Annotated in this window: 48 protein-coding genes (2 of these 48 only partly in view); 10 read left to right on the top strand and 38 right to left on the bottom strand. The window is 71.2% G+C overall.

Features of this window, described 5'->3' with window-relative positions; genetic code table 11:
• Positions 1 to 690: the beginning of a bifunctional glycosyltransferase/CDP-glycerol:glycerophosphate glycerophosphotransferase gene (locus QUG93_RS07500; RefSeq protein ID WP_289473304.1), read on the bottom strand. Its footprint begins 2,034 nt before the window's first position; only the first 690 of its 2,724 coding nucleotides appear in the window; it begins with the start codon at positions 688 to 690; the stop codon falls past the left edge of the window.
• A gap of 192 nt (positions 691 to 882) precedes the next feature.
• Here QUG93_RS07500 and QUG93_RS07495 point away from each other — a divergent pair, with 192 nt between their 5' ends.
• On the top strand, positions 883 to 2,031 hold the full coding sequence (locus QUG93_RS07495; protein ID WP_289473303.1) for an acyltransferase family protein: 1,149 nt from the start codon (positions 883 to 885) through the stop codon (positions 2,029 to 2,031).
• Here QUG93_RS07495 and QUG93_RS07490 read toward each other — a convergent pair.
• The 3 genes from QUG93_RS07490 to QUG93_RS07480 form a co-directional block, all read right to left on the bottom strand.
• Positions 2,021 to 3,694, bottom strand: a complete 1,674-nt coding sequence (locus QUG93_RS07490) for a glycosyltransferase family 61 protein (RefSeq protein WP_289473302.1) — start codon at positions 3,692 to 3,694, stop codon at positions 2,021 to 2,023. The two genes, QUG93_RS07495 and QUG93_RS07490, sit on opposite strands and share 11 nt — an antisense overlap.
• 79 nt (positions 3,695 to 3,773) lie before the next feature.
• Positions 3,774 to 4,502: an ABC transporter ATP-binding protein gene (locus tag QUG93_RS07485; protein WP_289473301.1), complete on the bottom strand. Its 729-nt coding sequence runs from the start codon at positions 4,500 to 4,502 to the stop codon at positions 3,774 to 3,776.
• A complete protein-coding gene (locus tag QUG93_RS07480; RefSeq protein WP_289473300.1) occupies positions 4,499 to 5,320 on the bottom strand; it encodes an ABC transporter permease in 822 nt (273 codons plus the stop codon). Before QUG93_RS07480 ends, QUG93_RS07485 begins: the two co-directional genes overlap by 4 nt.
• A 177-nt stretch (positions 5,321 to 5,497) precedes the next feature.
• Between QUG93_RS07480 and QUG93_RS07475 the strand changes: the two genes are divergently transcribed.
• Genes QUG93_RS07475 through QUG93_RS07465 form a run of 3 tightly spaced genes read left to right on the top strand, consistent with a single transcriptional unit; the run spans position 5,498 to position 9,767 of the window.
• On the top strand, positions 5,498 to 6,868 hold the full coding sequence (locus QUG93_RS07475) for a glycosyltransferase (RefSeq protein WP_289473299.1): 1,371 nt from the start codon (positions 5,498 to 5,500) through the stop codon (positions 6,866 to 6,868).
• On the top strand, positions 6,865 to 8,322 hold the full coding sequence (locus QUG93_RS07470) for a glycosyltransferase family 2 protein (RefSeq protein WP_289473298.1): 1,458 nt from the start codon (positions 6,865 to 6,867) through the stop codon (positions 8,320 to 8,322). The genes QUG93_RS07475 and QUG93_RS07470 overlap by 4 nt, the downstream gene beginning before the upstream one ends.
• Positions 8,319 to 9,767 carry an ArnT family glycosyltransferase gene (locus QUG93_RS07465; RefSeq protein WP_289473297.1) on the top strand — a complete coding sequence of 483 codons (1,449 nt, stop codon included), beginning with the start codon at positions 8,319 to 8,321 and terminating at the stop codon, positions 9,765 to 9,767. Before QUG93_RS07470 ends, QUG93_RS07465 begins: the two co-directional genes overlap by 4 nt.
• Positions 9,768 to 9,827: 60 nt before the next feature.
• Here the strand turns inward: QUG93_RS07465 and QUG93_RS07460 are convergent, their stop codons facing one another.
• The 22 genes from QUG93_RS07460 to QUG93_RS07355 form a co-directional block, all read right to left on the bottom strand.
• Positions 9,828 to 10,619, bottom strand: coding sequence for a hypothetical protein (locus QUG93_RS07460; protein ID WP_289473296.1), 792 nt, complete (start codon positions 10,617 to 10,619; stop codon positions 9,828 to 9,830).
• A 4-nt stretch (positions 10,620 to 10,623) separates the two neighbouring features.
• Positions 10,624 to 14,106: a DNA polymerase III subunit alpha gene (gene dnaE, locus QUG93_RS07455; protein ID WP_434533093.1), complete on the bottom strand. Its 3,483-nt coding sequence runs from the start codon at positions 14,104 to 14,106 to the stop codon at positions 10,624 to 10,626.
• A 537-nt stretch (positions 14,107 to 14,643) separates the two neighbouring features.
• The gene (locus tag QUG93_RS07450) at positions 14,644 to 15,573 is read right to left on the bottom strand and encodes an RluA family pseudouridine synthase (protein WP_289473294.1); all 930 of its coding nucleotides are present in this window, start codon (positions 15,571 to 15,573) and stop codon (positions 14,644 to 14,646) included.
• Positions 15,570 to 16,262: a signal peptidase II gene (lspA, locus tag QUG93_RS07445; RefSeq protein WP_289473293.1), complete on the bottom strand. Its 693-nt coding sequence runs from the start codon at positions 16,260 to 16,262 to the stop codon at positions 15,570 to 15,572. Before lspA ends, QUG93_RS07450 begins: the two co-directional genes overlap by 4 nt.
• 2 nt (positions 16,263 to 16,264) lie before the next feature.
• On the bottom strand, positions 16,265 to 16,960 hold the full coding sequence (locus QUG93_RS07440) for a DivIVA domain-containing protein (protein ID WP_289473292.1): 696 nt from the start codon (positions 16,958 to 16,960) through the stop codon (positions 16,265 to 16,267).
• Between the two features lie 184 nt (positions 16,961 to 17,144).
• Entirely contained in the window at positions 17,145 to 17,441 is a 297-nt protein-coding gene (locus tag QUG93_RS07435; RefSeq protein ID WP_289473291.1) for a YggT family protein, read from the bottom strand.
• Positions 17,442 to 17,514: 73 nt separating this feature from the next.
• The gene (locus tag QUG93_RS07430; RefSeq protein ID WP_289473290.1) at positions 17,515 to 18,090 is read right to left on the bottom strand and encodes a cell division protein SepF; all 576 of its coding nucleotides are present in this window, start codon (positions 18,088 to 18,090) and stop codon (positions 17,515 to 17,517) included.
• A gap of 43 nt (positions 18,091 to 18,133) precedes the next feature.
• The gene (locus QUG93_RS07425) at positions 18,134 to 18,856 is read right to left on the bottom strand and encodes a YggS family pyridoxal phosphate-dependent enzyme (RefSeq protein ID WP_289473289.1); all 723 of its coding nucleotides are present in this window, start codon (positions 18,854 to 18,856) and stop codon (positions 18,134 to 18,136) included.
• 8 nt (positions 18,857 to 18,864) lie between these two features.
• Positions 18,865 to 20,028 carry a cell division protein FtsZ gene (gene ftsZ / locus QUG93_RS07420; RefSeq protein WP_289473288.1) on the bottom strand — a complete coding sequence of 388 codons (1,164 nt, stop codon included), beginning with the start codon at positions 20,026 to 20,028 and terminating at the stop codon, positions 18,865 to 18,867.
• Positions 20,029 to 20,174: 146 nt separating this feature from the next.
• A complete protein-coding gene (locus tag QUG93_RS07415; protein ID WP_289473287.1) occupies positions 20,175 to 21,527 on the bottom strand; it encodes a cell division protein FtsQ/DivIB in 1,353 nt (450 codons plus the stop codon).
• Positions 21,524 to 22,951 carry a UDP-N-acetylmuramate--L-alanine ligase gene (gene murC / locus QUG93_RS07410; protein WP_289473286.1) on the bottom strand — a complete coding sequence of 476 codons (1,428 nt, stop codon included), beginning with the start codon at positions 22,949 to 22,951 and terminating at the stop codon, positions 21,524 to 21,526. Before murC ends, QUG93_RS07415 begins: the two co-directional genes overlap by 4 nt.
• Positions 22,948 to 24,048: a UDP-N-acetylglucosamine--N-acetylmuramyl-(pentapeptide) pyrophosphoryl-undecaprenol N-acetylglucosamine transferase gene (locus tag QUG93_RS07405; RefSeq protein WP_289473285.1), complete on the bottom strand. Its 1,101-nt coding sequence runs from the start codon at positions 24,046 to 24,048 to the stop codon at positions 22,948 to 22,950. Before QUG93_RS07405 ends, murC begins: the two co-directional genes overlap by 4 nt.
• Positions 24,045 to 25,328, bottom strand: coding sequence for a putative lipid II flippase FtsW (gene ftsW / locus QUG93_RS07400; RefSeq protein ID WP_289473284.1), 1,284 nt, complete (start codon positions 25,326 to 25,328; stop codon positions 24,045 to 24,047). Before ftsW ends, QUG93_RS07405 begins: the two co-directional genes overlap by 4 nt.
• Positions 25,297 to 26,823, bottom strand: a complete 1,527-nt coding sequence (gene murD / locus QUG93_RS07395; RefSeq protein ID WP_289473283.1) for a UDP-N-acetylmuramoyl-L-alanine--D-glutamate ligase — start codon at positions 26,821 to 26,823, stop codon at positions 25,297 to 25,299. The genes ftsW and murD overlap by 32 nt, the downstream gene beginning before the upstream one ends.
• Positions 26,816 to 27,919, bottom strand: a complete 1,104-nt coding sequence (gene mraY, locus QUG93_RS07390) for a phospho-N-acetylmuramoyl-pentapeptide-transferase (RefSeq protein ID WP_289473282.1) — start codon at positions 27,917 to 27,919, stop codon at positions 26,816 to 26,818. Before mraY ends, murD begins: the two co-directional genes overlap by 8 nt.
• A complete protein-coding gene (locus QUG93_RS07385; RefSeq protein ID WP_289473281.1) occupies positions 27,916 to 29,487 on the bottom strand; it encodes a UDP-N-acetylmuramoyl-tripeptide--D-alanyl-D-alanine ligase in 1,572 nt (523 codons plus the stop codon). The genes mraY and QUG93_RS07385 overlap by 4 nt, the downstream gene beginning before the upstream one ends.
• Positions 29,484 to 31,109: a Mur ligase family protein gene (locus QUG93_RS07380; protein WP_289473280.1), complete on the bottom strand. Its 1,626-nt coding sequence runs from the start codon at positions 31,107 to 31,109 to the stop codon at positions 29,484 to 29,486. The genes QUG93_RS07385 and QUG93_RS07380 overlap by 4 nt, the downstream gene beginning before the upstream one ends.
• A 14-nt stretch (positions 31,110 to 31,123) precedes the next feature.
• On the bottom strand, positions 31,124 to 32,893 hold the full coding sequence (locus tag QUG93_RS07375; RefSeq protein WP_289473279.1) for a peptidoglycan D,D-transpeptidase FtsI family protein: 1,770 nt from the start codon (positions 32,891 to 32,893) through the stop codon (positions 31,124 to 31,126).
• A 49-nt stretch (positions 32,894 to 32,942) separates the two neighbouring features.
• Positions 32,943 to 33,638, bottom strand: a complete 696-nt coding sequence (ftsL, locus tag QUG93_RS07370; protein ID WP_289473278.1) for a cell division protein FtsL — start codon at positions 33,636 to 33,638, stop codon at positions 32,943 to 32,945.
• Position 33,639: 1 nt separating this feature from the next.
• On the bottom strand, positions 33,640 to 34,596 hold the full coding sequence (gene rsmH, locus QUG93_RS07365; protein WP_289473277.1) for a 16S rRNA (cytosine(1402)-N(4))-methyltransferase RsmH: 957 nt from the start codon (positions 34,594 to 34,596) through the stop codon (positions 33,640 to 33,642).
• A gap of 107 nt (positions 34,597 to 34,703) precedes the next feature.
• Positions 34,704 to 35,135, bottom strand: a complete 432-nt coding sequence (mraZ, locus tag QUG93_RS07360) for a division/cell wall cluster transcriptional repressor MraZ (protein ID WP_058729729.1) — start codon at positions 35,133 to 35,135, stop codon at positions 34,704 to 34,706.
• 704 nt (positions 35,136 to 35,839) lie between these two features.
• Positions 35,840 to 36,238 (bottom strand): SCO2097 family morphological protein, encoded by a 399-nt coding sequence (locus QUG93_RS07355; protein WP_289473276.1) that lies wholly within the window; start codon positions 36,236 to 36,238, stop codon positions 35,840 to 35,842.
• A gap of 147 nt (positions 36,239 to 36,385) precedes the next feature.
• On the opposite strand from QUG93_RS07355, the gene QUG93_RS07350 reads away from it, so the two are divergent.
• The gene (locus QUG93_RS07350) at positions 36,386 to 37,483 is read left to right on the top strand and encodes a polyprenyl synthetase family protein (protein WP_434533090.1); all 1,098 of its coding nucleotides are present in this window, start codon (positions 36,386 to 36,388) and stop codon (positions 37,481 to 37,483) included.
• 91 nt (positions 37,484 to 37,574) lie between these two features.
• On the opposite strand, the gene QUG93_RS07345 is transcribed toward QUG93_RS07350, so the two are convergent.
• Positions 37,575 to 37,940, bottom strand: coding sequence for an Rv2175c family DNA-binding protein (locus QUG93_RS07345; RefSeq protein ID WP_289473274.1), 366 nt, complete (start codon positions 37,938 to 37,940; stop codon positions 37,575 to 37,577).
• A 165-nt stretch (positions 37,941 to 38,105) separates the two neighbouring features.
• Here QUG93_RS07345 and QUG93_RS07340 point away from each other — a divergent pair, with 165 nt between their 5' ends.
• On the top strand, positions 38,106 to 39,374 hold the full coding sequence (locus QUG93_RS07340) for a LysM peptidoglycan-binding domain-containing protein (protein WP_289473273.1): 1,269 nt from the start codon (positions 38,106 to 38,108) through the stop codon (positions 39,372 to 39,374).
• A 139-nt stretch (positions 39,375 to 39,513) separates the two neighbouring features.
• Entirely contained in the window at positions 39,514 to 41,538 is a 2,025-nt protein-coding gene (pknB, locus tag QUG93_RS07335; protein WP_289473272.1) for a Stk1 family PASTA domain-containing Ser/Thr kinase, read from the top strand.
• A 146-nt stretch (positions 41,539 to 41,684) separates the two neighbouring features.
• On the opposite strand, the gene QUG93_RS07330 is transcribed toward pknB, so the two are convergent.
• The 3 genes from QUG93_RS07330 to QUG93_RS07320 all read right to left on the bottom strand — a co-directional run bounded on the left by QUG93_RS07330 (position 41,685) and on the right by QUG93_RS07320 (position 44,901).
• Positions 41,685 to 43,070: a class II 3-deoxy-7-phosphoheptulonate synthase gene (locus QUG93_RS07330; protein ID WP_289473271.1), complete on the bottom strand. Its 1,386-nt coding sequence runs from the start codon at positions 43,068 to 43,070 to the stop codon at positions 41,685 to 41,687.
• 104 nt (positions 43,071 to 43,174) lie between these two features.
• On the bottom strand, positions 43,175 to 43,906 hold the full coding sequence (locus QUG93_RS07325) for a lysophospholipid acyltransferase family protein (RefSeq protein WP_289473270.1): 732 nt from the start codon (positions 43,904 to 43,906) through the stop codon (positions 43,175 to 43,177).
• A 41-nt stretch (positions 43,907 to 43,947) separates the two neighbouring features.
• Positions 43,948 to 44,901: an ROK family protein gene (locus QUG93_RS07320; RefSeq protein ID WP_289473269.1), complete on the bottom strand. Its 954-nt coding sequence runs from the start codon at positions 44,899 to 44,901 to the stop codon at positions 43,948 to 43,950.
• Positions 44,902 to 45,075: 174 nt separating this feature from the next.
• Here QUG93_RS07320 and QUG93_RS07315 point away from each other — a divergent pair, with 174 nt between their 5' ends.
• Positions 45,076 to 46,923, top strand: a complete 1,848-nt coding sequence (locus tag QUG93_RS07315) for an AMP-dependent synthetase/ligase (RefSeq protein WP_289473268.1) — start codon at positions 45,076 to 45,078, stop codon at positions 46,921 to 46,923.
• A 100-nt stretch (positions 46,924 to 47,023) separates the two neighbouring features.
• Here the strand turns inward: QUG93_RS07315 and QUG93_RS07310 are convergent, their stop codons facing one another.
• From QUG93_RS07310 to QUG93_RS07300, 3 genes are all read right to left on the bottom strand, one after another.
• On the bottom strand, positions 47,024 to 47,155 hold the full coding sequence (locus QUG93_RS07310; RefSeq protein ID WP_289473267.1) for a hypothetical protein: 132 nt from the start codon (positions 47,153 to 47,155) through the stop codon (positions 47,024 to 47,026).
• A 126-nt stretch (positions 47,156 to 47,281) separates the two neighbouring features.
• On the bottom strand, positions 47,282 to 47,785 hold the full coding sequence (locus tag QUG93_RS07305) for a peptide deformylase (protein WP_289473266.1): 504 nt from the start codon (positions 47,783 to 47,785) through the stop codon (positions 47,282 to 47,284).
• Position 47,786: 1 nt separating this feature from the next.
• Positions 47,787 to 51,197: a pyruvate carboxylase gene (locus QUG93_RS07300; protein ID WP_289473265.1), complete on the bottom strand. Its 3,411-nt coding sequence runs from the start codon at positions 51,195 to 51,197 to the stop codon at positions 47,787 to 47,789.
• Positions 51,198 to 51,257: 60 nt separating this feature from the next.
• Between QUG93_RS07300 and QUG93_RS07295 the strand changes: the two genes are divergently transcribed.
• Complete coding sequence (locus QUG93_RS07295) at positions 51,258 to 52,070, top strand: ParA family protein (protein WP_058729211.1); 813 nt, start codon at positions 51,258 to 51,260, stop codon at positions 52,068 to 52,070.
• Between the two features lie 364 nt (positions 52,071 to 52,434).
• Here QUG93_RS07295 and QUG93_RS07290 read toward each other — a convergent pair whose 3' ends face one another.
• From QUG93_RS07290 to QUG93_RS07270, 5 genes are all read right to left on the bottom strand, one after another.
• Positions 52,435 to 52,995 carry a MerR family transcriptional regulator gene (locus QUG93_RS07290; RefSeq protein WP_289473264.1) on the bottom strand — a complete coding sequence of 187 codons (561 nt, stop codon included), beginning with the start codon at positions 52,993 to 52,995 and terminating at the stop codon, positions 52,435 to 52,437.
• 199 nt (positions 52,996 to 53,194) lie between these two features.
• The gene (ftsR, locus tag QUG93_RS07285) at positions 53,195 to 53,899 is read right to left on the bottom strand and encodes a transcriptional regulator FtsR (RefSeq protein ID WP_289473263.1); all 705 of its coding nucleotides are present in this window, start codon (positions 53,897 to 53,899) and stop codon (positions 53,195 to 53,197) included.
• Positions 53,899 to 54,378: an FHA domain-containing protein gene (locus QUG93_RS07280; protein ID WP_289473262.1), complete on the bottom strand. Its 480-nt coding sequence runs from the start codon at positions 54,376 to 54,378 to the stop codon at positions 53,899 to 53,901. The genes ftsR and QUG93_RS07280 overlap by 1 nt, the downstream gene beginning before the upstream one ends.
• Before the next feature lie 296 nt (positions 54,379 to 54,674).
• On the bottom strand, positions 54,675 to 55,655 hold the full coding sequence (locus tag QUG93_RS07275; protein ID WP_289473261.1) for a FecCD family ABC transporter permease: 981 nt from the start codon (positions 55,653 to 55,655) through the stop codon (positions 54,675 to 54,677).
• The gene (locus tag QUG93_RS07270) at positions 55,652 to 56,704 is read right to left on the bottom strand and encodes a FecCD family ABC transporter permease (RefSeq protein ID WP_289473260.1); all 1,053 of its coding nucleotides are present in this window, start codon (positions 56,702 to 56,704) and stop codon (positions 55,652 to 55,654) included. The genes QUG93_RS07275 and QUG93_RS07270 overlap by 4 nt, the downstream gene beginning before the upstream one ends.
• 190 nt (positions 56,705 to 56,894) lie before the next feature.
• On the opposite strand from QUG93_RS07270, the gene QUG93_RS07265 reads away from it, so the two are divergent.
• On the top strand, positions 56,895 to 57,671 hold the 5' portion of the coding sequence (locus tag QUG93_RS07265) for a S1C family serine protease (RefSeq protein ID WP_289473259.1). Its footprint extends 753 nt past the window's final position; only the first 777 of its 1,530 coding nucleotides appear in the window; it begins with the start codon at positions 56,895 to 56,897; the stop codon falls past the right edge of the window.

Genomic DNA, 57,671 nt, shown 5'->3' with positions numbered 1-57,671 from the left:
GCCGTCGCCACGCAGACGGTAGCGGTACTTCGCCGACGCCATGAGACCGATGTCGTGACTGCCGGTCTCGAGCAGGTAGCGGGCGGTCAGGTGCCCGTCCTCGAAGGTGGGACGGACCTGGTGGTCGAACGTGATCCCTGTGCTGCGGAGCAGATCGATGCGGATGAAGGACGAGTTCACCGAGAGCTGGATGATCGGCTCGACCGACATGTCGACGATTCGCGAACCCAGCCTGAACCGTGTCCGCTGCGGGTGGTTGTCGACGATCTCACCTGACGGCAGCAGCCGCAGCTGATGGGCCGCCGCCAGGTTGAGCGGGCGCGGGACGTCGGCGGCGCCGTGCAGTCGAAGGAACTTCTCGACCTCTTCGAAGTACCGCGGGTCGATCTCGTCGTCGGGGTCCGGGAAGGTCACCCACTCCCCGCGAGCCGCTGCGAGACCGGTGTTCCGCGCTCCCGACAGGCCCTGGTTCTCCTGTTCGATGACACGGACGTCCAAGGCGTTGCTCGCGGCCCAGTCCTTCACGATGCGGGCGCTGTCGTCCGGCGACCCGTCGATCACGACGATGAACTCGATCGCACTCAGGTCGGAGGTCTGCGCGTCGATGGACTGCAGGAACGCCGGGAGGTACTCCGCCACGTTGTAGGTCGGGACCACTGCGGAGACGAGCGGTCGAGGTGTTTCGTGCACGGGAGCGGTCCCCTATCAAAGATTGCTTTCGGGCGAACAAACTCTACCCAACGAGTGCGGTGCGATGAGGCCCGCTCACCGTGCCGTAGCATGCTGGCGTACCGCGGAGCTGTGGCTGTGCCACGTCATCGGAGCGCTGTACCGCCCCGCGCTGCGTTGATCTGCTCCTCCTCACACCGAAAGCGACGACGCATGGTCGAGACCTCACCGCCGCCGATCTCGACCCGTCGCAGCACGAAGACCGCTCGCGAACGGTTCGCTCTGCTCGACGGTCTGCGGCTCGCGGCGGCCCTCGCCGTCGTCGCGTTCCACTTCACGGCGCGGAAGACCGACGCATGGAGCACTCCGATCCAGACACAGGCGCCCGCCGTGTTCGACGTCACGAAGTACGGGCTCTTCGGAGTCGACCTCTTCTTCGTGATCAGCGGGTTCGTCATCCTCATGACTGCCTGGGATCGGTCCATCCGGGACTTCGTCTCATCACGCATCTCGCGTCTCTACCCGGCGTACTGGGTCTGCGTCCTGCTGACGGCAGCGGTGTTGCTGGTCGACGGAGCGCGGTGGTTCCGGGCGAGCGACGTCCTCATCAACCTGACCATGTTGCAGGAGTCCTTCGGGGTACAGCACATCGACGGCGTCTACTGGACGCTCTGGGTCGAGATGCGCTTCTACGCGCTCATCGGGATCTTCGTCCTGGTCGGCATGACGGAACGGCGCATCGTGGCCTTTGCCGTCGCGTGGCCGGTCGTCGCAGCGATCGCTCACAAGACACACCTGGACTTCCTTGCCTACGTCCTCGTGTGGCAGCACGCAGCGCTCTTCGCGGGTGGCATGCTCATCTACCTGATCAGCAAGAGGGGCAACTCGCTCCTGCGTTGGCTCGCGCTGGGCTTCGTCGCGCTCATGGCCTTCGCAACCTCCGTCCCCGAGGCAGCGGAGCGGATCCTCGGGACGACGGGAGCGGGTGTGCCGTCGGTCGCCGCGACGGCAGCCGTGGCCCTGAGCTTCCTCGCAGTCCTCTCGGTGACAGTCACGCCACTCCGTCGCATCCGGTGGAGGTGGTTGACGGTCGCAGGAGCACTGACCTACCCGCTCTACCTCGTCCACGAGCAGATCGGTTGGGTCGTGATCCGTCACTCGCAGGAGCTCGGCTGGATCCCTGCTGTGCTCATTGCCACCGGGGTCGCCGTCACGCTCGCCGCAGTCGTCCACTTCGGCTTCGAACGACGGACGTCGAGGGCACTGCGGTCAGCGCTCGCGCGAGACCTCTCCGAATGCACGGAGCGCGTGGCAACGCCCGGAACGGGCCACGCGGCGCCGGCACCCGTCGTCAACCAGTGACCTGATCGAGCGCTGCCCGGTTCGTCTCGAAGTCGAACTCCCACGACGAGTGGAACGCCTCGAGGTCGAACCCGCTCTTGCCCTGCTCTTGATCAGCCGGCGACCAGAAGTAGTGGAACTCGTCCGCCAGGAGTGACGCGTAGATGTGTTCGTTGCGGGCGGTGTAGGAATCGTGCGACAGCAGGATGACCTTCTCGAGGTGCTCGGCGAAGAGCATGTTGAACATGCCGGAACCCGCGAGGCCAGCGATCACTCGAGCGTTCCCGAACACGGTGGCCTGTCCCCTGGTCGAGAGCTCTTCCGGGTAGATCACCGCGAAGCCGCGATCCTCGAAGTACTGCTCGACCTCCGCGAGGTTCCGGACCGCGCGGTTCTCAGCGCCGCGCTGCCGTGACACGAAGATCTTGCGCGGACTGGTCTCGTCGTCCTCGACCAGGTTCTTGCGGAGTTCCTTCCACGTGTCCACGATGACCGGGTGGACGAAGTGCCAACCGCCGTTCTGCCATGCCTGGGACGCGCTGACGAAGCGGTCCACCGTCACGTCGCGGTGCTCCCAGTGGAGGTCGCGCTCGTCGATCCCGGCAGCCGTGAACAAGGCCTTCTCGAAGGTCGGCTCGTGATCGGCAGACGGCATGCGGTAGAAGGCCTTGAGGCCGGGGATCTGCCGCTTCGCCTCGCGCCAGCCCCAGAGCTTCGCAAGCGACTCCGTCATGACGTGGCCGAAGTGTCCGGGGACCGCGCAGGTGAGGTCGTAGTACTCGCCCGCCAGGTAATCCGCGCGGTGGTCGTCAGTGGTCAGCGTCGCGACACGGTCGTTGTAGTTGACGAGGTTGTCGTTCCAAGCGCGCCACGGGTGCTTGAACGACGACGGCAACACGGTCGACCCGTTCACCGCCAGCATCGCGTCGCGCAGCTGCGTCGGTCCGTGGAAGTCCTTCAACGTCAGTTCCGGGTACTTCATCTGAGGCGCAGGGAGACGCATACGCCGACGCGCTCCATGGCTCTCGAAGTGCAGTGACTTCGGCCCCTTACCCGACCCGCGCGACCCCATGAGCCGGACGTTGTTCGCGCCGAGACGTCCGGGGAGGACCGTCATCGCGTCCTCGTCCTTGACCTTCGCCAGGTGATCGCGGTTCTTGACGGTGACGCTGTACCCGTCGTCATCGAGCGTCAGCCCGGCGGAGCGGTCGAGCTCGGCCACCTCGTCGTCGGAGAGCTTCTTGGCACTCAGCGCCTGCCGTCCAGCGTCCCAGGCGCTCGAGATGGTCGTGATCGGGGTGATGTAGAACCCCCCTGACGACACGTGCCAGAAGAATCGCTGGAACCGCTCGAGACGGATCGGCAGGTCTTCGGCTTCCTCGTCGATGACCGCCGCGACGGGGCCGATGGAGGCGATGTACTCCTCCATCGCTTCCGTCGACGTCGCAGCGAACGAGGCGATCCCGTCGATGACCGGGATGACGTCGTGCGGCGTGATGACGTGGAGTCGGAACTGGAAGGCGTTCCGCCAGGTCGCGAGCGTCTCCCTGGTCCGGTAGCCGGCGATCAGGACGACGGGGCGCTGCAGCTCCTGTAGCGGCTGTGCATGCTCCGAGATGAAGCGGTCGAGCGAGGGAGTCCGGCGCAGCCAGCTCCGAGTCTTCGTCTTCTGGGCTGTGGCCATGCACAGCACAGTACCGGACCCGCATGTTCACTCAGGAAGCTGCGCGCGACGGAAGGGAGCTCCCCGCTCCGGTGGCGGATCAGACGGTCGCGTTGTACGCCTTCACGACCTCGTCCGTCTTGCCGATCATCTTGAGCTCTCCCTGGTTCAGCCAGGCCACCTCGTCGCACATGTCCTTGACGGTGCTCATCGAGTGGGAGACGAGGATGACCGTCCGGCCCTCCTGCTTCATCTCCTTGAACTTCGTGCGGCAGCGCTTCTGGAACGTGGCGTCGCCCACGGCCAGGACCTCGTCGACGACGAGGATGTCCGGCGTGACCGCGACGGCGACCGAGAACCCGAGCCGCACGTACATGCCCGACGAGTAGTTCTTCACGGGCTGGTCGATGAAGTGGCCGACACCGGAGAACGACACGATGTCGTCGAACTTCCGTGCGACCTCCTTCCGGCTCATCCCGAGGATCGACCCGTTCAGGAACACGTTCTCCCGCCCGGACAGCTCCGGGTGGAACCCCGACCCGACCTCGAGCAGCGACGCCTGCTTGCCGCGCGCGGTGATCGAGCCCTCCTCGGGCCACAGGATCTTCGCCAGGCACTTCAGCAGCGTCGACTTCCCGGACCCGTTCTTCCCGATGAGCCCGAAGGTGGTGCCCTGCGGCACCTCGAACGACACGTCCTTGAGCGCCCAGAAGTCCTCGTGCACGGACTTCTTGCCGCGCATCACCATGCTCTTCAGCGAGTCGTTCCGCTCGTGGTACATGCGGAACCGCTTGGAGACGTGTTCGACGGAGACGGCGGCATCGGTCACAGCAGTTCGGCCAGCTTCTTCTCGTTGCGGGAGAACACGAGGTAGCCGAGTGCGAGCGAGACGCAGCCTGCGAGGGCGCACGCGACCAGGTCGGTCCATTCGGGGAGACGGTTGTCGTACATGAGGTTGCGGAAGACCTCGGAGAACCGCTCGATGGGGTTGAGCTTGTAGACGGTCACGATCCACGGGTGACCGGCCTTGTTCGCCGCGTCCTCGACCAGCGACAGCGGGTAGATGATCGGCGAGAGGTACATCCACATCTGCAGGCCGATGCCCACGAGGTGCTGCATGTCGCGGAAGTGCACGTTGACGATCGACAGGATCAGCCCGACACCGGCGGCGAACATCGCGAGGAAGACCATGGTCAGGGCGATGAGCGGCAGGAACAGCCAGAACTTCGAGCCGGCGAGGGCGAGGGCGATGAGCAGCACACCCATCTCGACGAGCCAGGTGAACCCGAAGGACCCGACGGCCGCGAGCGGCAGCGTCATGCGGGGGAAGTAGACCTTCTTGATGAGCGACCCGTTGGCCACGATCGAGGTCATCCCGGAGTTGATGACGTTGCGCGTGAAGATCCACGGCAGCAGTCCGCACATCAGCCAGAGGGGGTAGATGTTCAGCCCACTGGGGTCACCGACCTCGAGTCTCGCCCGGAAGATGAACGAGTAGACGATCGTGTAGATCAGCATCGTCGCGAGCGGGTTGATCAGCGACCACAGCTGTCCGAAGACGGTCCGGCGGTACTTGCCCTTCACCTCACGCGCTGTGAGGTTCGCCAGCAACTCGCGCGAAGAGACGAGCTCGTTCAGGTACGACATGCTTCGAGTGCTGGCTCCTCCGGGGCGCACGGGAGCGCTCCTGATCGGATTCGGGACGGTCCATCCTCGCACATGCCCACGGACACGGCGGTCGGCGGGGCGCACGACGAGCGTGAACGCGGTCGGAACCGGATGGCCATTTCACGAACACTTGTCATTCCTGAGTAGGCTTGCACGGTGCTCGTCAGCTTCGCCAACCACTCGACGGCGCCGGTGAACCTCGGTGGGGCCGAGCGCTCGCTCCTCCGTCTCGTGGAGGACTGGCAGGCCAGCGACCCGACCTTCACCCCGTCCTTCGTCACCAAGGCACCTCGGGGCAAGTTCATCGAGGCCCTCGAGCAGCGCGGTTGGCAGTACGACGCACTCCGCTTCCGCGGGTGGGCCTTGCCGAGCCCGCAGCCCGCGCCGGCCGCCGAGCGCGCCGCCTTCGCCACCGTCGACTACGCGGCCGTGAACGCGATCATCCGGCTCTACGAGCGCCAGCGCCCGGACCTCGTCGTGACGAACACGCTGGTGGCGCCGTGGGCGTCGTTCGCAGCGGCGGTGCTGGGCATCCCCCAGGCGTGGTTCGTCCGCGAGTACGGCGACCTCGACCACGGCCTGCAGTTCCAGACCGGCCGCGCCGGGGTCCTCGGCGACATCGGGCTGATGTCCGGCGCGGTGATCACCAACTCCGAGGCGATGCGCGACCACCTCGCACAGTACGTCCCCGCCGAGAAGCTCTCCGTCGTCTACCCGACCGTGGACGTCGACCGGCTGCTCGCCACCCGCCACGAGGCACCCGCGATCACGCCCTTCCCGCAACCGGACCCCGGCCTGCGGATCACCGTGGTCGGTCGCGTCGAGGAGTCGAAGGGCCAGCACCGGGTCGTCGATGCGCTCGGCGAGCTGCGCCGCCGCGGCACCACGGCGAGCGTCTGCTTCGTCGGCAGCTGGAAGCACCCGGGCGAGGACGTCCGCCTGCTCGACCGCGCCCGCGCGCTGGGCGTCGCCGACCACGTCGTGTTCGCCGGCGAGCAGCACACCCCGGCTCCGTTCGTCGAGGCCGCCGACGTCTGCGTCACGCCCTCCACGATCGAGGCGTTCGGCCGCACCACGGCCGAGTACATGGCGCTCGGCCGCGCCGTCGTCGCCACCCGCGAGGGCGGCAGCGCCGAACTGGTCGCGCCGGGCGAGACCGGCACGCTGGTCGACGCCGACGACGCCGCAGGGCTGGCGGACGCGCTGGCCGCGTACGCCGCGGACCCCGACTCGGCCAGGAGGCACGGGGCAGCCGCTCCGGACCGCCTCGCCACCGTCACGGGGTCGGGTCACGACAACGCAGCCGCCATCGCACGGCTGGTCGCCCTGGTCGGCACCGAGGGCTACCGGCTCCCCCAGGTCGCGCGCTACTGGTTCGAGCTGCCCGGCGCCTACGCGTCCCTCGGCGCGACGAGCGCACGCGCCGCCGTCGGCCTCCTGGCGAACCGTGTCCGCAGCCGGAGCGGTCTCGTCGGCCGCGTGCTCGCCCGGCCGGCGGTCGTGGTCCGGAAGCTGGTGCGCCGGTGAGCCGGGATCGTCGACCGGTCACCGTCGTCGTCCCGATCTACGACGACCTGCCGGGCCTGGAGCGCTGCATCGAGGCGCTGCTCGAGACGATCGACTTCGACGTCGACCGGGTGCTCCTCGCGAACGACGTCGGGCCGAACGTCGACCGGATCGAGCAGCGGGTGCTCGAGCTCGTCGGTGACCACCCGGGCTTCGAGTACACGCGGAACCCCGCCAACCTGGGCTTCGTCGGCAACTGCAACCGCGCGGTGCTCGACCTCGACACCACGGGCAACGACGTGCTGCTCCTCAACAGCGACACGATCCCGATGCCGGGCTTCCTCGACGAGATGACCGCGGTGCTCGCGTCCGACGACACGATCGGCGTCGTCTGCGCCCGGAGTGACAACGCCACCATCGCCTCGTTCCCGTACGCCCGCCGCAACCCCCGCGCGACGCTCGCACCCCGGCGGACCCGCGAGCTGCACGGCCGCACGAAGTACCTGCTCCCCCGCTCCACGGTCTCCCCCGTCGCGATGGGCTTCTGCTTCCTCATCCGTCGCGAGATGGTGGACCGCTTCGGGCTGTTCGACCCGGTGTTCTCGCCGGGCTACGGCGAGGAGAACGACTTCTGCCTCCGGATCAACGAGGCGGGCTTCACCTCGGTGCTGGCCAACCGCGCCCTCGTCCTGCACGCGGGCTCCACGAGCTTCAGCGGCGACCGCGGTCCGTCGTTGCGCCTCGAGCACGAGCGCATCCTGCTCGAGCGCTACCCCTTCTACGCCGGCGCCGTCGCGTTGTTCCTGGCCCGGTACCGTGACGCGGTCGACGTCTTCGCCGACACCTTCCTGCCCGACGACGACGTCGTCCGCGTCGCCGTGCACCTGCCGGCGGAGCTGACCGACGACGTCATCGCGCGGGTGCGCGACCTGCTCGCGGCGGCACCCGACGACGTCGTGGTCACGGTGGTCGTCGCCCGGTCGCAGCTCCGCACCGCACGACACGGGCTCCCCGGTGCCACCATCGCCGTCGGCGGTCGTCCGCGCCAGGTCTTCGACGTCGCCGTCGCCCTCGGCGCGCTGACGACGTTCCCCCAGCTGTCCGCCCTCAACGCGAACGCGCCGCGGTGGGTCCTGGTCGACCCGGTCGCGCACGACGCCCGCTGGTCCCACGCGGTGTCCAACCACCGTGCCTCCGCCATCGACCGCATCCTCCGCCGCTTCGAGAACCGCAGCACCACGTGGAAGGGCGGCGCGCACCTCGTCCGGATCATCCGTGAGACCGCACGCAACGACATCGACCCGAGCGCCCTCCGCGCTCGCTGGCTCTCGGTCTCCGACATCGCCGAGGCCACCGGACTGCTCGTCCACCGTGCCACCGTCTCGATCCGACGGCTGACCGCGCTGACCTTCGGCGCTCGCAACCCGCGCATCGTGGCTCGCATCCGCGCCATCACGGGTCGCGGGGGCGCGTGACACCGGGTCCGCAGCTGCTCCGGCACCGTCTCGACACGCGGGCCACCCGGCTCGCCGCACTCGTCCTGGTCGCCGTCTGGGCGCTCTACCAGTGCACCTGGAACCTGCTCGGCCACAACGTCCACGGTGACGAGTCGATCTACGTCCGCGCGGGCTGGTCCTACGTGCACGGGGACTTCGCCGCGAACCGTGAGCACCCGCCGACCGGCAAGTACCTGTTCGGCGCCGCGCAGCTCCTCCTCGGTCAGGGCGTCCTCGGTCCGCGGATCGCGGTCGCGGTGCTCGTGCTCGTCGTCGGCGCGACCCTCTACTGGTGGCTCCGGAACGAGTGCGGCCACTGGACGGGTCTCCTGGCGGCCGGTGCGTGGCTGCTGACACCGCGCGACTTCCTCGGCAGTCGCGTGGACCGGTACGCCCTGCTCGACCCCGTCATGATCTGCCTCGCCGTCCTCGCACTGGCGACGGCGTGGGCCTGGATCCGCACCGGCAGGGGGTGGCTCGCACCCCTCTCCGGCGTGCTCTTCGCGATGTCCGTCACGACGAAGGTGTCGACCGTCGTCCTGCTGCCCGCCTTCGTGCTGCTGCCCCTGCTCTTCCGGCAGCCCCGTCGCCTCCTGACCGGTGGCGTCGCCTGGCTCGTCGCGTTCGTCCTCGTCACGGTCGCCCTCTACGCACCGATGGGCATGCGCTCCGCGATCGCGTACATGGTGCGGTTCCAGGACGGGCAGAACGAGCACGGCCACCCGCTGAGCATCGCCGGTACCGTCCACACCTTCGCACCGTGGTGGGCGAACGCCTGGTTCCTCTGGAACGGGGTCGGTGCCGCCACGACCGTCACGCTGCTGGTCGGGCTCGTCGCCGCCGTGGTCCTGCGCCCCGGACGTCTCGTCGCGTACCTCGGGACCGCCCTCGGCTGCCTGGTCGTCTTCTACACGGTCGTGGCCCACATCGCGCTCGCCAACTACTACGCCGCCTGGATGCCGCTCCTCGTCGCCGTCGCGGCGATCGGTCTCGGTCGGCTGGTGACGGCCCTGCCCCGTCCGACCGGCGTCGTCGTGGCCGGGGCGGTCGTCGTCGCACTCGCGGTGCCGTCGGCGGTGCAGAGCGTCACGATCGCGGAGACCCGTCCGACCGGCATCGCCGTCGTCGACACGTGGCTGCGGGATCACGGTCGCGCGCGCGGGGGCGTGCTGTTCGCCGCCGCGACCCCGACACTGACCGAGCCCTACTTCGCCGGTCGTGGCTCGATGGAGCCGGACGACGGTCCGTTCGTCGCACTCGTGGTCGGCGACGACCGCCGCTTCCCACCGAGCGACGAGGTCGAGCGCTTCCTCGACGACCGCGGTGCCGACCTGTCCCGGCACGAGGTCGACGGCTTCACCGTCTGGACCCCGCGCTCGGGCACGATCGTGCAGCGGGACGGCGTCCTGACCGTCGCGCGCTGACCGACGCTCCCACCGGCGGACGGGAGGCACGTGGCGGCGCACCCACGCGCCTCCCGTCCGTCAGTCGGTGCCGTCCTCCGTGACGGCGCGCACCAGCGGAGCGTGCCGCGCCGCCTGCGCCGCGTCCCACCCGCCGAGCAGGACCGCGGTGGCGATCCGGAACACCAGCGCACGCACGAGCAGCTGCCGCCACGCGACGTCGCCGGTGTCGAGGGCCAGCGCCTCCGCCACCGGCAGGTCGTGCCAACAGACCGCGTCGGCGACCGCGATCGCCGCTCCGACACCGGCAGGACGCCAGTAGGGCGGCCAGTCGATCACGGCGGGGGCCGCACCGTCGGCGAACAGCACGTTGCCGAGCAGGTCCCCGTGCACCAGTCGCGACGGTGCGTCCACCGGGCGGAACGCCGCCACCAGGCGGTCCAGTGCCGGCTCGGTCGGCGCGGCCCGCTCGCCCCACGCGATGCGGTCGGCCACGCTCCACGGGTCGTCGAGCACGTCGAGGAACGCCGGTCTCGGGACGTGCCGGACCGCGTCCTGGAACGCACGGCCCGCAGCGAGCACCTCGCCGACGCGGCGCTCGTCGACCCGTCCCGCGACCGCCTCCCAGGCCTCCCACGGGCCCGCACGCCATCCGCCGTCCAGCGTCGCCACCGGACGGGGCACCCGGTACGCGGGCGACCCCGTCAGGTCAGCGAGCACCCCCGACCGCCAGTCGGTGACCACGCCGTCGTGCGGCCGGAGGACGACGGGCCCTGCCCGCCAGGTCAGCCCACGACCCCCGGCCAGGCGCTCCGGCCGGTGCGCACCGACCCCGAACGCGCGCAGGACCGCGGCGTCGGGGCGGGTGCGCACCACGTCAGACCAGGCAGCGCGGGCCGAGCAGGCTCTTCAGCTCGCCGAACAGGTCGGGCGTCAGGTTCACCGGGAACGGCAGCTCGAACGTCCGCGCGACGTCGTCCTTCAGCAGCTTGAGGCGCACCTCGGTCTCGCCCTGGTGTCGCCCGAGCACCGCCGCCAGCTCCGTGACCGTCGAGGTCGTCGCCTGCCGCTCCGGCAGGGACAGCGTGAGCGGCCCGGACCCCATCGCGTCGCCGACGTTGGGCTGGAACATGCTCACCGCGTGCAGCGCCTTGCCGTCGTCACGGACGTTGACGCGGCCGCGGAGCACCACGATCGAGTCCGCGACGAGCGACGGCCCGAACTCCTGGTAGGTCTTGCCGAGGAACATCACGCCGATCTCGCCGCCGAAGTCCTCGATCTGCACGATGCCGTACGGGTTGCCGCTCGACTTCGCCACACGGTGCTGCACGCTCGTCAGGAGTCCGGCGACCGTGACAGTCTCGCCCTCGATGCCGTCGTCGGCGGCGATCAGGTCGGCGATGGTGATCGACTGGTGCTTCGCGAGCTCGATCTCGAGTCCGGCCAGGGGGTGGTCGGACACGTACAGCCCGAGCATGTCCCGCTCGAACGCGAGCTTGTCGCGCTTGGACCACTCCGGACGATCCGGCACCTGCGAGACCTGCGCCGCCGCGGGCGTCTCCTCGGCGACCTCGGCGAACAGCGAGTCGAAGTCGAACCCGACGTTGCCGTTCGCCTCGTCGCGCTTGACCTTGACCGCGCCCTCGACCGCGCCCTCGTGGATCTCGACGAGCGCCCGTCGGGTGTCGCCGAACTCGTCGAAGGCACCCGCCTTGATGAGCGACTCGACGGTCCGCTTGTTCGCCGACGAGATCGGGATCTTCCGCAGGAAGTCGTGGAACGACTCGAACGCGCCCTTCTCGGTCCGGGCCTTCACGATGTCGTCGACGACGTTGAAGCCGACGTTGCGGATCGCGCCCATGCCGAAGCGGATGTCGTCGCCGACGGCCGCGAAGAAGCCGATGGACTCGTTGACGTCCGGCGGCATCACCCGGATGCCCATGCGGCGGCACTCGTTGAGGTAGAGCGCGAGCTTGTCACGGGCGTCGCCGACACTGGTCAGCAGCGCCGCCATGTACTCGGCCGGGTAGTGCGCCTTGAGGTAGGCGGTCCAGAACGACACCACGCCGTAGGCAGCCGAGTGCGCCTTGTTGAAGGCGTAGTCGGAGAACGGCAGCAGGATGTCCCAGAGGGTCTTGATCGCAGCGGCCGAGTAGCCGTTGTCCTGCATGCCCTTCTCGAAGCCGGCGTACTGCTTGTCGAGCTCGGACTTCTTCTTCTTGCCCATCGCGCGGCGGAGGATGTCCGCCTGACCGAGCGAGAACCCGGCGACCTTCTGCGCGATGGCCATGACCTGCTCCTGGTAGATGATCAGGCCGTAGGTCGTGCCGATGATGTCCTGCAGGGGCTCCTCGAGCTCCGGGTGGATCGGCGTGATCGGCTGCTCGCCGTTCTTGCGGAGCGCGTAGTTCGTGTGCGAGTTCGCACCCATCGGCCCCGGTCGGTACAGGGCGATGAGCGCGGAGATGTCCTCGAAGTTGTCCGGCTTCATGAGCCGGAGCAGGCCGCGCATCGGGCCGCCGTCGAGCTGGAACACGCCGAGGGTGTCACCGCGCTGCAGCAGCTGGTACGCCGCTTCGTCCTCGAGGCCCATGGTCTCGAGGTCGAGCTCGATCCCGCGGTTCGTCTTGATGTTGTCGAGGGCGTCACTGATGATCGTCAGGTTCCGGAGGCCCAGGAAGTCCATCTTGATCAGGCCGAGCGACTCCGCTGCCGGGTAGTCGAACTGCGTGACGATCTGGCCGTCCTGCTCGCGCTTCATCACCGGGATGATGTCGATGAGCGGCTCGCTCGACATGATCACGCCGGCGGCGTGCACGCCCCACTGGCGCTTCAGGCCCTCGAGCCCGAGCGCGGTGTCGAAGACGGTCTTCGCCTCGGGGTCGGTCTCGACGACCGTGCGGACGTCGACCGCCTCCTTGTACCGGGGGTGGTCCTTGTCGAAGATCCCGGTGAGCGGGATGTCCTTGCCCATCACGGGCGGCGGCATCGCCTTCGTGAGCTTCTCGCCCATGCCGAACGGGAAGCCGAGCACACGCGAGGAGTCCTTCAGCGCCTGCTTCGCCTTGATCGTGCCGTAGGTGACGATCTGCGCGACGCGCTCCGACCCGTACTTCTCGGTGACGTACTTGATCGCCTCGCCGCGGCGCCGGTCGTCGAAGTCGACGTCGAAGTCGGGCATCGAGACGCGGTCCGGGTTGAGGAAGCGCTCGAAGATCAGGCCGTGCCGGATCGGGTCGAGGTCGGTGATGCGCATCGCGTACGCCACCATCGAGCCGGCACCGGAACCACGGCCCGGGCCGACACGGATGCCGTTGTTCTTCGACCAGTTGATGAAGTCGGCGACCACCAGGAAGTACCCCGGGAAGCCCATCTGGTTGATGATCCCGACCTCGTAGTCGGCGCGGTCCTGGACCTCCTTCGAGATGCCGTCCGGGTACCGGTACCGCAGGCCCTTCGCGACCTCCTTCTCGAACCACGAGTGCTCGGTCTCGCCCTCGGGCACGGGGAACTTCGGCATGTAGTTCGCGGCGGTGTCGAACTCGACGTTGCACCGCTCCGCGATCAGGAGCGTGTTGTCGCAGGCCTCGGGGTGGTCGCGGAAGACGTGGCGCATCTGCTGCGGGGTCTTCAGGTAGAACTCGTCGGCGTCGAACTTGAAGCGGTTCGGGTCGTTCAGCGTCGAGCCGGACTGCACGCAGAGGAGCGCCGCGTGCGACTTCGCGTCGTGCGAGTGCGTGTAGTGCAGGTCGTTGGTGCCGACCAACGGGATGCCGAGGTCCTTCGAGATGCGGACGACGTCCTCGATGACCCGGCGCTCGATCTCGAGCCCGTGGTCCATGATCTCGGCGAAGTAGTTGTCCTTGCCGAAGATGTCGCGGTAGTCCGCCGCTGCCTTGAGCGCCTCGTCGTACTGGCCGAGGCGCAGGCGCGTCTGGATCTCGCCGGAGGGGCAGCCCGTCGTCGCGATGATCCCCTCGTGGTACTGCTCGAGGAGCTCGATGTCCATGCGGGGCTTGAAGTAGTAGCCCTCGATCGACGCCCGGCTCGACAGCCGGAACAGGTTGTGCATGCCGGTCGTGTTCTCGGCGAACATCGTCATGTGCGTGTACGCACCCGAACCGGACACGTCGTCGCCGCCACCGTCGCCCCAGCGGACGCGGGTCTTGTCCGAGCGGTGGGTGCGGGGCGTGATGTACGCCTCGGTCCCGATGATGGGCTTCACGCCGCCGGCCTTGGCGGCCTTCCAGAACTCGAACGCGCCGAACATGTTGCCGTGGTCCGTGACCGCGACGGCCGGCATGCCCTGCGCGGCGGTCTCGGCGACCAGGTCGTTCAACCTGGCCGCGCCGTCGAGCATCGAGTACTCGCTGTGCACGTGCAGGTGGACGAAGGAGTCGGAATCCGACACGGGACCTCCGGTTTCGACGGGGACAGCTGCGGGGCGGGACAAGCCTAACCGCCGACACCGACGTCCTCCGCGTGTCCGGGAGGTCTCCGGTGCGGGCGCGCAGGACACGCCGTGGGCGTTCCGCGCGGCGGGCGGGGCGCGGCGGCGCAGACCGCCGCGCGTGACGGAGACGACTCGCTCGATGACCCCGGCGACGCCGTCCTTGACGGAGCTGAACCGCTCGGCGACCCCCGCCGCCAGGCCTGCCACCCGGCCGACGGGAGGCGCGATGCGGTGCCGCCACGCGCCTCCCGTCCGCCACCGCTCCCGGGACCACAGGCTGCGAGCGGGTCGGGAAGGGCACCGTCGCCCTCCAGGTTCCACGACTCGCCGCAAAGGCCTTGCCGGGGTTCCACGCGACGGCCCCGAGAGCGCCGAGAGATGACAGTTTCGGAACCTCAGCGGCGCCGCCGCGCCGCGCCCGCCCCGCGCCGGCGCCGCCCCGCGCTACGCGGACGCGGCGCGGATGCGGTCGAGCGCCAGCTGCAGGTCGTCGGGGTAGGACGCCTCGAACGTGACCCACTCCCCCGTGCGCGGGTGCTCGAACGCCAACCGGACCGCGTCGAGCCACTGCCGCGTCAGCCCGAGCTCGTTCGCGAGCACCGGGTCGGCGCCGTACATCGTGTCGCCGACGAGCGGGTGCTTGGTCGCCGCCATGTGCACGCGGATCTGGTGGGTGCGCCCGGTCTCCAGGTGCACCTCGAGCAGGGTCGCCGACCGGAAGGCCTCGAGCGTCTCGTAGTGCGTCACGCTCGGCTTGCCGTCCGCCGTGACCGCGAACTTCCAGTCACTCGACGGGTGCCGCCCGATGGGGGCGTCGATCGTCCCGGCCGTCGGGTCCGGGTGGCCCTGCGCGAGCGCGTGGTAGACCTTCTCGACCGTGCGGTCCTTGAAGGCGCGCTTGAGCTGCGTGTACGCGAGCTCGGTCTTGGCGACGACCATGAGCCCGGACGTGCCGACGTCCAGCCGGTGCACGATGCCCGCGCGCTCGGCGGCTCCGGACGTGGCGATGGTGAAGCCCGCGGCCGCGAGTCCACCGGGCACCGTCGGACCGTCCCACCCGGGAGACGGGTGCGCTGCGACACCGATCGGCTTGTCCACGACGACGATGTCCTCGTCGTCGTGCACGATGCGCATCCCGGGCACCTCGACCGGCACGATGCGCGGTGGCTCCTTCGGCGACCACTCGACCTCGAGCCACGCATCGGCGTGCAGGCGGTCGGACTTGCCGACCTCGACGCCGTCGACCCGGACGCCGCCCGCGGCGACGACCTCGGCCGCGAACGACCGCGAGAACCCCAGGAGCTTCGCGATGGCGGCGTCGACACGCTCGCCGGCGAGCCCGTCGGGGACCGGGAGGGACCGCTGCTCGCTCACGTCGCGTCGTGTCCGAGGACGTCGCGGCCGTCGCGCGGCGCACGCGGGTCGGGCTGCGCGGTGGCCGGACGGGAGGCACGACCCACGTCGTCAGCGTCGGCCTGCTCGAAGCCGGTGGTCGCTCCCCCGTCGCTGCGTGCCGCAGCGTCGGCAGCGCGCTGCTGCTTCGCCGAGAGGGCACGTGAGCCGTCGAGGTTCACCCCGATGATCACGAGCAGGACGAAGACGACCATGCTGACGCAGATGAACGCGTCCGCGATGTTGTAGATCGCCGGCATCATCCACGGCGTCGAGATGAAGTCCACCACGTGACCGCGGCCGAACCCCGGCTCACGGAACAGCCGGTCGAGCAGGTTGCCGAGCGCGCCGCCCAGCAGCATGCCGAGCACGATCGCCCACCACATCGAGCGGATGCGCCGGGCGAAGACGACGATGCCGACGACCACGGCCGTCGAGACGATCGAGAACACCCACGTCATGTTCACCGCGAACGAGAACGCTGCCCCGGGGTTCCGGACGTACAGCAGCTGCAGCGCGTCACCGAGGACCGGGACGACCTGGCCGTACGGCAGCTGGGCGACGACGAGCGCCTTGACGCCCTGGTCGAGCGCCACCACGACGACAGCGGCGAAGGCCAGTGCCGCGATCGCGCGGACACTGACCTTCGCCGGTGTTGCTGGTCGAGCCAACGTCAGTTGCCGAAGCCCTGCGCCGATGCCGGCGCCGGGGTGAGACCGGACTGCTCGGAGCCCGATCCGTCGAGCTCCGCGAGCTGACCCTGGATGTAGCTCTTGAGCTGCGCACGGTAGTCACGCTCGAAGGTGCGGAGCTCGTCGATCTTGCCCTCGAGCTGGCGCTGCTCCTGCTCGAGCACCGCGACGCGCTGGCGGTTGGTGTTCTCGGTGTCGGCGATGATCTGGCGCTGCTTCGCCTCGGCCTCGTTGACCAGGCGTGCGGCCTGCGCGGTGCCCTCGGCGATGAGTGCGTCGCGCTTCTCGATGCCCTCGCGGACGTGCTCCTCGTGCAGGCGACGGGCCAGCGTGAGGAGGTTGGTCGTGCCCTCGGTGTCCTCGTCGGCCGGCACGGTCGACGGTGCCGGAGCGGCGGCGGCGACCGGCGCGGGCTCCGGAGCGGCGGCGACGGGGGCCGGCTCGGGCTCGGGGGTCGGCGCGGGCTGCTGCTCGGCAGCCGGCTCGGCCGCGGCCGGCTTCGGCGCCGACTCGGCAGCCTGCAGGCGCTGGCGGAGCTCGTCGTTCTCGGCCGTCAGGCGGCGGAGCTCGACGACGACCTCGTCCAGGAAGTCGTCGACCTCGTCCTGGTCGTAGCCTTCGCGGAACTTCGTCGGCTGGAACCGCTTGTTGACTACGTCTTCCGGCGTCAAAGCCATTGCCGTCACCTCAATAGAACTGCTGAACGTGTGGAACCACTTGCGTCGCGACCGAATCTACCAGGCGCGTCGAGCGGTGCGGACGTCCGCCGGAGCGGACATCGATCCCGACCACCGTACACCGGGGTCGGATCGGAACCGTGACGTTGGCCGCGGCGCGGCGCGTGTCGCGGTCGGGCGGAACTCAGAACCCGCGTGCGAGACCGCCGACGATGACCCGGAGGATGATCACCACGAGCATGACGATCGTCCAGCCGAAGTCGAGGGCGACCGGGCCGAGCCGGAGTGGCGGGAGCAGCCGACGGACGAACCGGATCGGCGGGTCGGTCAGGGTGTAGACCACGTCGGCGACGACCAGCAGCGCGCCGCGGGGACGCCAACCACGGCTGTACGCCTGCACGATGTCGAACGCGAACCGGCCCCACATCACGAAGAAGTAGAGCAGGAGGGCGAAGGAGAGGATCCCGAAGACCAGTGACACGATGGGGCTCGCTCGGCTCGGGTGCGACCGCCGTCATGGCGACCGCACGGGGCGGGGTGAACCGGGGTGCGGCTCAGGACTGGGCGAAGAAGGACGCCTCGATGTCGGACTCTACCTCAGCCGGCTCACCGCTCACCGCGACGTGGGCGGGCGAGAGCAGGAAGACCTTGTTCGTGACCCGCTCGATCTTGCCGTACAGGCCGAGCGACAGGCCCGACGCGAAGTCGATCATGCGACGGGCGTCGGACTCGGTCATCTGCGAGAGGTTGATGATGACGGGGATGCCGTCGCGGAAGCTCTCGGCGATGGACTGGGCGTCCTTGTACTCGCGCGGGTGGACGGTGAGGATCTCGTTCATTTCCTGGACCGGGGTCGCCTTCTGTGCGGTCGTGTTCGAGCGGCGGAGCGGGGTGACCTGGGCGCCGCGCTGGTGGGTGTGCGTCTTCGGCTCGGCGGCTGCAGCGGCCGGGGTCGCGGCCGGCTGCGCTGCTGCGGTCGGCGCCTCGGCCGCGGGGGCGGCAGCTGGCGCGGCGGCAGCCGGAGCGGCGGCCTGGCGCGTGGGCGCAGCGGCCTGCTGCTGCTCGTCCTCGTACAGTTCCTCGTCGGCGAGGCCGAGGTAGACCATCGTCTTCTTGAGCGGGTTGGCCATGGTTCCTCCGGAGGTCGGTGCTCGTGGGTGCCCTGCAACGAGGCTAGGGCGCGTCCGGCCGGTTTCCCGTGATTGCGGTGCCGATCCGCAGGTGTGTCGCGCCCTCGGCGATGGCCTCGGCGTGGTCGCCGCTCATGCCCGCCGAGATGTCCGTGGCCCCCGGCGCGATCGACGTCACCCGCGACGAGACCGCACGGAGCCGGGCGAACGCCCGACGCGGTTCCTCGTCGAGCGGCGCGACCGCCATCACGCCACGGAGCCGGATGGTCCCGGTGCGCAGGACCCGCTCGACCATGGCCTCGACGTCGTCCGGCTGCACGCCCCCGCGACCGGGGTCGTCGGTCAGGTTCACCTGCACGAAGCCGTCGACCACGCGCGGGTCCGGCTCGGACTCCGTCGGGGCGAACGCGTCGACGACCGAGTCGCGGTCGAGCGACTGCACCACGTCGGCGTACCGGCGCACCTGCCGCGCCTTCTTCGACTGCAACTGACCGACGAAGTGCCAGGTCAGGCCGAGGTCCGCGAGTTCCGCGGCCTTGGCCTGCGCCTCCTGGTGCCGGTTCTCCCCCACGTCGGTGACGCCGAGTGCGGCCAGCTGCCGGACGAGCGACGCCGGGTGGTACTTCGTCACGACGACGAGCGTCAGCTCGTCCGCCGATCGGCCCGCTGCGCGCGCCGCGTCCGAGATGGACCCGCGGACGGACGCGAGACGCGCCTCCAGTCCGTCGCTCTGGTCGACGGACGGGAGGCGCGGATCACCTGCCACGGGGTTGGTTACTTCAGGAAGTCGGGGACGTCGAGCTCGTCGTCGTCGTCGAACGCCGGGTCGGCGGCACGACGGACGGGGGCTTCGTGCTCCTGCGACGCCCAGGACGGCGCGCTCGTCGCCGTGTCCTCGATCGCGCCGGTGCCGGCCGCGGCGGACGACGACGCGGCGCCGTTCTCCGGGTCGACCCAGCTCGAGCGGTGCTGCTTCTGCTGCGAGCTCGGCTCACCGCCGTCGAACCCGGCGGCGATGACCGTGACCCGGACCTCGTCGCCGAGGGTGTCGTCGATCACGGCACCGAAGATGATGTTCGCCTCGGGGTGGACGGCCTCCTGCACCAGGCGGGCGGCGTCGTTGATCTCGAAGATGCCGAGGTTCGACCCGCCCTGGATCGAGAGCAGCACGCCGTGCGCACCGTCGATCGAGGCCTCGAGCAGCGGCGACGCCACGGCGAGCTCGGCCGCCTTGATCGCCCGGTCCGCTCCGCGGGACGAGCCGATGCCCATGAGCGCGGACCCGGCACCCTGCATGACCGACTTGACGTCGGCGAAGTCGAGGTTGATCAGGCCGGGGGTGGTGATGAGGTCGGTGATGCCCTGGACACCGGCGAGCAGGACCTGGTCGGCGGTCGCGAAGGCCTCGACCATCGAGATACCGCGGTCGCTGATCTCGAGCAGACGGTCGTTCGGCACGACGATGAGCGTGTCGACCTCGTCCTTGAGCGACGCGACGCCGTTCTCGGCCTGCGACTGCCGACGCTTGCCCTCGAAGCTGAACGGCTTCGTGACGACACCGATGGTCAGCGCGCCGATCGACTTCGCGATGCGGGCGACCACGGGCGCACCACCCGTACCGGTGCCACCGCCCTCACCGGCGGTGACGAAGACCATGTCGGCACCCGCGAGGGCCTCCTCGATCTCCTCGGCGTGGTCCTCGGCGGCGCGACGGCCGACCTCGGGGTCCGCGCCGGCGCCGAGGCCGCGCGTGATCTCGCGGCCCACGTCGAGCTTGACGTCGGCGTCGCTGAGCAGCAGTGCCTGCGCGTCGGTGTTGATCGCGATGAACTCGACGCCGCGGAGGCCGAGTTCGATCATGCGGTTCACGGCGTTCACGCCGCCGCCGCCGACACCGACGACCTTGATGACGGCGAGGTAGTTGTGGTTCGTGGTCACGTCAGTCGGGCCTCCGGTCGAACCCTCAACCTCTACTTGAAGTTCAGGGGCAATGCTGGTAGATGTGGTGCTCCCCCGACGCTACGGGTGCGTTCCTCGGGCTGTCGCCCCGCCACGCCGCGTGTCGTCGATCGGGTGCGCGAGAATCACTGCTTCGCGCGGACGATGCCGTTGTCCGGTGCGGACACGTCGAACTCGACCTTCCGGTCGGGGTCCCGCGACGCGTGGTCCTTCACGAGCGCCGCGAGGAGTGCTGCCTTGGCCGCCGACGCGTCCGGGCTCCCCCACACCACGTTCGACCCGTCGTCCAGGGTGAGCGTGACGTCGTCCGCGGTGCTGGCCCGGACGTCGGTGACCTGCTCCCGGACCGTCGAGGGCAGCGAGAGCACGACCTCGGTCATGGTCCGGAACACCGGCGAGCCGAGCTTGGCACGGCTGACGTCGGCCACCGGCACCCCGTCCGGGCGCTTCGGCGACGACTGCACGACGATGCCCGCGGGGTCGACCAGGTCGAAGGACGAGCCCGACTGCACCGCGACGACCGGCGTCCGCTCGGTGACGGTGACGACGAGGGTGTGCGGCGGGACCTCCTCGGTGACGTAGCTCTCGATGAGCGGGAAGCCGGCGATGTCCCGCTTCACCTCGTCGAAGTCGAGCCGTGCGAGCGGGGTGCCGACCTGGTCGGAGAGGGCCTGGCGGAGTGCGGTCTCGTCGACACGGTCCGCGCCGCGGACCTCGATGGTGCGCAGGGCCATGAGCGGCGAGTACACGGCGACCAGGATCGAGGCGCCGAACACCACCACGACGGCTCCCGCGGTGATCCACGCGGCACGGCGGTGCCGGGACCGGCGGGTGAAGCGTCGGACCTCGGCGCGCTCGAGCAGCCGACGGCGGCGTCTGGCCACCCGGGCCTCGCGTGCGGTCTCGGCGGCGCGGACGCCGGCTCCGAGCGGGGTCGTGTGCTCGCCGTCGCCTCCCGGACGGGAGGCCCGGTGCGCGTCGATCACGTCCGTCACGGTCGCGCCGCCCTCGGTCGCACCCCCGTCCGGACGTGGCACCCCGTCACCCCGGGGCGTCGTGTCCGCCGTGGGGTGCGAGGCCGGGCCACCGACGCGGTCGGCACCCGCGTGGTCCTCGTCCGGGGTGTACTCGCGCAGGCGCTCGGCCACGGAGGACCAGCCGGCGCCGAGCCGCCGCCCCGCGGCGCCGGCGAGGGCGCTCGCGCGCTCGCGCTGGCTCGCCGACGGGGTCGCACCCTGCGACGGACGTCGCGCCCCGTCCCCGCGGGGTGCGCCGACCGTGCCGGGGTGTGGGGCGGCGGTGGGGGTGACCGTGTCGTCGTCGGGGGCCGACGTGTCGGGGGTGGGTCGGGCCTCCCGACCGTCCGTCGACGTGCGCCGCGGGAGCCGGGGGGCACGGCGCTGCCGGGGCGCCGGGGCGTCCTCGGAGGAGGTGTCCGGCTGTGCCGGACCCTCGTCGAACCCCTCGGGCCGCTTCACTGCGCGTGCACCTCGTCACCGTCGCGCTTCAGGGCGTCGAGGACCTGCGGGATGATCCGGTAGACGTCGCCGCAGCTGAGCGTCATGACGATGTCGCCCTCGCGCGCGACCGCCGCTGCACGTGCCGCGGCGTCGTCCCAGTCGGGCAGGAACTCGACGCGCGACTGGTCGCGGAAGCGCTCCTGCACGAGGGCGCCGGTCACGCCGGGTTCCGGGTCCTCGCGGGCGCCGTAGACGTCGAGCACGACCGTGTGGTCGGCCAGTTCCTCGTAGACCGCCGCGAAGTCGCCCGCCATCAGCCGGGTCCGCGAGTACAGGTGGGGCTGGTGGATGGCGATGATCCGGCCGTCGCCGACGACGTTGCGGGCCGCCCGGAGGGCCGCCGCGACCTCGGTCGGGTGGTGTGCGTAGTCGTCGTACACCGCGACGCCCCGCTCCACACCGTGCAGCTCGAACCGGCGCTCGGTCCCGCCGAACGCCTCGATGCCACGGATCGCGTCGGCCGGGGACACACCGAGACCGGTGAGCACCGCGAAGGCGCCGACGGCGTTGACGGCGTTGTGCCGACCGGGCACGCGCAGGGTGAGGTGGTGCGTCTCCCCGTCGGCGCGGAGGTCCACCTCGACGCTCGCCGCCTCGACGATGCGCTCGATGCGGACGTCGGCGTCCGACGCCTCGCCGAACGTGACGATCTCCGGTGCGTCCGGTCGCGTGCGGACGCCCTCGGTGACGCGCTTCGCGCCCGCGTCGTCGCTCGACACGACGATCCGCTCGCCGGCCTTGCCGGCGAACTCGACGAAGGCGTCGATGAAGGCCTGCTCGCTGCCGTAGTGGTCGAGGTGGTCGGCGTCGACGTTCGTGATGAGCGCGACGGCGACGTCGTAGAGCAGGAACGAGCCGTCGGACTCGTCGGCCTCGACCACGAACAGGTCGCTCCCACCGGGGGCCGAGCTCGTGCCGAGGGACTGGATGACCCCACCGTTGACGAAGCTCGGGTCGAGGCCGAGCTCGACCAGGGCGGTGACGATCATGCCCGTCGACGTGGTCTTGCCGTGTGCGCCGGCGACGGCGACCAGGCGGTGGTCGGCGATGAGCGCGGCGAGGGCCTGCGACCGGTGCAGGACCGGGAGACCGCGGCGCTGTGCCTCGAGGAGCTCGGGGTTGTCCGGCCAGAGCGCGCTCGTCACGACGACGGTGTCGGCGTCCGCGAGGTTCGCGGCGTCGTGCCCGATGTGCACCTCGGCGCCGAGGCCGCGCATCGTGCCCGTGGTCGCGGTCTCGCGGGAGTCGCTGCCGGTGACGCGGTGGCCGGCGGCCAGGAACATCCTGGCGATGCCGCTCATGCCGGAACCGCCGATGCCGACGAAGTGCACCGTGCCGAGGTCGTCGGGGATCGGCTGGGTCAGGTCCGGCTTGATGGTCATCGTTCCTCCGTGGTGCTGCTGCTCGTGCGCTTCGACGCCTCGCGGACGAGAGCCGTCATGCGGTCCGCTCCGTCGCGGTGCCCGACGCTCCCCGCCCGGACCGCCATGTCGGCGATCCGTGCCCGGTCACGCAGGATCCCGAGCAGCTGGAACGTCACCCAGTCCTCACGGAATTCCGCGTCGTCGACGAGCACCGCTCCCCCGGCGCCAACGACGTCCGCAGCGTTGATCCGCTGCTCGCCGTTGCCGACCGGGTACGGCACGAGCACGCTCGGCAACCCGACGGCCGTGAGCTCGCAGACCATGCCGGCCCCGGAGCGCGAGACCACGAAGTCCGACGCCGCGTACGCCAGGTCCATGCGGTCGCAGTACGGCAGCACGTGGTAGCCGTCGAGGTCGCTCGGGCCGATGTCGGACGCGCCACCGACGACGTGCAAGACCTGCCACCCGGCGTCGACGATCGCCGTCGCCGACCGGTTCACGGTCGTGTTGATGCTGCGGGCTCCTGACGAGCCCCCGGTGACGAGCAGGACCGGGCGTGCCGGGTCGAGACCGAACTCGGCGAGCCCCTCGGTGCGGGCGGCTCGGCGGTCGAGCGTCTCGATCTCCCTGCGGAGCGGCATGCCGACCACGCGACCGTGCCGGAGCTTCGTGTTCGAGAACGTGACCCCGACGTGCCGGGTGAGGAACGCGGCGAGGCGGTTCGCCAGACCGGGCTTGGCGTTCTGCTCGTGCACGACGATCGGGGTGCCGGTGCGCTTCGCGGCGATGTACGCCGGGGCTGCCGCGTAGCCGCCGACCCCGAGGACCACCTCGACGTCGTGCTCACGGATGTACTGCTCGGTCCGACGGACGGCGCGGAGGAACCCGCCGGGGAACCGGAGCGCCCGGGCGTCGAGCCGCCGCGGGAACGGCAGGCGCGGGATGGTCAGCAGCTCGTAGCCGCGCATCGGCACGAGGCGCGACTCGAGGCCCTCGGCCGTGCCGAGCACGAGCACGCGGGCGTCGGGGTCGCGCTCGGTCAGCCGGTCGGCGACCGCGAGCAGTGGGTTGACGTGGCCGGCGGTCCCGCCGCCGGCGAAGAGGTAGGTGCTCACCGGAGCACTCCGTTCTGTGGTGCGAGGTCGTCGCGCGGGCCCCGCCGCGGCAGGTCGCGGTCCTTGCCCGGCAGGTCACGGGCGAACGAGAGCACGACGCCGATCGCCACGAGGGTCATGATGAGCGCCGAGCCGCCGGCGGAGATCAGCGGCAACGGGACGCCGAGGACCGGCAGCAGCCCGAGGACGACCGCGATGTTGACGAGCGCCTGCCCGATGATCCACATCAGGATCCCACCGGTGACGGTCCGGACGAAGGGGTCGTTCGACTGCCGGATGACCTTGATCATGCTGATGGCCAGCACGACGAAGAGCGCCAGGACGACGACCGCACCGATCAGGCCGAGCTCCTCGCCGATGATCGCGAAGATGTAGTCGTTGTCCGCCTCGGGCAGCCACGACCACTTCGCCTTGGAGTTGCCGAGCCCGACGCCGAAGACCCCGCCGGACGCCAGTGCCCACATGCCGTGCACGGGCTGCCAGCAGAGGTCCTGGAACTGGTTCGAGTCCGTGCAGCCGGAGAGCCAGGCGTTGATGCGGTACGACCGCGACGCCGAGGTCATCGTGACGAACGGCAGCACGACCGCGACCACCCCGAGGATGACGAGCAGGTGCTTCGCCCGCGCGCCGCCGATGTACAGGGCGCCGAGCAGCAGGATGAGCATGATCATCGCGGTGCCCTGGTCGCCGCCGAGGAGCACCATGCCGAGCGGCAGCACCGTCGCGATGCCGACCGGCACGAACAGTTCCTTCCACTCGCGCAGTCGGTCGCGCTTGACGTAGATGATCGCGCCGATCGCCAGGACGATCCCGAGCTTCACCGCCTCGGACGGCTGCGCGGTGAACGACCCGAGCCGGATCCAGTTGCGGTTGCCCTGCACCTCGACGCCGAGCGGCGTGTACACGAGCAGCTGCAGGACGAGGGCGGCGCCGAGGATGCGCATCGCCCACTTCCGCCAGAGGCGCGCGGGGACGCGGCTGGCGACCAGCATGAGCGGCACGCCGAGCACCGCGTAGAGCCCCTGTCGTGACGCGGCGCCGAAGAAGTCGTGGGTCTTCGCGTACTGCTCGACGCTCGACGACGACAGCACCATCACGACGCCGAACACGACCAGGAAGAGCGTCACGCCGAGGATCGTGTAGAACGTGCTCGACTCCGCGACGAAGACGTTCTTGACCGCCACGACGGCCCCGTGCGTCCGACGGTTGCCGTCCGCGCGCGGAGCGCCGCCGGTCGTGCGACTCCCGCTACGCCCGTTCGGCAGGTCCGTCGTCGCCATCGGCTGTGCCTCCCAGGTGCTCGTGGACCGCCGCCGCGAATCGACGCCCCCGGTCCGCGTAGGAACCGAACTGGTCGAACGACGCAGCAGCCGGGGCGAGGAGGACCGTGTCGCCGGGTCGCGCGACCGAGGCGGCATGCCGGACCGCCTCGGGCATGACCTGATCAGTGTCCGTCGCCTCGACCTGCAGGACCGGGACCGCGGGCGCGTGTCGCGCGAATGCCTCGAGCACCGGGGTCCGGTCCGTGCCGATGACGACGACGGCGCGGGCGTCGGGGCCGAACCGCTCGACGAGTCCGTCGATGTCGACGCCCTTGAACTGCCCGCCGACGATCCAGACGACCGTGTCGAACGACGCCAGCGAGGCCGTGGCCGCGTGCGGGTTGGTGGCCTTCGAGTCGTCGACCCAGGCGATGCCGTCCGCCGTGGCGACGTGCTCGGTGCGGTGGTGGTCGGCGCGGAAGCCCTGCACGGCGGTGCGGATGTGCGCCGGCTCGACGGCCGCTGCCCGGGCGAGCGCGGCGGCCGCGAGGACGTTCATCGTCATGTGCGGGCTCGCGAGCCCGGCCTGCTCCAGGTCGGCGACCGTCGCGAGCTCGAGGGCGCTGTTGCGACGGTCCTCGGTGAAGGCGCGGTCGCAGAGCACGTCGTCGACGATCCCGACGTCGCCGGGCGCCGGGACCCCGGGGGTGAAGCCGACGGCGCGGCAGCCCTCGACCACGTCGGCCTCCTCGACCATGCGGCGGGTCGCGTCGTCGGCGGTGTTGTACACGCACGCCATCACGGAGCGCTCGTAGACCTTGGCCTTCGCGGCGCGGTACGCCTCGGCGGACCCGTGCCACTCGAGGTGGTCGTCGGCGATGTTCAGGCACGCGCTCGCGAGCGGCACGACGGCGCCGTCACCCGTGGTCGGCATGTAGTGGAGCTGGTGGCTGGACAGCTCGACGACGAGGACGTCGAAGCCCTCCGGGTCGCGCACGACGTCGAGCACCGGCACGCCGATGTTCCCGCACGCCACCGCACGGAGCCCGGCCGCCGTGAACATCGCGGTGGTCAGCTGCGTGGTGGTGGTCTTGCCGTTCGTCCCGGTGATGGTCACCCACGGAGCGGCGATCGGCCCGCGCACGACCTTGTCGCGCACACGCCACGCCAGCTCGACGTCGCCCCACACCGTGCTGTGCTCGGTCGCCCACCGCACGGAGGCGTTGTGCGGCGGGAGCCCCGGCGACACGACCACGAGGTCCGGCGTCCGGGCCTCGAGCGCCGCGGGCACGGTGTCGAGCGGGGTCCGCTCGAACCGGGCGCCGATGACGTCGAGGAGCTCCACCGTGTCCTCGGCGCCGTCGGGCGCGTAGACCGTGACGTCGCTGCCGAGCTCGACCAGCGTGTCCGCGACCGAGAACCCGGTCGCCCCGAGGCCGAGCACGGCGACCCGGAGCCCCTTCCAGCCCTCGGCGTACCAGCTGTCGAGACCTTCGAGGCGAGCGTCAACCAACTCGGGCGATCCATTCCAGGTAGAAGAGTCCGACACCGGCCGCGACGCAGAGCCCCGCGATGATCCAGAACCGGACGACGACGGTCACCTCGGCCCACCCCTTCAGCTCGAAGTGGTGGTGCAGCGGACTCATCCGGAAGATGCGCTTGCCGTGGGTGATCTTGAAGTAGGCCCGCTGCAGGATGACCGAGCCGGTGACGATGAAGAACAGGCCGCCGATCAGGATCAGCAGGAGCTCGGTGCGGCTGAGGATCGCCAGACCGGCCAGGGCGCCACCGAGCCCGAGCGACCCGGTGTCGCCGAGGAAGATCTGCGCCGGCGAGGTGTTGTACCAGAGGAAGCCGATCAGGCCACCGCACACCGCGGCCGCGACGACCGCGAGGTCGAGGGGGTCGGACGTGCTGTAGCAGGCGTGGGCCGTGCTCTCGTCGAGCCGGGCACCGCCGCAGATCTGGTTCGACTGCCAGAAGCCGATGATGACGTACGAGCCGATGGCCAGGATGCTCGAGCCGGTCGCGAGCCCGTCGAGGCCGTCCGCGACGTTGACGCCGTTCGACGTCGACACCGTCAGCAGGACGATCCACGCCAGGTACAGGACGGTCCCGATCACGGTGCCGAGCACCATGAAGTCGAGCCACGGCACGTCGCGGATCGCGGAGATCATGGTGGACGCCGGCGGCTTGCCGTTGCCCGTCGGGACGACGAGGGCGATCGTCGCGAAGACCACACCGACGATGACCTGACCGAGGACCTTCGCCCAACCGCCGAGCCCGAGGCTCCGCTGGCGCCGGACCTTGAGGAAGTCGTCGATGAAGCCGACGAACCCGAGCCCGACCATGAGGAAGAGCACGAGCAGACCGGACAGCGTCACCGAGTCACGGCCGACCAGGTGCCCGACGAAGTAGCCGAGCACCGCGCCGAGGATCAGGACGATGCCGCCCATGGTCGCGGTGCCGCGCTTGGTGTGGTGCGACTGCGGGCCGTCGTCACGGATGAACTGACCCCAGCCGAGCCGGTGGAACAGCTTGATGAACAACGGGGTGAGCAGCAGTGTGAACACCAGCGCCACGGCGCCGGCGACGAGGAGCGCGATCATTCGGTGACACCTCCGAGGCGGTCGCCGAGGAATCGCAGTTCGGCGGACTTCGAGGACTTGACGAGGACGACGTCGCCGGGGCGGACCATCTCCTGCAGGGCACGGACGGCGTCGTCGACGTCCTCGATGTACACGGACTCGCCGTCCCACGACCCCTCGAGGGTGGCGGCCTGGTGGATGGGCGCGGCGCCGCGGCCGACGACCACGAGCTGCCCGATGTTCAGACGGACGACGAGCCGACCGATGGTGTCGTGCTCCTCGGTCGAGAACTCGCCGAGCTCTGCCATCTCACCGAGCACGGCGACGGAGCGCTCCCCCGGGCGCACGATCTGCGCCAGGGTCCGGAGCGCGGCCGCCATCGAGTCCGGGGAGGCGTTGTAGGCGTCGTTGATGACGGTCACGCCCTCCGGGCCGCCCTGGAGGAGCTCCATGCGCCAGCGCTCGGCTCGCGTCATCGACGCGAGCGCCTCGGCGCCGGCGGCGAGCGGGACACCCCACAGGTGCGCCACGGTGAGCGCGGCGGACGCGTTCATCGCGTGGTGCTCGCCCAGGATGGCGAGACGGACGTCGACGGTCTCGGGGAGGCGGGGCGTGCCTCCCGGCTGGTCCGTCGCGTCGTCGAGACCGTCACCACCGGGACGGACGGGGTCCACGCCGCCGGTTCCGGACTGACGCGCCAACGGCAGGCCGGCCGTGCCGGAGGGGAGAGGAGCGGTGAGCGTGAAGCGGGTGCCGCTGCGGTCCGTCTCGATGCCGGAGATGCGGTAGTCCGCCCCGGCGGACGTGCCGAAGCCGACGACCGTCGCGTCGGTGATCGCGCGCATGGACGCCACGCGGTCGTCGTCCACGTTGAGCAGGGCCGTCGCGGTGGCGGGCAGGTCGGTGACCATCTCGGACTTCGCGCGCTGTGTCGCCTCGATCCCGCCGAACTCGCCGGCGTGCGCCAGTCCGACCTTGAGGACGACGCCGACGTCGGGCTCGGCGATCGAGACGAGCTTCGCGATGTGGCCGATGCCGCTCGCGCCCATCTCGACCACGAGGAACCGCGTGTCGTGGGTGATGCGGAGCATCGACACGGGCGCGCCGACGTGGTTGTTGAACGACCCCTGCGGTGCGACGGTGGCGCCGTGCTGCTCGAGGATCGTGCGGAGCATGTTCTTGGTGCTCGTCTTGCCGTTCGAGCCGGTGATGCCGACCACGCGCAGCGGTGCCGGGCGCCCCTGCTCGTCGACGCGGTCGGCGCTCGACGCGCGGACGCGGGCGACGACCTCGTGCGCGAGTGCCGCGAGGGCTGCGTACCCGTCGGCCACGACGACCTGTGCGGTCCCGGTGCCCTCGGGCAGCTCGACGGCCCGCTCGGTGACGACGAGGGCCGCTCCGGCCTGCGCGGCGGCGGGCACGAAGCGGTGTCCGTCGGTCTCCTCGCCGAGGAGCGCGAAGAAGACGCTGCCCGCGCCGACGAGGCGCGAGTCCGTCTCGACGCTGCCGTCGACGATCCGCTCGGGGGCACCGCTGACGAGCTCGCCGCCGATCGCGGCGGCGATCTCGGCGAGGGTCAGGGCGATCATCGGATCTCCTCCGCCGGACCGGAGTTCGGCTCCCAGCCGGCCTCGCGGAGGGCCTTGCGGGCCTCGTCGCGGGCCGAGTACGGCGTGCGGACGCCAGCGATGTCGCGGTAGTCCTGGTGTCCGGGACCGGCCCAGAGGATCGAGTCCCCCTCGCCGACCAGGCTGACCGCCTTGCGGATGGCGGCCTCGGGCGGGCTGACCTCGTAGGTCTCGTGGTCCGGGTAGGCCTCGCGTGCGGCGTCGACCAGGGTCTTCCGGATCGAGGCGGCGTCCTCGAAGCGCGGGTGGTGGTCGGTGATGACGAGGACGTCGCTCCCCGCCGCTGCCACACGGGCCATGTCGCCGCGCTTGGTCGTGTCGCGGTCGCCGTCGGCGCCGAACAGCATGAGGACCCGGCCCGGCGTGAACTGACGCACGGCGGCGAGGGTGTTCTCGAACGCGTCGGCGCTGTGGCCGAAGTCGACGTAGACGCTCGGGCCGCGGTCGCCGGAGACGCGCTCGGTGCGACCGGGCAGGTAGCACTCGACGGCGCTGACCGGGTGCTCGTCGGTCTCGTCGGCGTAGCGGCGGTGGTTCGACCCGAGCGCGTGGGCGATCGCCCCGAGCTCGAAGCCGCCCTCGACCAGCATGACGATCGCGAGCGCGGCGTTGGCCGCCATGTGCCAACCGATCAGGGGCACGCGCGTGGTGAGCTCGCGGCCCTCGGGACCGGTCAGCCGGAACTCGGTGTAGGCGGCCTCCGCAGCGACGATGTCGACGTGCCACTCGGCCTCGACCTCGGGGTGCACCGTGATGGTGGTGACCGGGATGCGGGAGTCCTGCACCACACGGTGGCCCCAGTCGGTGTCCAGCGAGACGACGCCGCGGCGGGCGTGCTCGGGCTGGAACAGCGGGAGCTTCGCCTGGTAGTACTCCTCCATGTCGGCGTAGTCGTCGAGGTGGTCGTGCGACAGGTTCGTGAAGCCGGCGACGTCGAAGACGATGCCGTCGACGCGGTGGCGGCTCAGTGCCTGCGCGCTGACCTCGACGGCGACCGCGCGGACCTCGGACTCGCGCATGCGTGCCAACAGGGCGTGCATCTCGCTCGCCTCGGGCGTGGTGAGGCGGCTCGTCACGCTGAGCGTGCCGATGTGGCGCTCCGCGGTCGAGCTGAGGCCGGTGACCAGGCCGAGCTGCTTGAGGATGCCCTCGAGGATGTAGGACGTGCTCGTCTTGCCGTTCGTGCCGGTCGTGGCGAAGAGCTGCGGCAGGTCCGTGGCCTCGTCCGGGTGGGTGCGGTAGACCCACGCGGACACGTCGCCGAGCGCAGCACGGGGGTCCTCGACCACGAGCACCGGCAGGCCGGCCGGCTCGGCGAGGGCGACGCCGTCCGCGTCGGTCAGCACCGCGACGGCGCCGCGCTCGGCGGCTTCGGTGGCGAACTGCGCGCCGTGCCGGTTCGCGCCGTGCACGCCGACGAACAGGTCACCCGGCTGCACCTCGGCGGCGCTCAGCGTGACACCCGTGGTCTCGACGGCGTCGACCGTGCCGACGACGCGCATGCCGAACGCGTTCGCGAGTTCGGCCACGCTCCTCGGGGTCGGGTGTTCGGGTCGGAGGACCGGGGGGATCCGTGCGGACAAGTGCTCCTTCTTCCTCACCACGTGGACGGGTACAGCTGCGCCTCGGCCGTGGAGGGGGCTACTCGGTACTTCTCGAGCACCTGGGACATGAGAGTGCGGAACGCCGGAGCCGCTCCGCTGGACCACTTGTTGGTCTGCGGCTTCGTGAACGTCACCGTGACAACATACTGGGGGTCCTCGGCGGGTGCCATTCCGGCCACCGACGTGATGCGCTGTCCGCCGTAGCCCTTCGAGCCCTCGGCGACCTCGGCGGTACCGGTCTTCGCGGCGATGTTGTAGCCGGAGATCGGCTTCATGCCCACCAGCGTGCCGCCCGTCACGACGCTCTGCAGCATCTTGACGGTCTGGTCGGCGGCAGCGGCCGAGACGACGCGGGAGCCCTGCACGTCGGGCGCGTCGATGGTCCTGCCGTCGGCGGTCTCGCAGCCCTTCACCATGTGCAGGGGGATGCGGACGCCCTCGTTCGCGAGGGTCTGGAACACGCTCGCGACCTGGATCGCCGTCGTCGAGATGCCCTGGCCGAACATCGAGTTGATGTTGGTCTGCTGGTCCCAGTCGGGGCTCGGGCCGTACTCCATGCCCGGCTGGCCCGGGTACTCGATCGCCGACTCCGGCTCGAAGAGCCCGAACTTCTTCATGTAGTCGTAGCGCTGCTGCTCCGTGAGCCGCTCACCGAGTTCGGTGATGCCCACGTTCGACGAGTTCTGCAGGATGCCCGTGAGCGTCAGGTTCTCGGTCTGGTGGAACTCGGAGTCCTGGATCTTGCCGCCCCAGGGGAACGACCGCGAGTACGGCACGACGGCGCGGTCGGTGGGGCTCGACTTGCCCTGGTCGATGAGCGCCGCGGCGATGGCGGCCTTGATCGTCGAACCGGGCTCGTACGTCGACGTCAGTGCGCGGGAGCCGAAGGCGCCCTTGTCCTTCGTCGCGTCGACGTCGTTCGGGTCCACGGTCGGGGTGTCGGCGACGGCGAGGAGCTCCCCCGTCTTCACGTCCACGACGGTCGCGGTGGCGGACTCGGCCTGCAGGGTCTTCGCCGCGGACGTGATGGTCTGCTGCGCCATGTACTGCAGGTCGCTGTCGATCGTGGTCTGCAGCGTCCCGCCGTCCTTGGCCTGCTCGGTCGTCCGGGTGCTGCCGGGCAGCTGCACGCCGTCCTCACCGCGCTCGTACGTCTCGGAGCCGTTCTTGCCCGCGAGGCACTGGTTGTAGGAGTACTCGAGTCCGGCCTGGGCGCCGTCGGTCCCCATGAAGCCGGTCAGGGCACCGCCGGTCGCGCCCATCGGGTAGACCCGGGCGGTCTGCTGGTCCTTGTAGACCCAGGGGATGCCGAGCGCCGCGACGGCCTCGTAGTGCTTCACGTCGAGGCCCTTGACCAGGTACGCGAACTGCGACGTCGGATCGGCCGCGATCGCCTTCTGCATCGCGGCGACGTCGCCACCGGACGCCTTCGCGAGGGCCCGGAGCGCGTCGTCGACCGACACCTTCTTCAGCCGGTCGCCGCCGAGCTTGCCGGTGAAGCCCTTCACGAGCCGTGGCGCCGTCGTGATGTTGTAGCGGTTGACGCTGTCGGCGAGCTCCACGCCGTTGCGGTCGACGATCGCTCCGCGTGCGCCGTAGATGGTGACCGGGATGCTCCGCTTCGCCTTCGACGCGTCGTTGAGGTCCGCCGCCTGCACGACCTGGATGTCGACCAGGCGGATCACGAAGACCGCCACCAGGGCGATCACGGCGATGATCACCACGCTGTAGCGCAGTCGAGGGCTGCGGATCGTCTTCGTCACGCGGTGCGGTCCTTCCCGGGTGGTGCAGCAGGGTGTCCCGGCGCGCAGGTCACCGGGTGGTGGGTGCCTGGAGCGGGTTCGCGTCGGACTCTACGTCCGGCGTCGAGGATGCCCCGGTCGACGCGCTGGCACCTGCGCTGTTCCCAGCGGCGCCACCGGCCTCGGTCGTCGCGGCACCGCGCTCGGTGGCGGGCGCCGACTGCTCGGTGTCCTTCGTGCTCGGGGTCGCCGGGGCTGCGGCAGCGCCCTCCGGCTGCTGGTCGGCGAGCGGCACCGGGTCGAGCAGTGCGTTCGGGACCTGGTTGTCGGTGCTCGCGGTCGCCTCGTCCGGCGCGGCCGGGGTCGGGGTGCCGTAGACACGACCGGTCTGCGGGTCGAGGTACACCGGCGTCGAGTTGGCGATCATGCCGAGCGACTGCGCGTTGCGGGCCAGGTTCTGCGGGGAGTCGAGCACCCGGAGCTCCTCGGACAGCGACTGCTGCGTGCGCGAGAGCTTCGTCTGCTCGGCGCCCAGCGAGTCGAGCGTGTACGCCCCCTGGCTGAGCACCATGCTGATGCCGAGCTGCGCGAGCAGCAGGACGCCGAGCGCGACGACGGCCACGATCGCGTAGGCGATCTTCGGCCGGGCTCGGCGCTGCGCCTTCGACGGCGTGACCTCGACGAGCTCGGGGCGGTCCCGGCGGGGCGGCTGCGGGGCACGCGACGGGACGACGACGGGGTCGACGAGTGCGAGGTTCGTGCTCATGTCACTTCCGGATCCGCTCGGCCGCGCGCAGGCGCACGGGGATGGCTCGGGGGTTGGCGGCGCGTTCGGCCTCGTCGGCCAGTTCCGCGCCCTTGACGACCAGGGAGTAGGTGGGGGCGTGCTCCGGCAGCTCGACCGGCAGTCCGGCCGGTGCGCTCGACGTCGTCCGTTCGACCAGCGCCCGCTTGACCAGGCGGTCCTCGAGGGACTGGTAGGACTCGACCACGATGCGACCGCCGACGCCGATGGTGTCGAGCGCGGCCGGGATCGCCCGTTCGAGCACCGCCAGCTCGGCGTTCACCTCGATGCGGAGCGCCTGGAAGACGCGCTTCGCCGGGTGCCCCTGGCGCTGGATCGCCACCGGGGTCGCGTCGTGCAGCACCTGCACGAGGTCACCGGACATCGTGAACGGTCGCTCTGCGCGGCGCTCGACGATCGCACGGGCGTAGCGGCCGGCGAGCTTCTCCTCGCCGTAGCGCTGGAAGATGCGCCGGAGCTCGCCCTCGTCGTAGGTGGCGAGGACGTCGGCCGCGGTCTGCCCCTCGGTCCGGTCCATCCGCATGTCCAGCGGGGCGTCCTGGCTGTAGGCGAAGCCGCGTTCGGCACGGTCGAGCTGCAGCGAGCTCACGCCGAGGTCGAACAGCACGCCGTCGACCTGGTGGAACCCCTCGCCCTCCACCGCCTCGACGATGCCGTCGTACACGGTGTGCACGAGCCGCACGCGGTCGCCGAAGCGCGCGAGTCGCTCCTCCGCGATGCCGAGCGCGTCGGTGTCGCGGTCGAGCCCGATGAGCGTGAGGTCCGGGAACCGCTCGAGCAACCCCTCGGAGTGGCCGCCCATGCCGAGGGTGGCGTCGACGACGACCTTGCCCGCGCCGTCGAGGGCGGGTTCGAACAGGTCGACGATGCGCTGGAGCATCACCGGCGTGTGCGGGAACTTCGGCTGGTCTTCGGCCATGTGCAGCCCCTCGGTCCTCTGGGCCACGCACCCGGATCCCCATCCATGCGACCTGACACCGGGGAAGGTGTGTCAGGGCACCACGGCTGGGAGTCCCGATCCGCGGATCAGAAGATCCCCGGGATCACCTCCTCGTCGTTGTCGGCGAAGCCCTCTTCGACCTCGGCGTAGTAGGCCTCCCACGCGGGGGTCGACCAGATCTCGGCACGGTCACCGCTGCCGATGACCGTGAGGTCCCGCTCGAGCCCCGCGTACTCACGGAGGTTCTGCGGGATCGTCACGCGGTTCTGCTTGTCCGGGGTCTCCGCGCTCGCTCCGGAGAGGAACAGGCGCATGTAGTCCCGGGTGCGCTTCGACGTCATCGGGGCCGTCCGGATGCGCTCGTGCAGTTGCTCGAACGTGTCCGCGCTGAACACCACGACGCAGCGCTCCTGCCCACGGGTCATCACGAGCCCCCCGGACAGTTCGTCCCGGAACTTGGCGGGGAGGATCACGCGACCCTTCTCGTCGAGTTTCGGGGCATGGGTACCGAGCAGCACGTCGGGACCTCCCCTCCGCTCCACCGGACCGTCGCGTCCCCCACTTTACTCCACTTCGCTCCCCACGGAACGGTCCGAACTCCCCGAACTGCCCGGATCCCCCGGACTGGGGCGGTCGCCAGGCACGGTCACGAGCGCGATCTCCCGTCCGATCCGCGGAACGGCGGGCCCGTGGAGCGGAGTGGGGCGCGTGGAGGGAAGTGGAGGACTTTCGCAGTCTCGGGACCACCGAGGGGCGCGCCGGACGGGAGGCACGGCGCCGGCCGGACGGGAGGCACGGCGCCCGCCCGCCCCGCGCCTCCCGTCCGTCAGCGGTCGCCCTGCTGCCGCCAGCGCCCGTTCCTTCCCATGACGCGCTTGATGGAAAGTGGAACCGGGCGTACCCGGTGGTCCCGTCCGACCAGGTACGCCCGGTCCGACCAGGTACGCCCGGTCCGACCAGGTACGCCCGAACCGACCAAGTACGCCCGAGCCGACCAGGGAAGCCCGATCGCACCAGGTACGCCCGAGCCGACCACGGAGGCCCGAACCGACCAGGGACGCCCGATCGCACCAGGGAGGCCCGAGCCGACCACGGAGGCCCGAACCGACCACGGACACCCGATCCCCGTCAGGGATGCCCGCTGCGCTGCGGAGACCCCGAACACGACAGCGGGGCCGGTCCCGATGGACCGGCCCCGCTGTGGAGGTGTGTGGAGGACCCGCTACTGGTTGCCCGGGTCGTTGCGCTTGTCCCAGCGCTCGTTCATGCGGTCCATGAACGATCCGCCGGACGACGGCCGCGCGGGACGTCCGGGCTTCGGGACACCGGACCGCGGCGTCGTCGCCCCGGCCTTCGGCATCCGCATGCCCGGGCGCAGCGCGTAGAGCACGCCGGCGAGCATGACGACGAACCCGGGCAGACCGAGCCACGGCTGCTTGAGGGCGAGTGCGAGGACCACGATCCCGATGCCCACGAGGGCGCCGAGCACGCCGATGGTGATCGAGGTGTAGCTCGCTCGGCCCTGACGACGCGTGACACGCGCCACGAAGTCGGAGTCGTTCTGGTAGAGGCTCCGCTCCATCTCTTCGAGGAGTCGCTGCTCTTGCTCCGAGAGTGGCATCTTGTTTCCCTCTTGTTCCTGGGGATGCTGTCTGGGTGACCGCTGGTGTGCCGCGCCGCCGCCGGGTAGCGGCACCGCTGAAGTGGACCGATTCTATGTCTCGACCGCTCCACTAGGGTAGGGACCGTGGCTGAGAGTACGCGATTAGTGGACCTCGTATCGGCGCGGGTCGAACGGGCCCTCGACGAGCAACGTGAACGGCTCCTCGCCATCAGCCCCGACCTCGAGCCGTTCGACCGCTACGCCCGTGACCTGCTGTCCGGCGGCAAGCGCTTCCGCGCCCTGTTCTGCTACTGGGGCTGGCAGTCCGTGGCCGGTCGGTCCGGGTCGTTCGACCCCCTCGCCGAGGGCTCCCGTCAGACCACGGCCGAGGCGGTCGTGACCGTCGCGGCAGCGCTCGAGGTCTTCCACGCCGCGGCGCTCGTGCACGACGACATCATGGACCGGTCGGACACCCGCCGTGGTCGTCCGGCGGCCCACCGCCGCTTCGAGTCCCTGCACGAGGAGTCCGGCTGGGTGGGCGACCGCGCGCTGTACGGCACGAACTCGGCGCTGCTGCTCGGCGACGTGCTGCTCTCGCTGAGCGACTCGGTCTTCGACGAGGGCCTCGCCCTGCTCGACCCCGCGCGGGCGCGGATCGTCCGCCAGGAGTTCCACACCATGCGGCTCGACGTGACGGCGGGGCAGTACCTCGACGTGCACGAGGAGACCGCCTGGCCGACGATCGACGAGTCCGAGCACCTGGTCCGGGCGCAGCGCGTCATCGTCTTCAAGTCCGCCAAGTACTCGATCGAGGCGCCCCTCGTGATCGGCGCCCTGGTCGCCGGCGCGTCCGAGGCCCAGCTCGAGGGGCTCCGCTCCTTCGGTCTGCCGCTCGGCGTCGCCTACCAGCTGCGCGACGACCTGCTCGGCGTGTTCGGCGACCCCGGGGTCACCGGCAAGCCCGCCGGCGACGACCTCCGTGAGGGCAAGCGCACCGTCCTCATCGCCTCGGCCCGCAAGGCACTGCCGTCGGGCCCCCGCCAGCTCCTCGACGAGCTGCTCGGCGACCCCGAGCTCGACGAGGACCAGGTGCAGATGCTCCGTGCCACGCTCACCGAGTCGGGTGCGGTCGCGGCGGTCGAGCGGTCGATCGACCGGCACGTGCAGCGCGCCAAGGCCGCGCTCGCGGCCGCTCCGCTGACGCCGTCGGCGCGCGAGCAGCTCGTGTCGCTGGCCGACACGGTGAGCCGCCGGGTCGCGTAGCCGACCGACCACCTGACGGACGGGAGGCCCGTGGCGACGTCGCCACGGGCCTCCCGTCCGTCAGTGGGAGCGGTCGGTCCGGACGGGCCGACTACAGGAGGGACTGCGCGATGCGGCGCACCTCGGCCTTGCGGCCGGCGCGCAGCGCCGCGATGGGCGAGGTGCCGAGGGCCGGCTCGTCGGAGAGCATCCACCGCACGGCCTCGTCGTCGGAGAACCCGTTGTCGCCGAGCACGACGAGGGTGCCCCGGAGCTCCGGCAGCGGCTCGTCGCCGTCCAGGAACTCACTCGGCACCCGCAGGATGCCGTCGACGCGGGCGGGCAGCAGCGTCTTCTGCTCGAACAGGCGGTGGATCCGGCCGGGGGTCACCCCGAGCAGGTCCACCAGGTCCGGCACCGTCAGCCAGCGCTCGGAGAGGGTCGTGTCGTCGGTGGGTGCAGCGCTCACGGATCCCATGTTGCCAGAGCGGTCGAGCGGTCGTGGTCCCCCCGACTGGTCACACGAGTCACACGCGCAACATCGTGCTCTCTGGTTGACTTGGGAATCACGCCATGTCAGCGTGGAGCCACCTGTGAGTGCTCGCACCCGCGCACGGCTCACCCAGGACAGGAGACACCCCCCGTGGACAACGCTGCAGACGACGTCGCCCGACGCGCTCGATCCGCCCGGTTCGCCACCATGCCGATCGTCCTCGCCGGCACGATCGCGGTCACCGCGGGCCTGACCGGCCCCATCGCGCACGCCGAGCCGCGGCACGACGACGACGCTGCGAAGAAGCGGCACGTCGACGAGGACCGCAACGTCGGCGACCGTCCGGTGTTCGGCACGGCCGTGGCCCGGCCGGCGACGACGACCGTCACCACCGTCGCGGCCGTCTCCAAGGCCCCGACCACCTACACGGTCCGTCAGGGCGACACGGTCTCCGGCATCGCCGCGCGGTTCGGGCTCTCCGCGCAGGAGGTGCTCGTCCGGAACGGCCTCGGGTGGAACACGATCATCCACCCCGGTCAGACGCTGCACCTGTCGTCGAAGCCGGCCGCGACCGCGGCGGCGCCCGCGAAGTCGACCGCGACGGGGAGCGGCAGCTACCACGTGAAGTCCGGTGACACGGTCTCCGGCATCGCAGCCCGCGTCGGCGTGTCGACCTCGTCGATCCTCGCGGCGAACGGCCTCACGCAGCGCTCGGTCATCTACCCCGGGCAGACCCTGACGATCCCCCGCGCCGGCAGCGCCGTGACGCCGGCGCCGGTCGCGAGCACCGCTCCCGCGGCACCGTCGCGCGCCACGAGCGTGAAGATCGTCGCCGGCGACACCATCGGCGGCATCGCGGCGAAGCACGGCGTGTCCGTCAAGGCGCTCCTGGCGGCGAACGGCCTGAGCTACACGAGCACGATCTACGCGGGGAAGACCCTGGTCCTCCCGACCGCGACCACGAAGCCGACGACCACGCCCACGGGCGGCGCCGTCACGACCACGGTCGGCAGCGTCAACGGCGTCGAGCTGACCGGTGAGCAGCGCCGGAACGCCGCGACGATCGTCGCCGTCGGTCGCACCCTCGGCGTGCCGGACCGGGGCATCGTGATCGCCCTGGCCGCCGCACTGCAGGAGTCGAGCCTCCGCAACCTGTCGCACGGCGACCGCGACTCCGTCGGCCTCTTCCAGCAGCGTCCGAGCCAGGGCTGGGGCACGGCCGCCGCGCTCCAGGACCCGGCGACCGCGGCCGAGCTGTTCTACTCGGGCAACCCGGGCAAGACCCGCGGTCTGCTCGGCGTCCGGGGTTGGTCCTCGATGAGCCTGACCGCTGCGGCGCAGGCCGTGCAGGTGTCGGCGTACCCGAACGAGTACGCCAAGTGGGAGCAGACCGCGCGCGCCCTGCTGGCCTCGCTCTGATCCTGTCGCCCTCGGGGCGTCCCGGCGCGGCACCGCGCCCTGGCCGTGCGACGGAGCGAGTCATCCTCGAGATCGAGATTGGATCACGACCGGTGCGTCAGGTCGGGCGCGGCCAGGACGCCTTCGTAGAATGCCGCCGATGACCACGAACGCCGCCACGGACCCGATGATCGGTCGGATGATCGACCAGCGGTACCGCGTGCGCTCGCGCATCGCCCGCGGCGGCATGGCGACCGTGTACCTCGCCACCGACGTCCGGCTCGAGCGTCGCGTCGCGATCAAGATCATGCACGGGCACCTGGCCGACGACCAGGCGTTCCGCGACCGCTTCATCCAGGAGGCCCGGTCCGCCGCCCGCCTGTCGCACCCGAACCTGGTCGGCGTGTACGACCAGGGCGCCGAGGACGACACCGCCTACATCGTGATGGAGTACATCCCGGGCATCACCCTGCGCGACCTGCTGCAGGAGCACCGGGCCCTGACCCCGGAGCAGGCAACCGACATCCTGCGTGCCGTGCTCGCCGGGTTGGCATCCGCGCACCGCGCCGGCATCGTGCACCGCGACCTCAAGCCCGAGAACGTCCTGCTCGCCGACGACGGCCGCATCAAGCTCGGCGACTTCGGCCTGGCGCGGGCGACGACGGCGAACACCGCCACCGGGGCCGCCCTGCTCGGCACCATCGCGTACCTCTCCCCGGAACTCGTCACCCGTGGCGCCGCCGACTCGCGCAGCGACATCTACGCGCTCGGCATCATGCTCTACGAGATGCTCACGGGTGAGCAGCCCTACAAGGGCGACCAGCCGATGCAGATCGCGTACCAGCACGCGAACGACACGGTCCCGGTGCCGAGCGCCGCCGAGCCCGGGGTGCCGCCGGAGCTCGACGACCTGGTCGCCTGGGCGACGGCCCGCGACCCCGACGACCGACCGCGGGACGCGCGCGACATGCTCGACCACATGTCCGGCGACCTGCAGCGCGCGACCGGCCAGTACCGCACCGCGGTGCTGCGTCCCGAGAACGCCACCGCGATCCTGCCGGCCGGCGGTTCCTCGCCGGCGTCCGCGGACAGCGGCGACGCCACGGACGCGACGCGCGTGATCGCCGGGTCCACCGGTGGGACGCCGGCTGCCCCCGCGCGGCGCGGTGCGCCCGGTCCCCGTCGCACGGGAGCGCCGGCCGGCGCCCTCTCGCCCGCAGGACAACGGCTCGCGGACAAGTCCGCCAAGCGTCGCCGACGCGGCTGGATCGTGCTGGCGGTGGTCGTGGTGCTCGCGATCATCGCCGGCGTGGTCGGCTGGGCACTCGGGCCGGGGCCGCTCGGCAACGTCCGGATCCCCGAGGTCACGGGCAAGTCCGTCGCCCAGGCGCGGCAGCTCCTGCAGGCACAGGGACTCCAGCCCGCGGCCCGGACCGGCACCCGGTACGACGCGGTCGTCGCGAAGGGCCAGGTGTCGACCACCAAGCCCGCTGCCGAGCGTGAGGTCCGCAAGGGCACCGCCGTGCAGATCGTCGTCTCCGGCGGCCCGCGCCTGATCACCCTGCCGGCCATCGTCGGTCAGCCGCTCTCCAAGGTGACCGCCGCGCTCGACGACGACTTCCAGCTGCAGGACGACCAGTACGAGTTCTCCGCCGACGCCCCGAAGGACACCGTCATCGCGGCGAAGGGCCTCGGGACGGACGGGCAGACCGTCGACCTGTCGTCGGTCGAGACCTACGGGGAACGCGGTCCCGTGACCCTGACGGTGTCGCTCGGGCCGGTGCCCGACGTCACGGGCAAGACGGTGGACGAGGCGACGTCGACCCTCGACGGCGTCGGGCTGACGGTCGGGGCGCAGCAGGAACAGTACAGCGACGAGGTCCCGAGGGGGCAGGTCATCTCGGCGGAGGTCGAGGACTCCCCCGCCGTGCAGGGCTCGGCCGTCGACCTCGTCGTCTCACGCGGTCCGACACCGATCACGCTGCCCGACGTCGCCGGCAAGACGATCAACGACGCCACCTCGACGCTCGAGAACCTCGGCCTCCAGGTGGAGGTGCCGGACTGCACGAACGTGCTCTGCCGGTTCTACGACTGGAAGTCCTCCCTGCCCGTGCGTGCGATCGACCCCGTGCAGGGATCGACGGTGTACCGCGGCGACACCATCACGCTCTCCTACGAGCAGTAGCCGCGCGGCGCGGCGCCGCGGCGGCGCACCGCGGCGCGGCTCACGGTGCGGACCAGCTCCGTCGTCGGCACGCGGGACGCGCACGGGACGGACGGGAGGCACGGTGCCAGCTGGCACCGTGCCTCCCGTCCGTCCTGCGGCGCGACCTACGGACGCACGTACGGGTGGGCGCTCAGCTCCTCGGCCACCAGGAAGGCCAGCTCGAGGGACTGCATGTGGTTCAGCCGCGGGTCGCAGAGCGACTCGTAGCGGGTCGCCAGCGTCGCCTCGTCGATCTGCTCCGACCCACCCAGGCACTCGGTGACGTCGTCTCCGGTCAGCTCGACGTGCATGCCGCCCGGGTACGTCCCGACCTGCCGGTGCGCCTCGAAGAACCCGAGGACCTCGTCGACGACGTCGTCAAAGCGGCGGGTCTTGTAGCCGGTCGGCGTGGTCAGGCCGTTGCCGTGCATCGGGTCGGTGACCCACAGCGGGTTGGCGTCCATGCCCTTGATCGCCTCGAGCAGCTTCGGCAGCTCGTCGCGGATCCTGCCGGCACCCATGCGGGTGATGAACGTCAGGCGGCCGGGCTCGCGCTCGGGGTCGAGCTTGTCGACGAGCGCCTTCATGTCGTCGACGCTCGTGGTCGGGCCGAGCTTGACGCCGATCGGGTTCCGCACGCGCGACAGGAAGTCCACGTGCGCACCGTCGATGTCGCGGGTCCGCTCTCCGATCCAGATGAAGTGCCCCGACGTGTCGTAGGCCTGCCCCGAGCGCGAGTCGATGCGGGTCATCGGGCGCTCGTAGTCCATGAGCAGCCCCTCGTGCGAGGCGTAGAACTCGACGTGCTTCAGGGCCTCGAAGTCGGCGCCGCACGCACCCATGAAGCGGATGGCGCGGTCGATCTCCTGCGCGAGGTGCTCGTAGCGGGCGTTGGCCGGGTTCGACGCGAAGCCCTTGTTCCAGGAGTGCACCTGGCGCAGGTCCGCGAAGCCGCCCTGCGTGAACGCGCGCACGAGGTTCAGGGTGGACGCCGCGGTGTGGTAGCCCTGGACGAGTCGGCGGGGATCGGCCTGGCGGCTCTCCGGCGTGAAGTCGTACCCGTTGACGATGTCGCCGCGGTACGCCGGCAGGGTGACGTCGCCGCGGGTCTCGAGGTCACTCGACCGGGGCTTGGCGAACTGCCCGGCCATCCGGCCCATCTTGATGACCGGCATCGACGCGCCGTACGTCAGCACGACGGCCATCTGCAGGATCGTCTTGACGCGGTCGCGGATGGAGTCGGCGGTCGCGCCCGCGAAGGTCTCGGCGCAGTCGCCGCCCTGCAGCAGGAAGGCGCCGCCGGACGCCGCGACCGCGAGCCGGTCGCGCAGGTTGTCGACCTCGCCCGCGAAGACGAGCGGCGGCAGCGTGGCGATCTCCGCCGAGGCAGCCTCGGCCGCCGCGGGGTCCGGCCAGGTCGGCTGCTGCTTGATCGGCAGGGTCCGCCAGTGGTCGAGGCCCCCGATGACGTCCGGATCCTGCAGGGCGACGAAGTCGGTCGACTCGATCAAGGCGGTACCTCGGTGTTCTGGGTCGGTGGGACGGGCTCCGACCGGGGCCGGAGTCCTCAGATCCTACCGTCCGAGCGCGACGCCCCGCTGCCGTGTGACTCGGGCTACGACTGCCCTGCGACCGGGCCGCGGCGGTCCTTCATGACCTGTTCGCGGGCGCTGCTCGCGCGCTCCTTGACACTCGTCGCGTAGACGTCGACGTACTCCTGCCGGCTCAGACCGGCGAGCTCGTGCATGACCTCGTCCGTCACGCTGCGCAGGATGAAGCGGTCGGTCTCGAACCCCTCGAAGCGCGAGAAGTCGAGCGGCCTGCCGAAGACGACGCCGACCCGCTTGAACTTCGGGAACTTCTGCCCGATCTGCTGGACCTCACGGGTGCCGATCATCGCGACCGGCACCACCGTGACGCGCCCCTCGAGGATCATCCGGGCGATGCCGGTGCGCCCGCGGTAGAGCTTGCCGTCGGGGCTGCGGGTGCCCTCGGGGTAGATGCCGAGCTGCTCGCCCCGGGCGAGGACCTGCAGGCCGGTGCGGAGCGACGCCTCGGACGCCTTGCCACCGGAGCGGTCGATGGGCAGCTGGCCGATGGCGTTGAAGAACGTCTTCGTCGCCCAGCCCTTCAGCCCGCGACCCGTGAAGTAGTCGCTCTTCGCCAGGAACGAGATCCGCCGGTCGAGGACCGCGGGCAGGATGACCGAGTCGATGAACGAGATGTGGTTCGACGCGAAGATCACCGGGCCCTTGGCGGGCACGTGCTCACGACCGATGACCCACGGCCGGAAGAGGGTGAGGATGAGCGGGCCGAGCAGGAAGTTCTTGAGCAGCCAGTAGGTCATCGTCGACTCCAGTTCGGGACGCGCGTGCCGTCGGGGTGACCCTACGCCGTGCGGGCGTGGATGCGGGCGAGGTCGGCGGCACCGACGACGCCGGCGTCGTTCACGAGCTCGGCGATCACGAAGTCGGGCTCCGGGTGGTAGCCGCGGGCCGGCAGGTTGTTCAGGTACGCCTGCTTGATCGGCTCGAGCAGCCGGTCCCCTGCGCTCGCGACGCCGCCGCCGAAGACGAACAGCTGCGGGTCGAGCACGGCCGAGAGCGACGCGCAGGCCTCGCCGAGGTGACGACCGAGACGCCGCAGGGCCGCGAGGGCACCCGGGTCGTCGGCCAGGATCAGGTCGCCGACGATCCCGCCGTCGAGGTGGCCGCCGTTCTGCTCACGTGCGTCCGCGAGCGCGGACCCGATGCCGCCGGCGTCGGCGACGTCGTTCGCCATCCGCTGCAGGGCGCGACCGGAGCCGTACTGCTCGATGCAGCCGCGGGCGCCGCATCCGCAGGGCAGGCCGTTCGGGACGATCCGGAGGTGGCCGATCTCGCCGCCGGTGCCGAACCCGCCGCGGAACAGGCGGTCCTCGGTGACGATCGCGCCGCCGACGCCCGTGCCGATCGTGAGCATCGTCATGTCGGAGACGAGTCGACCGGCGCCGAAGCGGAACTCGGCCCAACCGGCGGCGTTCGCGTCGTTGTCGACGGTGATGTGCAGGTCGCCGAGGCGCTCCTGGAGCTTCTGCCGCAGGGGCTCGTTCCGCCACCGGATGTTCGGCGTGTAGTAGACGATCGACTGCGACGCGTCGATGAAGCCCGGTGCGGCGACGCCGACGGCTCCCACGTCGTGGGCGGCCCGCAGACGCGAGACCATCGTCACGACGTCGTCGAGCATGGCGTCCGGGTCCGCCGCGTTGGTGGCGACGCGGTCCTCGGCGATGATCTCCCCGAGCTCCGTGACGACCGCACCCGCGATCTTGGTGCCCCCGATGTCGATTCCGATGGCATGCACGAGCATCGACCCTACCGCCTCCCGGTGGCTGGACCGAACGCGCGACGACGGCTGACGAGGTGCTGCGAACCGCTCGTCCGGGCGGCCCCGCTCCGGATCGCTCCCCGTATGCTGGCGGTGTCGCCTCATCGTCGAGGCGTCCTCGTATCGAACCGGCCGACAAGGGAGTCAACCGTGAACGATCAGCGGCTGCCCGCACCCACCTCCGCACCCGACCACGGCTCCGCAGCCCGGCTGCTCTCCGAGCGGGCGCGTCGCACCCCCGAGCGGCCGATCCTGGCCCAGCGGCACGGCGACACCTGGACCCCGGTCACCGCGGCCGACACGCTCGCCCGGGTCCGCGGCATCGCGAAGGGGTTCGTCGCCGCCGGGCTCGCACCCGGCGCGCACGTCGCCATCCTGTCGCGCACCCGCCTGGAGTGGACGCTCGTCGACTTCGCCGTGTGGACCGCCGGCCTCGTCTCCGTCCCCGTGTACGAGACGAGCTCCCCCGACCAGGTGCGCTGGATCCTCTCCGACTCGGAGACCGTCGCGATCGTCGTCGAGCAGGAGGAGCACGCCCGCCGGGTGGCCGCCATCGCCCCGGACCTGCCGCACCTCGGGCAGCACTGGACGATCGACGGCGGCGGGCTCGACGACCTCGTGCGGCTCGGCGAGACCGTCACCGACGCCGAGCTCGACGCCCGCACGGCCGACGTGCACGGGCACGACGACGCCACGATCATCTACACCTCCGGCACCACCGGCCGGCCGAAGGGCTGCGTGCTGCGGCACGACAACTTCACCGGCACCGTCGAGGGGGCGACCGAGGCCATGCCGGAGGTCGTCGCCGACGGGTCGTCGACGCTCCTGTTCATCCCGATGGCCCACGTGTTCGCCCGCTTCATCGCGGTGATGTCGATCTCCACCGGCGTGCTCGTCGGCCACGAACCGGACACCCGCGACCTCATGCGGGCGGTGTCGACCTTCAAGCCGACCTTCCTGCTCGCGGTCCCCCGTGTCTTCGAGAAGATCTACAACTCCGCGGAGCAGAAGGCCGACCTCGGTGGCAAGGGCCGGGTCTTCCGCGCGGCCGCAGCCGTCGCGGTCGCGCACTCCGAGGCGGTCGCCGCCGGTCGGGTGCCACTCGGTCTCCGGGCGCGCTACGCCCTGTTCGACAAGCTCGTCTTCGCGAAGCTGCGTGCGGCGATCGGCGGGCGTGTGGAGTACGCCATCAGCGGCTCGGCACCGCTCTCGCCGCGGCTCTCGCACTTCTTCCGGTCGATCGGCGTCAACATCCTCGAGGGCTACGGCCTGACCGAGACCACGGCACCCGCGACGGTGAACCGCGCCGCCGAGCTCCGGATCGGCACGGTGGGCCGGGCGCTGCCGGGCGTCGAGGTCCGCATCGCCGACGACGGCGAGGTCCTGATCCGGGGTGTCGACGTCTTCGACCGCTACTGGCACAACGAGGAGGCGACCGCGAAGGCCTTCGTCGACGGCTGGTTCCGCACCGGTGACCTCGGCCGGCTCGACGCCGACGGCGTGCTCACCGTCACCGGCCGCGCGAAGGAGCTCATCGTCACGGCGAGCGGCAAGAACGTCGCACCGGCCCCGCTCGAGGACGGCATCCGGGAGCACCCGCTCGTCGGTCAGGTCGTCGTCGTGGGCGAGGGGAAGCCGTTCGTCGCCGCGCTCGTGACGCTCGACCGCGAGATGCTGCCCGGCTGGTGTGCGGCACGGGGCATCGCCCCGGAGCTGACGCCTCGTGAGGCCGCCCACGACGAGCGCGTCCACCAGGCCGTGCAGGAGGCGATCGACGCCGCCAACCAGCGCGTCTCCCGCGCCGAGTCCGTCCGGTCCTTCACCATCGTCGACACGGAGCTCACCGAGGCGTCGGGGCACCTCACCCCGAAGCTCACGATCAAGCGCGCGGTCGTCATGCGCGACTTCGCCGCCGACGTCGAGCACATCTACTCGGGATCGAAGGTCCAGACCACGGCGACCCCGGTGGTCGAGTCCCGACGACGAGGGCGCGGGTAGGGACCGGGCGACGCACTGGAGGCCCGGTGCCGGTCCGTCGGACCGGCACCGGGCCTCCGGTGCGTTGCTGCGCTGTTCGCGGGGCGCGACCCGCGCGGGCTCAGCGCTGCGGCTCCAGGGCGGCGTCGGCGACGTCGAGGACGGCGACCGGGGAGGTCGCGACCGGAGTGGGATCCGGGCGGCGGTTGGTGCGGGTGCGGTGCGAGCTGAGCTCGTCGTTCTGAACGGTCATGCTGGGTGTCCTGAGTGGTGGGAGACGTGTCGGTGGGAGGCCGACGCGGACACCGTACCTCGCTGTCGGGTTGTACGGACAATCCCGCGAAGGGGTGTCACGACCTGTCCGCCGACAGCCGCCCCGTCAGTGGAACCAGTCCTGCCCGCGGATGTCCCGGAGCGCGCCCCGACGGACCTCCGGGTCGAGCGTCATGACGTACACCGTGCCGTCGAGGTGGTCGACCTCGTGCTGCAGCGCCTCGGCCATCAGCCCGGTGCCCTCGAGCACGACCTCGGCGCCGTCCACGTCCACACCACGGACCTTCGCGTAGGTGTGACGGGGCGTCGGGTAGGACAGGCCGGGGACCGACAGGCACCCCTCGTCCATGAGCTCCCGAGCGCCTCCGACCTCGACGACCTCGGGGTTGAGGACGTACCCGACGACGCCGTCGACGTTGTAGGAGAAGGCGCGGAGCCCGACGCCGATCTGCGGCGCGGCCACGCCGGCGCGGCCGGGCTCCTTGACGGTGTCGACGAGGTCCTGGACGAGGTCGCGGACACCCTGGGAGCCCAGGGCCTCCGGAGGGATCGGGTCCGAGGGGGAACGGAGGACGGGGTCGCCGAACAGGCGGATGGGACGGACGGTCACGTTACTGCAGCACCACCAGGAGGTCGCCGGCGTCCACCTGCTGGGTCGCCGGGATCGCGAGACGGCCGACGGTGCCCGACACGGGCGCCGTGATGGCCGCTTCCATCTTCATCGCCTCGATGCTCGCCACGGCCTGTCCGGCCTCGGCGACGTCACCGACGGCGACCTTGAGCGTCACGACGCCGGAGAACGGCGCCGCGACGTGCTTCGGGTCGGACGCGTCCGCCTGCTCGGCGGCCTTCGTCTCGACCACGACCGAACGGTCACGGACGGCGACCGGACGGAGCTGCCCGTTCATCGTCGTCATGACCGTGCGCATGCCCCGCTCGTCGACCTCGCCGATCGCCTCGAGCCCAACGAGCAGGTCGACACCCCTACCGAGCGGCACGACGTGCTCCTGGCCCGGACGGAGCCCGTAGAGGTAGTCGGTCGTCGGCAGCACCGACAGGTCGCCGTACTGCTCGCGGACCTGCTCGAACTGCCGGGTCGGCTGCGGGAAGAGCAGGCGGTTGAGGGCCTGCTGCCGCTCGGGGCCGGGCGTCGCGAGGTGCGCGCGCTCGGCGTCCGGGACGGGTTCGACCTCGATCCGGACGTCACGCCCGGCGAGCACCTTCGAGCGGAACGGCTCCGGCCAGCCGCCGGGCAGGTCGCCGAGCTCGCCGGCCATGAAGCCCACCACGGAGTCCGGGAGGTCGTAGTGCTGCGGGTTCTCCTCGAAGTCGGCCGGGTCGGCGCCCACCGCCGCGAGCTGGAGCGCGAGGTCGCCGACGACCTTCGAGGACGGCGTCACCTTGGTCGGGCGTCCGAGGATCCGGTTCGCCTCGGCGTACCAGTCCTCCACCTGCTCGAAGCGGTCGCCGAGGCCGAGCGCGATGGCCTGCTGGCGGAGGTTCGAGAGCTGCCCGCCGGGGATCTCGTGCCGGTACACGCGACCGGTCGGACCGGGCAGGCCGGACTCGAACGGTGCGTACGCGCGCCGCACGGCCTCCCAGTAGGGCTCGAGCGCACCGACCGCGGCCAGGTCGAGCCCGGTGTCCCGCTCGGTGTGCGCGAGCGCGGCCACGAGGGCCGACATGCTCGGCTGGCTCGTCGTGCCCGCCATCGGCGCCGCCGCGACGTCGACGGCGTCGGCACCGGCCCGTGCGGCTGCGAGGAGCGTCGCGAGCTGTCCGCCGGCGGTGTCGTGGGTGTGCACGTGCACCGGCTGGTCGAAGCGCTCGCGGAGCGCGGCGACCAGCCGTTCGGCGGCGCCGGCGCGGAGCAGACCCGCCATGTCCTTGATCCCGATGACGTGGGCGCCGGCCTCGACCATCTGCTCGGCGAGCCGGAGGTAGTAGTCGAGCGTGTACAGGTCCTCGGCAGGATCGAGGAGGTCGCCGGAGTAGCAGAGCGCCGCTTCGGCGACGGCCGTGTCGGTGGCGAGCACGGCCTCCAGGGCGGGTCGCATCCGGCTGACGTCGTTGAGCGCGTCGAACACGCGGAACACGTCGACGCCGCTTGCGGCGGCCTCGGCGACGAAGGCGTCGGTGACCTCGGTCGGGTACGGCGTGTAGCCGACCGTGTTCCGGCCGCGCAACAGCATCTGCACCGGGATGTTCGGGATCGCCGTCCGGAGGGCGGCCAGGCGCTCCCACGGGTCCTCGCCGAGGAAGCGCAGGGCGACGTCGTAGGTGGCGCCGCCCCATGCCTCGACGCTCAGCAGCTGTGGGGTGAGCCGGGCGACGTGCGGTGCGACGGCGACGAGGTCCTTCGTCCGGACCCGGGTGGCGAGGAGCGACTGGTGCGCGTCGCGCATCGTCGTCTCGGTGACGGCCAGGGCGGTCTGCGCGCGCAGCGTCCGCGCCCACTCGGCGGGGCCGACGCGCAGCAGCAGGTCGCGCTGGCCGGACGGCGGCGGCGAGGACAGGTCGACCGCGGGCAGCTTCTCGCTCGGCTCGACCGTGTGCGGACGTCGCTCACCGTTCGGCTTGTTCACCGTGACGTCGGCGAGCCAGCCGAGCACCTTCGTGCCGCGGTCCTTCGACACGTGGCCGCCGAACAACTGCGGACGCTCCTCGATGAACTGCGTCGAGACGTCGCCGCGCGCGAAGTCCGGGTCGTCGAGGACGGCCTGCAGGAACGGGATGTTCGTGCTGACACCGCGGATGCGGAACTCGGCGAGAGCGCGCTTCGCGCGGGCGACGGCGGCCGGGAAGTCGCGGCCCCGGCACGTCATCTTCGCGAGCATCGAGTCGAAGTGCGGGCTGATCTGCGCGCCGGTGGCGACCGTGCCACCGTCCAGCCGGACGCCCGCGCCACCGGGACTGCGGTAGGTGGTGATCTTGCCGGTGTCCGGGCGGAAGCCCTGCGTCGGGTCCTCGGTCGTGATGCGGGTCTGCAGCGCGGCTCCGTGCACGGCGACGGTGTCCTGCGACAAGCCCAGGTCGGCGAGGGTCTCGCCCGCGGCGATGCGCATCTGCGACTGCACGAGGTCGACGTCGGTGACCTCCTCGGTGACGGTGTGCTCGACCTGGATGCGGGGGTTCATCTCGATGAAGACGTGCTGCCCGGCGCGCTCGCCCTCGGTGTCGAGCAGGAACTCGACCGTGCCGGCGTTCACGTACCCGATCGACCGCGCGAACGCCACGGCGTCTCGGTGGAGCGCTGCGGCGATCGACGGGTCGAGGTCCGGCGCCGGTGCGATCTCGACGACCTTCTGGTTCCGCCGCTGCACCGAGCAGTCGCGCTCGAACAGGTGGATCGTGCCGGCGTCGGTGCCGGTGGCGTCGGCGAGGACCTGCACCTCGATGTGCCGCGGACGGATCACCGCCTGCTCGAGGAACATCGTCGGGTCCCCGAAGGCGCTGTCGGCCTCGCGCATGGCCGCCTCGAGCGCGCCTCGGAGCTCCGCCTTCGTCTCCACCCGGCGCATGCCACGTCCGCCACCGCCGGCGACGGCCTTCGCGAAGACCGGGAAGCCGATCGCGTCCGCGCCCGCCAGCAGCTCGTCGACGTCGCGACTCGCCGGGGTGCTCGCGAGGACCGGGACGCCGGCCGCCACCGCGTGCTCCTTGGCCGTGACCTTGTTGCCGGCCATCTCGAGCACGTGCTCGCCGGGGCCGATGAAGGTGATCCCGGCCGCAGCGGCCGCGGCGGCGAGGTCGGGGTTCTCCGACAGGAACCCGTACCCCGGGTAGATCGCGTCGGCACCCGACTCGCGGGCGACACGGATGATCTCGGAGACGTCCAGGTAGGCGCGCACGGGGTGCCCCGGCTCGCCGATGACGTACGCCTCGTCGGCCTTCAGCCGGTGCAGGGAGTTGCGGTCCTCGTACGGGTAGACGGCCACCGTCCGGGCCCCCAGCTCGTACGCGGCACGGAACGCGCGGATGGCGATCTCGCCTCGGTTCGCCACGAGGATCTTCGTGAACACGACGTCCCTTTCAGCCCGGGTTGAGGTGTCACAACCCTACTGGCGGTAACGTGGCTCACCGTGCATGTACTCAGCGTGAGCTCCCTCAAGGGTGGTGTCGGAAAGACGACGGTGACGCTCGGCCTGACTTCGGCCGCGTTCGCCAAGGGACTGCGCACGCTGGTGGTGGACCTCGACCCGCAGTCCGACGTCTCCACGGGCCTCGACATCGACATCTCCGGCCACCTCAACGTCGCCGACGTCCTCGAGAACCCGAAGGAGAAGATCGTCCGGCAGGCGATCGCTCCGTCCGGGTGGACGAAGGGCTCCCAGGGCAAGGTCGACGTGCTCGTCGGCTCCCCCTCGGCGATCAACTTCGACGGACCCCACCCCTCGATCCGGGACATCTGGAAGCTGGAGGAGGCGCTCGCCAACGTCGAGCAGGACTACGAGCTGGTCCTCATCGACTGTGCGCCGTCCCTCAACGCGCTCACCCGGACGGCCTGGGCCGCCTCGGACCGCGTGACGGTCGTCACCGAGCCGGGCCTGTTCTCCGTGGCCGCCGCCGACCGAGCCCTCCGCGCGATCGAGGAGATCCGCCGTGGGCTCTCCCCCCGTCTGCAGCCGCTCGGCATCATCGTGAACCGTGCCCGCGTGCAGTCGCTCGAGCACCAGTTCCGCATCAAGGAGCTCCGCGACATGTTCGGCCCGCTCGTGCTCTCGCCGCAGCTGCCGGAGCGCACGTCGCTGCAGCAGGCGCAGGGTGCGGCGAAGCCGTTGCACGTGTGGCCGGGTGAGTCGGCGCAGGAGATGGCGAAGAACTTCGACCAGCTGCTCGAGCGCATCATGCGCACGGGCAAGATCGGCCCGTACGCCGAGGGCGGCGCAGCCTAGCGCGGCGGCGGCTGCGGCCCTGCACGGCCCGTTCGGCTTCGCCGAGCGGGCCGTTTCCGTCTCGCTCGGCGGCCGTCAGCGACTGGTCCTGCCCGCTGGACGATGCCCGCGCGGCATGTCCTGCCCGCTCGACGATGCACGCCCAGCGACGCGTCCGTCCCGCTCGAGGGTGCGCGCGCGGGCTTCCTCGCCCGTTCCGTGACACTGATCGAAGGACGACCGCCTCGGGACGGGCTCGGCGCCGGTCAGCGAGTGCGCAGGACGCGCCATGAGTGTCGCGCTGAGCGGGCAGCACTCGTCGGCAGGGAGCGCCGAGTGTCGCAGGAACGGCTCGGTCGCGAGCGGGGTGGAGCTGCGGCGGAGGTCAGGAAGCGCGGGTGGCGCGGCGGGCGGCGAGCTCGTCGTCGGGGTCGGCCGCCGGAGTGGCGTCGAGCTCGACGAGGGAGCTCTCGACCTCACGGAGGACCTTGCCGACGGCGATGCCGAAGACGCCCTGACCGCGGGACACGAGGTCGATGACCTCGTCGTCCGAGGTGCACAGGTAGACCGAGGCACCGTCGGACATCAGCGTCGTCTGGGCCAGGTCGGACACGCCCGACTCGCGGAGCTGGTTCACCGCCGTCCGGATCTGCTGCAGCGAGATGCCGGTGTCGAGGAGTCGCTTGACGAGCTTGAGGACGAGGATGTCGCGGAAGCCGTAGAGCCGCTGCGATCCGGAGCCGGCTGCACCGCGGATGGTCGGCTGGACGAGCTCGGTACGGGCCCAGTAGTCGAGCTGGCGGTACGAGATGCCGGCTGCCCGCGCGGCGACGGTGCCGCGGTAGCCGTTCTGCTCGTCGTGCTCGGGGAGGCCGTCGGTGAAGAGCAGACCGAGGTCGTACCGGGTCATCTCGGACTCGGTACCGGGGGTGTCAGTCCCACTCATGTGCATGCCTTCCACGACGTTCGAGCTCCCACCCGAAGGTTCAACGACGGGTTGAGAGTTGTTCCGAGGTCCACGGTAGCGACTCGGGTGCTCCGCACGCGGCACATCCGCTCCGGCGCGTCCGGCGTGTCGACGATACGCCTCGACCACCGACGACCGACAGGGCCTCGGGGTCCCGCCGACGTCCCCGGACTGCTCGTCATGCGTCGAGCCGACCGATGGCCGCACGCACCAGCGCGGTGCGGACGACCTCGAGCTGGCCGGCGATCTCGCGCGCCAACTCGGTGGCCTTCGCACGTGACGTGGCGTCACCACGTCGGGACACCGGCATGAGGGCCGACTCGATGAGCCCGACCTCGCGCTCGACCACGCCCCGCATGGACCGCAGGTGGCGTGGTTCGATGCCGGTGCGCTGCAGTTCGACCAGTGCCTTGAGCACCGCGACGGCGTCGTCCCCGTAGGTGTCGGCCGCGGGGAGCAGGGACGCGGAGACAGCGTCGGAGAGCAGCATCGGCGAGGCGCCCGCGGCGCGGACCGTCTCGTCGCGGGTGTACCGGCGCTCGCGACCGAGGATCGACGGCTTCGGTGCATCCCCACCACCCGGCAGGACCGGCTCGCGGCCCGCATCGAGGTCGGCCAGGTAGTCCTTGATCACCTTCAGCGGCAGGTAGTGGTCACGCTGGAGCCCGAGCACGATCCGGAGCCGTTCGACGTCGGCCGCCGAGAACTTCCGGTACCCGCTGGCGGTCCGGATCGGCGTGACGAGCTCGCGTTCCTCGAGGAACCGGAGCTTCGAGCTGGACAGGTCCGGGAACTCCGGCTTCAACCGGGCGATGACCTGCCCGATGGTGAGCAGGTCCGGCACCGCGGCCCCGGCTCGGGCCGCGGCGGACCGCGCAGCCACTACGCGTTCGCCAGGCGCGCCAGGTCGACCCGGGAGGCGTAGAACGTCAGCCGGAACTTGCCGACCTGGACCTCGGCACCGTCGGTGAGCAGTGCCTCGTCGATGCGCGCACCGTCGAAGTACGTGCCGTTGAGCGACCCGTTGTCCTTGACGCTGAACGCGGTGCCGTGGCGGAGGAACTGTGCGTGCTTCCGGGACACGGTGACGTCGTCGAGGAAGATGTCCGCGTCGGGGTGGCGTCCGGCCGTCGTGACGTCGGAGTCCAGGAGGAACCGCGCACCGACGTTGGGACCACGCCGGACCACGAGCAACGCCGAACCGGACGGCAGCGCGTTGACCGCGTCACGCTCCTCGGTCGAGACACCGGACTCGGCGGTGAGCGCCGCTCCCATGTCCATGCTGAAGGTCAGGGTCGTGTCGACCAGCCGCTGTTCCGGTGTCTTCTGACCACCCGACTGCGGGACCACTGGCTCTGGCATCGTGGACCTCCTCCTCTTGGCGCACCAGCGTATCGGAAACGGGTGACCGTGCGGGAGCCCCGAACGGGGTTGGGGAGAACTCCGCTGCTCGCGCTCAGCGAACGCACCTCCGCCACTCGGCCGATGCACGGGGCTCGCACCGCTGACGGACGGGAGGCGCGGGGCAGGACCGCACCGCGCCTCCAGACCGGAACCGCGCCAGGCGACCGGGACCGCACCAGGCGACCGGAACCGCACAGGCAAGGCCACAGGACCGCCGGACCAGCGCCCCGTCGGTCCAGCCCCGGCACCCCGGGTCAGCGCCCGCGCGCCAGCAGCCAGAGCAGGTACGGCGCGCCGACCACGCCGGTCACCACCCCGACGGGCAGGGCGTTGCCCGGGATCGCGAACTGCGCAACCAGGTCGCTCGCGAGCGTGATCACCGCGCCGACGGCCGCGACCGCCCCGAGCGCGACGCGACCGTTCCCGACGAGCCGGCGGGCGATCGGCGCGGCCATGAGCGCGACGAACGCCACCGGCCCCGCGGTCGCAACCGCACCTGCGGTCAGGAGGACCGCCGTCAGGAGCAGGAGCACCTTCGCCCGGTCCGGCCGGAGCCCGAGGGCCGCGGCGACCTCGTCACCGAGGGCCAGGACCGTGAGCCGGCGCGACTGCACCAGCGCCGCGCTGAGCAGCACGACGACGGCGACGCCGAGGACACCGACGAGGGTGCGGTCGACGGCGTTCAGGCTGCCCGAGAGCCACAGGAGCGCCGTGCCCGCCTGCTGCACGGTGCCGGCGGTGAGCATCCACCCGGTGATGCTCAGGCAGATCGCTGCGACGCCGATGCCGACGAGCACGACGCGGTTGCCGGTGATCCCCCGACGCCAGGACAGCGCGGCGATCGCGACCGACACCAGGACGGCGCCGACGACCACCGAGCCGAACAGGACGCCGCCGCCGGCACCGAAGAGCACGATCGCGGTCAGTCCCGAAGCGCTCGCGCCCGAGGTGATGCCGATGACGTCGGGGCTGGCGATCGGGTTGCGGACGACGCTCTGCACGATCCCACCGGCGGCACCGAGGGCGGCACCCACGAGCACGGCACCCGCCACCCGGGGCCCGCGGAGCTGTCCCACGACGAAGTCCGACACGGTGTCGCCGTGCCCGACGAGTGCTCCGGCGACCTGCAGCGGCGAGAGCGGGATCTCCCCGACCCCGAGCCCCACGAGCACGAGGGCGACGAGGAGCAGGAGGACCGCACCGAGGACGGTGACCTCGCGGCGGACGGCGCTCACAGGCCGGTCACCACCCGCGACCGGACGAGCCAGATGAACACCGGCGCCCCGATGAGCGCGGTGACGATCCCCACCTGCAGCTCCCCCGGGTACGCGACGACGCGCCCGATCACGTCGGCGACGAGCAGGAGTGCGGGTGCCACCAGGGCGGACAGGAGGATCGTCCACCGTTGGTCCGGTCCGCTCAGGCGGCGGACGGCGTGCGGGACGGCGAGACCGACGAACGCGATCGGGCCGGCCGCGGCCACGGCCGAGCCCGCCAGCAGCACCGTCACGACGCCGCCGACGACCCGGACGAGCACCACGCGCTGCCCGAGGGACGCCGCCAGCTCGTCACCGAGCGCGAGGGTGTTGAGGGAGCGCCCGAGCCCGGCGGCGACGACCAGTCCGACGAGCACGGGGACGGCGATGACGCCGGCGGTGCCGAGGTCCTTCCCGGCGAGCGCGCCGACCTGCCAGAAGCGCAGCTGGTCGAGCAGGCTCTGGCTCGAGACCAGGACGGCCGTGGTGACCGAGGACAGCGCGGCCGCGACGACCGCACCGGCCAGCGCGAGCCCGACGGGCGACAGCCCGCGCCGGGCGACGGCCGCGACCCCGTAGACGAGCAGGGCGGCGAGACCGGCACCGACGAACGCTAAGGGCAGGTAGGCGGCCGTGCCGCTGATGCCGAAGACCGCGATGCCGACGACGACGGCGAGGGCGGCTCCGGCGTTGATGCCGAGGACGCTCGGGTCGGCGAGCGGGTTCCGCGTGACCCCCTGCATCACCGCGCCGGCGACGCCGAGCGCAGCCCCCGCCAGGAGCCCCACGACCGTCCGGGGCACCCGGTTGCCGAGCACGATGAGGCCGACGTCGTCCTGCCGGTCCGGGTGCAGCACGACGTCGAGGACGGTGCCGAGCGGGATGGGACGCGACCCGAACGCGACGGACAGCGCCACGGCCACGACGAGCGCGACGACGGCGACCACCGCGGCGCCGACGAGCCGGGAGCGGGACGCCGGCTCCGGTCGGGGTCGCAGGACGGGGGTTCGGGGTGAGGGCGCGCGCATGGGAGGTGAGGCAAGCCTAACCGCGTGGGCCCGTACGGCGGCCCCCGAGGAAGCCCGGAGCAGCCACCGGGTTCGTTCATAGGCTCGTCTTGGGTCCGGCTCCTGTACTGGTCTCCGTCGACGCCCGACCGGGACGTCGAGGAACGGATCGCCACCCCACGGGTGGTCGACGGACGACCGGAGAGCCCCCATGAACGAGAACCCCGCCGACGACCAGCGCGCGACCGACCGCCCCGACCGGGAGGCCCCGCACGCAGACCCCGCCACCCTTCGTCCGGCGTACGCCTTCGACGGCAGCGGCCCGTACCTCTACGGGTCCGACGGCTCGGGCCCGTACGCCTGGACCCCGGACGGACGCGGTCCCTACCTGGTCGGCAGCACCGCGATGGGCGGCAGTGCACCGGTCGGCGCCGCACAGGTCAGCGCCGACCAGGTCGGCTCCACTGCTGGCGCCGGTGCCCCGGGCGGGTCGCAGTACGCGTGGGTCCACGGCGCCGCGACCGCTGACCACGCCGGCGGCAAGCGCCCCCGTCGACTCGGACTCGTGATCGGCTCGAGTGTCGCGGCGCTCGCGATCGTCGGTGCCGCGGGCGGGACGGCGTTCGGGCTCTCCTCGCAGGGCACGACCACGACCTCGAGCCAGTCGCAGGGCACCACGACGCTGCCGGGCGGGGGCGGCACGGGCGGGAGCACCGACGGCGGGACGAACGGGTTCACGGTCCCCGGCTACGGCGCCGGCGGCGCCGGGGAGGGCAGCGGGACCGGCACCGGCTCCGGGACGACCACCGAGTCCGCGGCGACACCGGCGACGACCGAACAGGAGCAGGGCGTCGTGACGATCGACACCGTGTTGAACTACGACACGTCGTCGCGGGCAGCCGGCACCGGGATGATCCTGACCGCGAACGGCACGGTCCTGACGAACAACCACGTCGTGCAGGGCGCGACGAGCATCACCGTCACCGAC

The organism is Curtobacterium caseinilyticum (assembly GCF_030363035.1).
GTDB classification, from domain to species: Bacteria; Actinomycetota; Actinomycetes; order Actinomycetales; family Microbacteriaceae; genus Curtobacterium; species Curtobacterium caseinilyticum.
Note: the sequence above shows the minus strand (reverse complement) of the source record. Positions and strands in the feature narration are given on the sequence as shown.

What these genes read in the sequence shown, in the direction of transcription:
- QUG93_RS07495 (WP_289473303.1), top strand. Translation starts at nt 883, where the DNA reads ATGGTCGAGACCTCACCGCCGCCGATCTCGACCCGTCGCAGCACGAAG.
- QUG93_RS07440 (WP_289473292.1), bottom strand. Translation starts at nt 16,960, where the DNA reads ATGGCTTTGACGCCGGAAGACGTAGTCAACAAGCGGTTCCAGCCGACG.
- dnaE (WP_434533093.1), bottom strand. Translation starts at nt 14,106, where the DNA reads ATGCTCGACGGCGCGGCCAGGTTGAACGACCTGGTCGCCGAGACCGCC.
- QUG93_RS07290 (WP_289473264.1), bottom strand. Translation starts at nt 52,995, where the DNA reads ATGAGTGGGACTGACACCCCCGGTACCGAGTCCGAGATGACCCGGTAC.
- murC (WP_289473286.1), bottom strand. Translation starts at nt 22,951, where the DNA reads ATGACCATCAAGCCGGACCTGACCCAGCCGATCCCCGACGACCTCGGC.
- QUG93_RS07325 (WP_289473270.1), bottom strand. Translation starts at nt 43,906, where the DNA reads ATGACCTACTGGCTGCTCAAGAACTTCCTGCTCGGCCCGCTCATCCTC.
- mraY (WP_289473282.1), bottom strand. Translation starts at nt 27,919, where the DNA reads ATGATCGCGCTCCTCGTCGCCGGCGCCGTGGCGCTGGTGTTCACACTG.
- rsmH (WP_289473277.1), bottom strand. Translation starts at nt 34,596, where the DNA reads ATGGCCGAAGACCAGCCGAAGTTCCCGCACACGCCGGTGATGCTCCAG.
- pknB (WP_289473272.1), top strand. Translation starts at nt 39,514, where the DNA reads ATGACCACGAACGCCGCCACGGACCCGATGATCGGTCGGATGATCGAC.
- QUG93_RS07385 (WP_289473281.1), bottom strand. Translation starts at nt 29,487, where the DNA reads ATGATCGCCCTGACCCTCGCCGAGATCGCCGCCGCGATCGGCGGCGAG.
- QUG93_RS07270 (WP_289473260.1), bottom strand. Translation starts at nt 56,704, where the DNA reads ATGCGCGCGCCCTCACCCCGAACCCCCGTCCTGCGACCCCGACCGGAG.
- QUG93_RS07490 (WP_289473302.1), bottom strand. Translation starts at nt 3,694, where the DNA reads ATGGCCACAGCCCAGAAGACGAAGACTCGGAGCTGGCTGCGCCGGACT.
- QUG93_RS07430 (WP_289473290.1), bottom strand. Translation starts at nt 18,090, where the DNA reads ATGGCCAACCCGCTCAAGAAGACGATGGTCTACCTCGGCCTCGCCGAC.
- ftsL (WP_289473278.1), bottom strand. Translation starts at nt 33,638, where the DNA reads ATGAGCACGAACCTCGCACTCGTCGACCCCGTCGTCGTCCCGTCGCGT.
- QUG93_RS07345 (WP_289473274.1), bottom strand. Translation starts at nt 37,940, where the DNA reads ATGGGATCCGTGAGCGCTGCACCCACCGACGACACGACCCTCTCCGAG.
- QUG93_RS07480 (WP_289473300.1), bottom strand. Translation starts at nt 5,320, where the DNA reads ATGTCGTACCTGAACGAGCTCGTCTCTTCGCGCGAGTTGCTGGCGAAC.
- ftsW (WP_289473284.1), bottom strand. Translation starts at nt 25,328, where the DNA reads ATGGCGACGACGGACCTGCCGAACGGGCGTAGCGGGAGTCGCACGACC.
- QUG93_RS07280 (WP_289473262.1), bottom strand. Translation starts at nt 54,378, where the DNA reads ATGCCAGAGCCAGTGGTCCCGCAGTCGGGTGGTCAGAAGACACCGGAA.
- QUG93_RS07355 (WP_289473276.1), bottom strand. Translation starts at nt 36,238, where the DNA reads ATGCCACTCTCGGAGCAAGAGCAGCGACTCCTCGAAGAGATGGAGCGG.
- QUG93_RS07310 (WP_289473267.1), bottom strand. Translation starts at nt 47,155, where the DNA reads ATGACCGTTCAGAACGACGAGCTCAGCTCGCACCGCACCCGCACCAAC.